Annotated in this window: 50 protein-coding genes, 1 tRNA gene and 1 pseudogene (1 of these 52 running past the window's edge); 31 read left to right on the top strand and 21 right to left on the bottom strand. The window is 62.3% G+C overall.

Annotated features, from left to right (window positions below):
• Together N5D45_RS13150 and N5D45_RS13155 are read left to right on the top strand one after the other, a co-directional pair.
• Positions 1–1,344, top strand: a 1,344-nt coding sequence (locus tag N5D45_RS13150) for a Gfo/Idh/MocA family oxidoreductase (RefSeq protein ID WP_279939068.1), incomplete at its 5' end; no start/stop codon positions are given.
• 146 nt (positions 1,345–1,490) lie between these two features.
• The gene (locus tag N5D45_RS13155; RefSeq protein WP_049454051.1) at positions 1,491–1,772 is read left to right on the top strand and encodes a hypothetical protein; all 282 of its coding nucleotides are present in this window, start codon (positions 1,491–1,493) and stop codon (positions 1,770–1,772) included.
• Positions 1,773–2,219: 447 nt separating this feature from the next.
• Here N5D45_RS13155 and N5D45_RS13160 read toward each other — a convergent pair.
• Positions 2,220–2,296: transfer RNA gene (locus tag N5D45_RS13160), tRNA-Arg, on the bottom strand.
• 194 nt (positions 2,297–2,490) lie between these two features.
• Between N5D45_RS13160 and N5D45_RS13165 the strand changes: the two genes are divergently transcribed.
• A complete protein-coding gene (locus tag N5D45_RS13165) occupies positions 2,491–3,435 on the top strand; it encodes a GDP-L-fucose synthase (protein ID WP_049454049.1) in 945 nt (314 codons plus the stop codon).
• Between the two features lie 37 nt (positions 3,436–3,472).
• On the opposite strand, the gene N5D45_RS13170 is transcribed toward N5D45_RS13165, so the two are convergent.
• The 8 genes from N5D45_RS13170 to gmd all read right to left on the bottom strand — a co-directional run bounded on the left by N5D45_RS13170 (position 3,473) and on the right by gmd (position 11,629).
• Positions 3,473–3,955, bottom strand: a complete 483-nt coding sequence (locus N5D45_RS13170; RefSeq protein WP_171954904.1) for a GDP-mannose mannosyl hydrolase — start codon at positions 3,953–3,955, stop codon at positions 3,473–3,475.
• Positions 3,952–4,536 (bottom strand): WecB/TagA/CpsF family glycosyltransferase, encoded by a 585-nt coding sequence (locus N5D45_RS13175; protein ID WP_197656695.1) that lies wholly within the window; start codon positions 4,534–4,536, stop codon positions 3,952–3,954. Before N5D45_RS13175 ends, N5D45_RS13170 begins: the two co-directional genes overlap by 4 nt.
• 198 nt (positions 4,537–4,734) lie before the next feature.
• Positions 4,735–5,883, bottom strand: a complete 1,149-nt coding sequence (locus N5D45_RS13180) for a glycosyltransferase (RefSeq protein WP_057503769.1) — start codon at positions 5,881–5,883, stop codon at positions 4,735–4,737.
• Between the two features lie 502 nt (positions 5,884–6,385).
• Positions 6,386–7,189, bottom strand: coding sequence for a glycosyltransferase (locus N5D45_RS13185; RefSeq protein ID WP_082587892.1), 804 nt, complete (start codon positions 7,187–7,189; stop codon positions 6,386–6,388).
• Positions 7,177–8,277, bottom strand: a complete 1,101-nt coding sequence (locus N5D45_RS13190; protein ID WP_139042437.1) for a hypothetical protein — start codon at positions 8,275–8,277, stop codon at positions 7,177–7,179. The genes N5D45_RS13185 and N5D45_RS13190 overlap by 13 nt, the downstream gene beginning before the upstream one ends.
• Complete coding sequence (locus tag N5D45_RS13195) at positions 8,264–9,190, bottom strand: polysaccharide pyruvyl transferase family protein (protein WP_279939070.1); 927 nt, start codon at positions 9,188–9,190, stop codon at positions 8,264–8,266. The genes N5D45_RS13190 and N5D45_RS13195 overlap by 14 nt, the downstream gene beginning before the upstream one ends.
• A 35-nt stretch (positions 9,191–9,225) precedes the next feature.
• Entirely contained in the window at positions 9,226–10,515 is a 1,290-nt protein-coding gene (locus N5D45_RS13200) for an oligosaccharide flippase family protein (protein ID WP_279939071.1), read from the bottom strand.
• Positions 10,516–10,522: 7 nt separating this feature from the next.
• Positions 10,523–11,629 carry a GDP-mannose 4,6-dehydratase gene (gene gmd / locus N5D45_RS13205; protein ID WP_057503766.1) on the bottom strand — a complete coding sequence of 369 codons (1,107 nt, stop codon included), beginning with the start codon at positions 11,627–11,629 and terminating at the stop codon, positions 10,523–10,525.
• Positions 11,630–12,223: 594 nt separating this feature from the next.
• Between gmd and N5D45_RS13210 the strand changes: the two genes are divergently transcribed.
• The 5 genes from N5D45_RS13210 to N5D45_RS13230 all read left to right on the top strand — a co-directional run bounded on the left by N5D45_RS13210 (position 12,224) and on the right by N5D45_RS13230 (position 18,639).
• Positions 12,224–14,449, top strand: coding sequence for a polysaccharide biosynthesis tyrosine autokinase (locus tag N5D45_RS13210; RefSeq protein ID WP_057503765.1), 2,226 nt, complete (start codon positions 12,224–12,226; stop codon positions 14,447–14,449).
• A 110-nt stretch (positions 14,450–14,559) separates the two neighbouring features.
• Positions 14,560–15,549 (top strand): UDP-glucose 4-epimerase GalE, encoded by a 990-nt coding sequence (gene galE, locus N5D45_RS13215; RefSeq protein WP_057503764.1) that lies wholly within the window; start codon positions 14,560–14,562, stop codon positions 15,547–15,549.
• Positions 15,550–15,662: 113 nt separating this feature from the next.
• A complete protein-coding gene (gene ubiA / locus N5D45_RS13220) occupies positions 15,663–16,556 on the top strand; it encodes a 4-hydroxybenzoate octaprenyltransferase (protein WP_019336794.1) in 894 nt (297 codons plus the stop codon).
• Positions 16,557–16,743: 187 nt separating this feature from the next.
• Entirely contained in the window at positions 16,744–18,168 is a 1,425-nt protein-coding gene (locus N5D45_RS13225; RefSeq protein WP_005411492.1) for a TIGR00366 family protein, read from the top strand.
• 273 nt (positions 18,169–18,441) lie between these two features.
• Complete coding sequence (locus N5D45_RS13230) at positions 18,442–18,639, top strand: hypothetical protein (protein WP_279939072.1); 198 nt, start codon at positions 18,442–18,444, stop codon at positions 18,637–18,639.
• A 54-nt stretch (positions 18,640–18,693) separates the two neighbouring features.
• Here N5D45_RS13230 and N5D45_RS13235 read toward each other — a convergent pair whose 3' ends face one another.
• On the bottom strand, positions 18,694–19,320 hold the full coding sequence (locus N5D45_RS13235; protein ID WP_197576647.1) for a YiiX/YebB-like N1pC/P60 family cysteine hydrolase: 627 nt from the start codon (positions 19,318–19,320) through the stop codon (positions 18,694–18,696).
• A gap of 82 nt (positions 19,321–19,402) precedes the next feature.
• Here N5D45_RS13235 and N5D45_RS13240 point away from each other — a divergent pair, with 82 nt between their 5' ends.
• The 3 genes from N5D45_RS13240 (at position 19,403) to N5D45_RS13250 (ending at position 23,233) form a co-directional block, all read left to right on the top strand.
• Positions 19,403–19,915, top strand: coding sequence for a hypothetical protein (locus N5D45_RS13240; protein ID WP_228354897.1), 513 nt, complete (start codon positions 19,403–19,405; stop codon positions 19,913–19,915).
• Between the two features lie 73 nt (positions 19,916–19,988).
• Positions 19,989–21,827, top strand: a complete 1,839-nt coding sequence (locus tag N5D45_RS13245) for a M3 family metallopeptidase (RefSeq protein WP_057503760.1) — start codon at positions 19,989–19,991, stop codon at positions 21,825–21,827.
• 32 nt (positions 21,828–21,859) lie between these two features.
• On the top strand, positions 21,860–23,233 hold the full coding sequence (locus tag N5D45_RS13250) for a TPM domain-containing protein (RefSeq protein WP_279939073.1): 1,374 nt from the start codon (positions 21,860–21,862) through the stop codon (positions 23,231–23,233).
• Position 23,234: 1 nt separating this feature from the next.
• On the opposite strand, the gene N5D45_RS13255 is transcribed toward N5D45_RS13250, so the two are convergent.
• Genes N5D45_RS13255 through N5D45_RS13265 form a run of 3 tightly spaced genes read right to left on the bottom strand, consistent with a single transcriptional unit; the run spans position 23,235 to position 25,881 of the window.
• Complete coding sequence (locus N5D45_RS13255) at positions 23,235–23,906, bottom strand: VOC family protein (protein WP_228354894.1); 672 nt, start codon at positions 23,904–23,906, stop codon at positions 23,235–23,237.
• Positions 23,907–23,960: 54 nt separating this feature from the next.
• Positions 23,961–25,040, bottom strand: coding sequence for an alpha/beta hydrolase (locus tag N5D45_RS13260; RefSeq protein WP_057503757.1), 1,080 nt, complete (start codon positions 25,038–25,040; stop codon positions 23,961–23,963).
• Between the two features lie 13 nt (positions 25,041–25,053).
• A complete protein-coding gene (locus N5D45_RS13265) occupies positions 25,054–25,881 on the bottom strand; it encodes an AraC family transcriptional regulator (RefSeq protein WP_228354893.1) in 828 nt (275 codons plus the stop codon).
• Between the two features lie 199 nt (positions 25,882–26,080).
• Between N5D45_RS13265 and N5D45_RS13270 the strand changes: the two genes are divergently transcribed.
• Positions 26,081–28,483 carry a TonB-dependent receptor gene (locus N5D45_RS13270; protein WP_082587889.1) on the top strand — a complete coding sequence of 801 codons (2,403 nt, stop codon included), beginning with the start codon at positions 26,081–26,083 and terminating at the stop codon, positions 28,481–28,483.
• Positions 28,483–29,784, top strand: coding sequence for an aminotransferase class V-fold PLP-dependent enzyme (locus N5D45_RS13275; protein WP_057503754.1), 1,302 nt, complete (start codon positions 28,483–28,485; stop codon positions 29,782–29,784). Before N5D45_RS13270 ends, N5D45_RS13275 begins: the two co-directional genes overlap by 1 nt.
• 222 nt (positions 29,785–30,006) lie before the next feature.
• Here N5D45_RS13275 and N5D45_RS13280 read toward each other — a convergent pair whose 3' ends face one another.
• From N5D45_RS13280 to N5D45_RS13295, 4 genes are read right to left on the bottom strand one after another with little or no spacing between them, the layout of a single operon-like run.
• Positions 30,007–31,521: a PLP-dependent aminotransferase family protein gene (locus N5D45_RS13280; RefSeq protein WP_057503753.1), complete on the bottom strand. Its 1,515-nt coding sequence runs from the start codon at positions 31,519–31,521 to the stop codon at positions 30,007–30,009.
• Between the two features lie 9 nt (positions 31,522–31,530).
• Positions 31,531–32,130, bottom strand: coding sequence for a DUF6436 domain-containing protein (locus N5D45_RS13285; protein ID WP_010482120.1), 600 nt, complete (start codon positions 32,128–32,130; stop codon positions 31,531–31,533).
• Entirely contained in the window at positions 32,130–32,408 is a 279-nt protein-coding gene (locus N5D45_RS13290; protein ID WP_019336318.1) for a hypothetical protein, read from the bottom strand. Before N5D45_RS13290 ends, N5D45_RS13285 begins: the two co-directional genes overlap by 1 nt.
• Before the next feature lie 55 nt (positions 32,409–32,463).
• Complete coding sequence (locus tag N5D45_RS13295; RefSeq protein WP_057503752.1) at positions 32,464–33,879, bottom strand: PLP-dependent aminotransferase family protein; 1,416 nt, start codon at positions 33,877–33,879, stop codon at positions 32,464–32,466.
• Between the two features lie 183 nt (positions 33,880–34,062).
• Between N5D45_RS13295 and cyoA the strand changes: the two genes are divergently transcribed.
• The 5 genes from cyoA to N5D45_RS13320 all read left to right on the top strand — a co-directional run bounded on the left by cyoA (position 34,063) and on the right by N5D45_RS13320 (position 38,731).
• Entirely contained in the window at positions 34,063–34,968 is a 906-nt protein-coding gene (gene cyoA, locus N5D45_RS13300) for a ubiquinol oxidase subunit II (protein ID WP_279939074.1), read from the top strand.
• 5 nt (positions 34,969–34,973) lie between these two features.
• The gene (cyoB, locus tag N5D45_RS13305) at positions 34,974–36,950 is read left to right on the top strand and encodes a cytochrome o ubiquinol oxidase subunit I (protein WP_010482112.1); all 1,977 of its coding nucleotides are present in this window, start codon (positions 34,974–34,976) and stop codon (positions 36,948–36,950) included.
• Positions 36,947–37,582 (top strand): cytochrome o ubiquinol oxidase subunit III, encoded by a 636-nt coding sequence (cyoC, locus tag N5D45_RS13310; protein ID WP_010482111.1) that lies wholly within the window; start codon positions 36,947–36,949, stop codon positions 37,580–37,582. The genes cyoB and cyoC overlap by 4 nt, the downstream gene beginning before the upstream one ends.
• 1 nt (position 37,583) lies before the next feature.
• Entirely contained in the window at positions 37,584–37,916 is a 333-nt protein-coding gene (gene cyoD, locus N5D45_RS13315) for a cytochrome o ubiquinol oxidase subunit IV (RefSeq protein ID WP_005411473.1), read from the top strand.
• Between the two features lie 143 nt (positions 37,917–38,059).
• Positions 38,060–38,731 carry an SCO family protein gene (locus N5D45_RS13320; protein WP_010482109.1) on the top strand — a complete coding sequence of 224 codons (672 nt, stop codon included), beginning with the start codon at positions 38,060–38,062 and terminating at the stop codon, positions 38,729–38,731.
• 136 nt (positions 38,732–38,867) lie between these two features.
• On the opposite strand, the gene N5D45_RS13325 is transcribed toward N5D45_RS13320, so the two are convergent.
• Both N5D45_RS13325 and N5D45_RS13330 read right to left on the bottom strand, forming a co-directional pair.
• The gene (locus N5D45_RS13325) at positions 38,868–39,461 is read right to left on the bottom strand and encodes a hypothetical protein (RefSeq protein ID WP_043401240.1); all 594 of its coding nucleotides are present in this window, start codon (positions 39,459–39,461) and stop codon (positions 38,868–38,870) included.
• On the bottom strand, positions 39,461–41,227 hold the full coding sequence (locus tag N5D45_RS13330) for a S8 family serine peptidase (protein WP_010482107.1): 1,767 nt from the start codon (positions 41,225–41,227) through the stop codon (positions 39,461–39,463). Before N5D45_RS13330 ends, N5D45_RS13325 begins: the two co-directional genes overlap by 1 nt.
• A 329-nt stretch (positions 41,228–41,556) precedes the next feature.
• Between N5D45_RS13330 and N5D45_RS13335 the strand changes: the two genes are divergently transcribed.
• Entirely contained in the window at positions 41,557–41,997 is a 441-nt protein-coding gene (locus tag N5D45_RS13335) for a DUF2231 domain-containing protein (RefSeq protein WP_057503751.1), read from the top strand.
• Positions 41,990–43,300 (top strand): sorbosone dehydrogenase family protein, encoded by a 1,311-nt coding sequence (locus N5D45_RS13340; protein ID WP_279939075.1) that lies wholly within the window; start codon positions 41,990–41,992, stop codon positions 43,298–43,300. Before N5D45_RS13335 ends, N5D45_RS13340 begins: the two co-directional genes overlap by 8 nt.
• A 90-nt stretch (positions 43,301–43,390) precedes the next feature.
• Here the strand turns inward: N5D45_RS13340 and N5D45_RS13345 are convergent, their stop codons facing one another.
• Positions 43,391–44,053: an exopolysaccharide biosynthesis protein gene (locus tag N5D45_RS13345; protein WP_010482104.1), complete on the bottom strand. Its 663-nt coding sequence runs from the start codon at positions 44,051–44,053 to the stop codon at positions 43,391–43,393.
• Positions 44,054–44,202: 149 nt separating this feature from the next.
• Between N5D45_RS13345 and yidA the strand changes: the two genes are divergently transcribed.
• From yidA to N5D45_RS13365, 4 genes are all read left to right on the top strand, one after another.
• Positions 44,203–45,036 carry a sugar-phosphatase gene (gene yidA, locus N5D45_RS13350; protein ID WP_164191559.1) on the top strand — a complete coding sequence of 278 codons (834 nt, stop codon included), beginning with the start codon at positions 44,203–44,205 and terminating at the stop codon, positions 45,034–45,036.
• 362 nt (positions 45,037–45,398) lie between these two features.
• Positions 45,399–47,717 carry a TonB-dependent receptor gene (locus tag N5D45_RS13355; RefSeq protein WP_228354886.1) on the top strand — a complete coding sequence of 773 codons (2,319 nt, stop codon included), beginning with the start codon at positions 45,399–45,401 and terminating at the stop codon, positions 47,715–47,717.
• A 95-nt stretch (positions 47,718–47,812) separates the two neighbouring features.
• A complete protein-coding gene (locus N5D45_RS13360; RefSeq protein WP_345782133.1) occupies positions 47,813–48,202 on the top strand; it encodes a hypothetical protein in 390 nt (129 codons plus the stop codon).
• A 24-nt stretch (positions 48,203–48,226) separates the two neighbouring features.
• Entirely contained in the window at positions 48,227–48,523 is a 297-nt protein-coding gene (locus N5D45_RS13365) for a hypothetical protein (protein WP_057503746.1), read from the top strand.
• A 7-nt stretch (positions 48,524–48,530) separates the two neighbouring features.
• On the opposite strand, the pseudogene N5D45_RS13370 reads toward N5D45_RS13365, so the two are convergent.
• Positions 48,531–49,133, bottom strand: a pseudogene (locus N5D45_RS13370) (ATP-binding protein); the annotation flags it as partial.
• A 1,180-nt stretch (positions 49,134–50,313) separates the two neighbouring features.
• On the opposite strand from N5D45_RS13370, the gene N5D45_RS13375 reads away from it, so the two are divergent.
• The 7 genes from N5D45_RS13375 to N5D45_RS13405 form a co-directional block, all read left to right on the top strand.
• A complete protein-coding gene (locus N5D45_RS13375; protein WP_279939078.1) occupies positions 50,314–51,936 on the top strand; it encodes a hypothetical protein in 1,623 nt (540 codons plus the stop codon).
• Between the two features lie 2 nt (positions 51,937–51,938).
• Positions 51,939–53,741, top strand: coding sequence for a hypothetical protein (locus N5D45_RS13380; RefSeq protein WP_279939079.1), 1,803 nt, complete (start codon positions 51,939–51,941; stop codon positions 53,739–53,741).
• A complete protein-coding gene (locus N5D45_RS13385; protein ID WP_279939080.1) occupies positions 53,741–54,124 on the top strand; it encodes a hypothetical protein in 384 nt (127 codons plus the stop codon). The genes N5D45_RS13380 and N5D45_RS13385 overlap by 1 nt, the downstream gene beginning before the upstream one ends.
• Positions 54,125–54,543: 419 nt before the next feature.
• Positions 54,544–54,900: a hypothetical protein gene (locus N5D45_RS13390; protein ID WP_279939081.1), complete on the top strand. Its 357-nt coding sequence runs from the start codon at positions 54,544–54,546 to the stop codon at positions 54,898–54,900.
• A gap of 237 nt (positions 54,901–55,137) precedes the next feature.
• On the top strand, positions 55,138–55,719 hold the full coding sequence (locus N5D45_RS13395) for a cyclin-dependent kinase inhibitor 3 family protein (protein ID WP_279939082.1): 582 nt from the start codon (positions 55,138–55,140) through the stop codon (positions 55,717–55,719).
• Positions 55,720–56,321: 602 nt separating this feature from the next.
• Positions 56,322–57,380 carry a PIN domain-containing protein gene (locus tag N5D45_RS13400; RefSeq protein WP_279939083.1) on the top strand — a complete coding sequence of 353 codons (1,059 nt, stop codon included), beginning with the start codon at positions 56,322–56,324 and terminating at the stop codon, positions 57,378–57,380.
• 120 nt (positions 57,381–57,500) lie between these two features.
• Positions 57,501–57,671: the 5' end (the start) of a hypothetical protein gene (locus tag N5D45_RS13405; protein ID WP_279939084.1), read on the top strand. Its footprint extends 345 nt past the window's final position; only the first 171 of its 516 coding nucleotides appear in the window; the start codon lies at positions 57,501–57,503; the stop codon falls past the right edge of the window.

A 57,671-nucleotide genomic window follows, 5' to 3' on the forward strand; every position in this document is an offset into this window, starting at 1 on the left:
GAATTCATCGCGGCCAGTGCCGCTGTCGCCGCCAGCAGCCTGCTGCCGCAGACTCCGGCATGGGCACGCGGGCGCAAGGTGCGCCTGGCCATGATCGGTACCGGCATGCGCGGGCTGGTGCTGCTGAAGGAGCTGGTACGTCGCGACGACGTCGAAGTGGTTGCCCTGTGCGACATCGAGCCGATCATGCTGGGCCGTGCCATAGAGATGGTGGCGAAGGCCGGCAAGCCCGCGCCGAAGACCTATGGCCAGGATCGTGATACCAACGCGTGGAAGCGCCTGCTGGAACAGAAGGGCATCGATGGCGTGATCATCGCCACGCCGTGGGAATACCACGCGCCGATGGCGATTGCCGCGATGCAGGCCGGCGTGGCCGTGGGCTGCGAAGTGGTGGCCGGCATCACCCTGCAGGACCACTGGGACGTGCTGAAGACCCAGCTGAGTACCGGCACCCCGTACATGCTGCTGGAGAATGTCTGCTACCGCCGCGACGTGATGGCCGCGCTGCAGATGGTGCGCCAGGGCCTGTTTGGCGAACTGGTGCACCTGCAGGCCGGTTACCAGCACGACCTGCGCGGCGTGAAGTTCAATTCCGGCGACCCGAATCAGCCCTATGACAGTGGCGTGGAATTCGGCCCCAAGGGCTGGAGCGAAGCACGCTGGCGCACCGAGCATTCGGTGGAGCGCAACGGCGAGCTGTACCCCAGCCACGGCATCGGCCCGTGCGCGATGTACACCGGCATCAACCGTGGCAACCGCTTCACTCACATCAACGCGTTCGCGACCAAGGCACGCGGCCTGCACGAATACACCGTGGCCAAGAGTGGTGGCACCACCCACCCCAGCACCAAGGTCAAGTTCAAGCTGGGCGACATCGTCACCACCACGCTGGCCTGCGAGAACGGCGAGACCATCCTGCTGCAGCACGACACTTCGCTGCCGCGCCCGTACTCGATGGGTTTCCGTGTGCAGGGAACCAAGGGCCTGTGGATGGACGTGAACCATTCGGTCCACATCGAAGGCCGCAGCCCGCCGCACCAGTGGGAAGAGTTCAAGAAGTACCAGGACGAATACGAGCATCCGCTGTGGAAGCAGAATGCCGACACCGCCGCCAGCGCTGGCCACGGTGGCATGGACTGGTTCGTCATCCATGCCTTCGTGGAAGCGCTGAAGGCCAAGGCGCCGATGCCGATCGACATCTACGATGCAGTGACCTGGAGCGCGATCACGCCGCTGAGCGAGCAGTCGATCGCCAATAGTTTCCAGACGCTGGAGTTCCCGGACTTCACCGCTGGCGCGTGGAAGCAGCGCAAGCCGATTTTTGCGTTTGATGGGAAGTACTGATCTGCACATCAACGGCAACGCCGCGCATGCCCGGCGTTGCCGTCTGCATCGGTGCATTGGCACCTGTAGAGCCGAGCCAACGCTCGGCTGTTTTTCCCGCCGACCGCATTGAACTAGCGGCCCCACCACTGGCGGAGCCCCAGACCATGCCATGGCAGAAGATCGGCGAACTTCCCGACCAGCGATTCGTCGGCCCCTACGGCATCGAATTCTGGCGTATCCACAAAGGCCAGGTCTTCCACCAGGGCCGGCTGCTGCGCAAGGCCGACGCGGCCAGTTTCGAGTTCATCCCCGCACACTATTTCGTCGCGCGCGATGCGCCCGCCGTCTACCACGCCAGGACCCGCCTGCCCGCGATCGACCGCGACAGCTTCCGCCAGCGCGGTGGTTACTGGCGGGACAGGCGCAATACTGCGGCCGGTGCATAAAGCACTGCCTGCGTGGCGAGCTGCTGCAAACAATCCCGCAGGACCCGCTGTACGCCGTTGATGACAGCAACGTCTATTGCGATGGGAAGCCGCTGCCCGGGGGGATCGCGCGCGCTGGCAGCTGCTGGATGGACACTTCTCGGGCGATGGCAGCCGTATCTACTACCTGGAGCGGAAGCTGCCCCAGGTGGACGTGGCGCTGGCTGGAGGGGAGCTGGTCGCGGGATGCGACGCAGTTGTTCAACATGTATCTGGTCGAGAGGGACTCTGAGGTGCGGGCGCTGCATGGGCTTGAGTGACTGGCGCGCGCGGAGGCTCGCTGTCGATCGGCCATGGCGCTGTGCCGCCGGCTGAAGCGCTTGGCGGTAACGCTCTGGGAGCCGGGGTGTTGCTGGGGGCATCCTGCTGGGGGGCGGGTCTGCAAGGGCAGACGGGAGCAGGGGAAGATGGCGCGCCCGGAGGGATTCGAACCCCCGACCAATGGCTTCGGAAGCCACTACTCTATCCGGCTGAGCTACGGGCGCGTTGTATACAGCCTCGCCCTCGGAACCTGCCGGGACGAGCATCAAGACACCCGGAAGGGGCCGTGAGGAGGGCATTCTATCTGGTTTCCCCGGATAAATCTCAACCCACCCGTCATCAAGGCCGGACTGCCCGGATGGGGTTGAGGCCGTCTGCTAAAATTTGACCCATGACTCAGCAGTTGAACGGAAAGGGCATGGACAAGCACGATAAGATTTTTGTCGCAGGACACCGGGGGCTGGTGGGTGGTGCTGTGGTGCGCCGTTTGCAGGCGTTGGGATATGACAACCTCTTGCTAGCAGGGCGCGAGCGCGTCGATCTCAGGGATCGCGCGTCGGTCGAAGCGCTCTTCGAGGCCGAGAAGCCGGCCATCGTCATCCTGGCTGCGGCCAAGGTAGGCGGCATCCATGCAAACGATGCGTACCCTGCCGAATTCTTGTTTGAGAACCTGCAGATCCAGAACAACGTGATCGACGCGGCATACCGCCATGGCGCCAAGAAGCTGACTTTCCTGGGTTCGTCGTGCATCTACCCCAAGTTCGCCGAGCAGCCCATCCGCGAGGATTCGCTGCTGACCGGAGGCCTGGAGCCTACGAACGAGTGGTATGCGATCGCAAAGATTGCGGGCATCAAGATGTGCCAGGCTTATCGCAAGCAGTATGGATTCAACGCGATCAGCCTGATGCCGACCAATCTTTATGGGCCGGGCGACAACTTCGATCTGCAGAACTCGCATGTGCTTCCGGCGCTTCTGCGGAAGTTCCATGAAGCCGCTGAGCGTGGTGACAGCGAGGTCGTCATGTGGGGTACGGGGACGCCACGCCGTGAGTTCCTCCATGTAGACGACATGGCAGCCGCAACGGTCTATCTGACTGAGACCTACGAAGGCTCGGACATCGTCAATGTTGGTGTCGGTGATGACATCAGCATTCGCGAGCTTGCGGAGCTGGTGAAGGACGTCACAGGTTTCAAGGGCGAGATCCGCAATGACACCAGCAAGCCCGATGGCACCCCGCGCAAGCTGCTGGACGTCTCACGGTTGAATGAATTGGGCTGGAAGGCTTCGATTGAGCTTCGGGAAGGCGTCGAACAGACGTATCGCTGGTTCCTCGACAATCAAGGGCGCCTGCGCGCCGCCTAAGGTTCTGGATGGAAGGGCCAGCGTTCGCTGGCCCTTTCTATTTGCGGGCGTATGCTTGGGTATTGGGGTGGATCGAGGCATCGGACAAAGCATCTTCTGCTGTTACCCAACGGTACTCAGCATGCTGTTCCTCCGGCAGAGCCATTCCCGCGGGATCCACGCTGATGGAGTACGCCAACACCACGTAGTGCGTGCCTGCATCCGATGCGCCGGTAAAGTCTTCGGCGTAGAAGTGCTCATACGCTCCAACGAAGGTGGCTTCGCTGATATCCAGCGATTGCCCGAGCTCAGCCTCAGTCAGCCTGCGGAAGGCCTGGTTGAAGTTCTCGCCTTTGCGGATGCGACCACCCGGAGCAAACCAGAATCCGCGCGCAGGGTCATTGGTACGCAACCCCACAAGCATACGTTGCCGCTGATCCATGACCAGAAGATCGATCGACACGAGAGGCGTGTCCCGAACCACGGCCTTGAAGTCAGCTGCATTCAAGTGACGTGGTGGAAGCTCGGTCAAATGGGTCATTTCGACTGCGCAGTCATAAGCTGGCGCGCAGCGTGCCAAATGAAGAGGGTGTTGGTGACGAAGTAACGTTTCCAGAGCCGACGAGGCTCGCTCGCAAGCCTGTGCAGCCATTCGAGGCCATTGTTCTGCATCCAGAGCGGGGCCCGGGAGATAACACCCGCATGGTAGTCGAATGCCGCCCCGACACCGATCATCACGCCATTGATGCGGCCACGGTGCGCCGCCATCCACTTCTCCTGCTTCGGACAGCCGAGGCTGACCCAAATCGTCCCGGCACCAGAGTCATTGATGTCGCGCACGATGGCAGCATCCTCTTCTTCGCTGAGTGCGCGGAAGGGCGGTGAGTGGGAACCGGCAATGACCAGGCCAGGGAATCGCTTGGGCAGCTGGTCGCGAAGAATGCCCAAGGTCGTCTCAGCACCGCCATAGAGGTAGATGGATTCGCCACGCTTGGCGGCGGCCTCGCAGTACTTGAGCATCAGGTCGGGACCATTGATGCGTTGCTGTCCGGAAGCCCCAAGACGTCTCATGAGCCAGGCCACCGGCGCACCATCGGGCGTTGCCATGTCGGCAGAGTTCACGGCTGCTGCGAACTCCTTGTCCTGACGTGCTGTAACGACGGAGTGGGCGTTGCAGATGCAGACTACCCTGCTGTCTCGACGCATGCTCCAAGCGTGAATACGGTGTAGGGACTGATCCCAGCTGACGCGAGTGATCGGTGCGCCGATAACGTCGATAGTAGTAGAGGGGTTATTCACTATGGATGCTGTCCATGCAATTTAGAGGGGCTGCTCGGAGTTGTAGGCGGACAAAAGGGTTCGAAGACTTACTTCCGGAGAGTAGGAGTTCAGATAACGGCTGCGCGCGCCGGAACTCATCCGCGCTATTCGATGCTCAGAGTTTCTATAGCTGGTCAACAGAGCGGCGAGCTCATCAGGGCTCCCCGGACTAAATAGCTCGCCCGTTATTTCTGGCTCTATCAACTCGCTAAGAGCACCGATATCACTAGCAAAGACGGGAAGGCCCTGTGAATACGCTTCGGCGATGACCATCGGAAAGCCTTCGTACCACAGGCTGGGAACGATAAGCGCTTTGGCTTTCCTCATCTCAGACCTGATTATCGAAGAATCTCGCTTGCCCAAGAAATTAATGTGCTTGTTGCCTGAAGCGATGTCCGATAGCGGGCCATCACCAATGACTGTCACAGCTACGTCAGCGGAACGTGCCGCTTCGAGCAACACGTGTATTCCCTTGTCTTCAGTAAGTCGACCCACGAAAAGATAACCATCACGAACTCCCTGCTCGGGGAACTCTTCAATTTCAAGATGAGAGAAGTTGGACTTCACTCTAATCTTGGAGCTTGGTATCCCTGCTCTCGAAAAGAGGCTCTTTGCAAACTCGGTGAGCGCAATGAACTGATCAACCCTGTCCCACGTACCCAGTCGCCGATGCAGTGAGACGCTGGCGGCAATTGAAAAAGTTCCGATGAGCGAGTTCCGATACACGCGACGAGCCACGGTCCACCAAGGGCCCTCGTCTATGCTCCTCTCGGTCACTTTACCATCAAAGTACAATGTCGCAGTCGGACATACAATTCGGTAATTGTGAAGAGTGAAAACCGATCGTACCTTCTTCGCTCGGCAGGCATAAAATACGGATGGCGAAATAAGTGGGAAGAAGTTGTGGACGTGAACTACATCAGGACGAAACTCAGATATCTCTCTACGTATCCTGAGGTATGAGGGAATGGAGAAGATTGCATTCAACGTTGCAACAATCTTCGATGCGAACCCTCGGATTGAGTGGTTGGAGACAGCGTAAAGCTTCACTTCATGGCCGTTCGCACGAAGCAGCTCCGCTTCGTTCCTGACCACGGAATCTTCGCCGCCGGCCTGCTGATAATAGTTGTGGACAATGAGAACTCTCATCTTCAGCTTGTCCGGCGATTGATTATCCGGGCGGGATTTCCAACGGCGATGCAGTCGTCAGGAACGTCTGTAATAACGACGCTCCCAGCGCCTATCGATACATTGTTCCCTATCTTAATTGGCCCAATAATTGTTGCATTTGATCCGATGTCTACATTGTCCCCAATAACTGGGGCGATGCCATCGAAGCTCGAGCTTGTAACGCGAACGCCAATTGTAGTGCAGTGCCTCAATACCACATTGCGACCAATAATCGCTCGATCATTGATGACCAAGCCAACCCCGTGGTAGAGCGACGCGCCAGGACCAATCCTTGTTTTCCATGGAATTTCAACGCCCAGCATCCATTCGACCGCAACTCTGTAGGCAGCAACGACTGGAAGTAGAGGGAGCCTGATGGCCTTGGGCATACGACTGATCAGATTGACAGCTCGAAAGCTGAGCAATATCAAGCGGCCCTTGGGATTTCCTCGGTTTGCAGCCCAATCACAAATAATGTATCTCATTGATAGCGTTTCCTCCCGAGCACTTTGCGAGCCACGGACAGCGCATGCTTGCCCACGAAGACTTTCAGTGCCGGGCGAATCATATGGATCATACTTGAAACAGGGTATCGCTGAGACTGGATCAGGCTCCATCTCAATTTCAATCCAGCTTTTGCCTGGAAAATCTCATGCTTTGCGGACACGCTTCCGTCGTGGACGCGAAGGAAAGAAACTCCATCGCCAACTCTGGCCATTTTGCCAAGAAGAGTAAGTCTGAACCAAAGCTCCCAATCTTCAATGTGTTTCCACTCAGGTCGATAACCGCCTGCCTGGATGAAGTCCTTTCGTCGGAACATGACGCTGCTGTGCATTACGAAGTTGCCTTTAAATAGCGAGGTCATCGCATCGTCATGGTTATCAGGAGTTGTGGATGGCGTGAGTGTTCCATCGGGATATACTTTGAAAAAGTCTGTATAGACCAGGGAAACGCGAGGGTCGGCGTCAAGCACCGAGCGCTGGAGGCTCAGTCGACTGGGGCTGTAATAGTCGTCAGCATCCGCGCGAGCAATGAATGTTCCAGCTGCAACGGCAATTCCGGCATTGAGGGCAGCGACCACGCCCGCGTTCTTCTGCGTTAATACTCTAAGTCTGCTGTCAGCCTGCAAACGATCAAGGACGAGTCCTGTCTGGTCCGTAGATCCATCATCCACTACGATCAGCTCAATTTCGCGCAGGTCTTGATTGAGGATGGAGACAACGGCCTCCTCAATTGTTTTCTCTGCATTGTACGCAGGCATGACAACTGAGACTACTGGCTGCATGGCACGTGGCTCCCTTGTTTCGGCTCTCTGTCGTCCTGGTCAAGCATTTGCATTGAAAGCAGGAAGAATAGATAGAATGAATAGATAATTGTGTTGTCAAAGTAGAATATCAAGTTGCTATATAGAAACAGCATTTTTGCTTCTAGTGACTTTGCACGGTACCCGAGCCATATGAAGGTAAGGAAAAATACAAGCCCGAGCTCATAAATCATCTTGAGAGCATCGGAGTGCATGTTTGCGTCTCCCTGCCCGAACTTTCCAAGAAAAGTGGCGTAGGCTGTCCCAACGCCGTTTCCGTAGAAAATGTAGTGGCTACTTCCAACGATGCTGTGTGCCGCTTCCGACTGAAGGAGCTGCCTGCCTAGGCCAACCTCGTTGGCAGACTTTCCCGTTAATGCGGTGATTGCGGCATCGAGATCGCCGACAGCGTATTTTACTGCAAACGCAACAGCTACAAGGTTCACGAGTACCATGATCGGGCTGGACAGTAGCTTCTTTGCCTTCCGCTCAGGTAACAGGGCGAATGGAACGCATACCGCAATACCAAGGAGGGCCGCGCGCTTCAGAAGAAGGACCGATGCAATTGTTGCGACGATGAAGATCATCCATCGAGATCGTGCCAGTGCTACGACGGCAAATAGTCCGCAAACAAAAGAGCCAGTGCTCTCGAGAGAAGAGGAAGAGTCGAGTAGGTCGAATTCAAGGCCGTGCCACCCGCGAAGGGTGATAGCCCCGATGATACTAGAGGTAAATACAACCGGTAGGAGAACTTTGATCCAGCTGAACTCAATGGGGTTCGCGAAGGCAAGAGAAATCGCGATTCCGGAAAATACGAAATAAAAGTCCTTGAATCCTAGCTCTCCGCCAAATGGTATTGTGAGGGCAGCGGCAGAAGCGTATGCAAGAAAGGGTAATACAGGGGCGGGAACTCTGATTTTTTGGGTAGAGATGACTGCAAGCAGGGCTGCGAACGGGATGAGGTACATCGCGTAACGCAGCTGATGGATGGCCATGGAAGTCAACACTAGCAGGAGACAGAAGGTCCATAACAGCGATCTTCCGTCCATCTGTGAATTAGTCTTTGCCATGCTCTGTATGCTCAGCCAGGGTTACACAATTGCTAGAGCGAGTCCAGCAACAGATATATCCGCCATTCTTGCCATAGGAGTTGTCGCCGACGACATTCTCAATTCCCAATAGTGAGCTCAGGATATGGCCGTGGAGTCTGTCGGTTTCAACTTTCTTGTATCGACTGAAGTGCGACGCAGAGAGAGACTCTAGATATTTGGCGTAACGGCACCAAATCTCGCTGTGTATATTAGCGGCGAACTTGGATTTGCGTAGCAGCGATAGCTTTCCAAGCCTTGCATAAATCCTGACAGCTGTGCCATGCCATCCAATAAGAGCTGGCCAGTCGATAGAGTGCGATTCATCGACCCTCGCGGAGTTGCTACGCTCGCCGTCAGTTCGTTTAAAGGCAAGCTGGTCAAATTGCGGACGCTTCGCAGTCTTCATTGGCCAAAGCTGATGTGCCATATCAGGTGAAAGATAGACGTTGGGCGTCATTCTCCTCGCCAGATTCGCAGATTTAGTGTCTCGAACGAATATGTGAAGATCAGGATGTTTGGAGAATAGAGCGCAGCAAGCCTCATACTTTTCAGGGCTTGAGAAGTGAATTGTCTGGGGAAGGATCACAATTCTGTTTGTCAGACATCGAGAAATGATTCTCTCGCGTATTTCTTGGGGGCCATCGTAAAGGTCTCCCAGGTTGCCTCCTCCCTGAAACACGATGGGCACGTCAACCTCGGCCCAAGCCGGGGAATAATTAAAGTACGCGGACGTCTGAACTCTTCGAATATTATAGTCACTCAGAAACTTCAACGTTCCAGACATGATTAGGATGTCGCCGACATTACCGTGAACTGGTATGTCCACAAAGTGAATCACCTTGCTGTTAATGACGCTGGCGACTCTCGACAGTCTTTCCTTGAGTTCTGCCATTACCTGGTCGTGCGGAATCAAACCTCTGCCCTGCTTCACTCGGAACTCCCTTTCCTGCCAAACATGCCAAGCACAAAGTGCGCGTCACTGATGGTTGGGACCAATTGACGTAGTAGAATTTTTTCCATCTTAATCATGAAGAGCGCGGTTAAAAATAGTCTGATTGCACCGGATAGTGTCATCACAAGTGATAGCCAAATTATCAAGTTCTTTTGCGGCAGGAGTGGTAAAGCTGCCAGCATCGGTATGACTGACGCAACTTGCCTTACGGCAACCAGTCCGGGTTTTCCATCAATATTGAATTTTTGGGCCAGCATCCAACTAGATCCTGACAGTGTCGCTTCAATTAGCAGGATTGAAAAGGGTAGCGTAGCTCCAACGAAGCGCTGACCGAAAATAATTGGTATGAAAATATGGCCTGCCAATCCAGCTGCGATGGCGGCGATCAACATCGGGACGAATGTTATACGGAAAACTTGTAGGACCACATCCGTTGATCCGGTTTCGCGTTGTCCGCCGTAGCGGGAATACAGCGATGTCGCTATCGATTCGTACAGTGAGCTCAGTATTCGAGATGTAGAAAATGCGATCGAGTAGATTCCAAGATCTGCAGTGCTTGCTCTTGCCATAAGGTAGATCTTGTCAGCATTCGTTGCGATGATTCCAGTCATGGTCGTCACGTGGAACTTCAATCCAAGTCCCATGAGTGATTGCCTGTTGGCGTTACTCGGCCCCTGATGCAGGCTCGGATCGGACGACTTGCTGCGAAATTTCCTCCGGAGGTATAGCCATGTCCCGCATGCAATAACTAGCGTCGCGGCTGCTTGTATGTCGATGGCGACTCTCAGGCTAAGCGTTTCAGCTAGTGATGCAGCGCAAAGGCCCAGGAGGACCAAGACTGGCAATCCGATTCTTGCAAAATTATATGCTTTAAGTGAACTGTCCAGCTGGGCGCAGAAGCCGCAAAAGATGGTAATAGAAACCGCTGCCGCGTAGCAGAGTGCGGTCCATTTACTGACATCTCCATCTGAAAGAAAAACCTGGAATGTGGCGGCAGCGAGGCACACGGAAAGTATAGTGGTCAACGCACTTGAGCGGTCATAGGCAGCGCCGAACTGAATAATTTTCGCGCGCACTGCATAGACCATGGCCTGTCCGAGTCCCAGCTGCGCAGCGGAGGCTACAAAAAGTGCAAAGACCTGCACTGAGTAGAATGCGCCTCGACCTTCGGGGCCCAAGCTTCGAGCAGTGACAACGCTCACTAGAAAATTGACCGCCATCACTAGGATGGCGGTAACTGCTGAAATTAGCGATGCTCTAAACATCCCCCTGTCAGCTATCGCGGATGCCGGATGCAATCAGATAGCGCTTCTCTTTGGCTTCCAGCAAATCCGACTGAATCATTTCAGAAACCATTTCCTGCAGAGTTGTGGTCGGCTTCCATCCCAATTCGCGCTCAGCCTTTGCGTAGTCGCCCAGCAGCGTTTCAACCTCTGCCGGACGGTAATATCGGGGATCAACGCGCACGATAGTGTCTCCAGGACGCACGTTTGGTGCTTGGTCGCCCTCTACCCGGACAACGACGGCTTTTTCCGAATCGCCCTCGCCGACGAACTGGAGCGTGATACCCAGTTCGAGCGCAGCAAGTTCAATGAAATGGCGAACGCTGTATTGAACGCCCGTTGAGATTACATAGTCGACTGCCTTCTGCTGTTGCAGCATCAACCACTGCATTTCGACGTAATCCTTGGCATGGCCCCAGTCTCGCAGGGAGTCGAGGTTTCCCATATAGAGACACTCCTCAAGGCCTTGTGCGATATTTGCCAAGCCGCGTGTAATCTTGCGTGTTACGAACGTCTCGCCGCGACGTGGACTTTCATGATTGAACAGGATCCCATTACACGCGTACATGCCGTAACTCTCACGGTAATTGACGGTGATCCAGTAAGCGTAGAGTTTTGCTACGCCATAAGGGCTTCTAGGGTAAAATGGAGTCGATTCCCGTTGGGGGGATTCTTGGACAAGCCCGAAAAGTTCAGAGGTTGAGGCTTGATAGAACCTGGTCTTCTCAGATAGTTTCAGGAATCGAATGGCTTCCAGCAGCCGGAGGGTGCCGAGGGCGTCTACATCCGCGGTATACTCCGGTGATTCAAAGCTCACCGCTACATGGCTTTGCGCGCCTAGGTTGTAGACCTCGTCGGGCTGAACTTCCGCGACGATACGCGTCAGGTTGCTGGAGTCTGTGAGGTCGCCGTAGTGAAGGTGCAACTTGCTTGTTGCATCGTGGGGATCACGATAAATGTGATCGACGCGCTGAGTGTTGAAGGACGAGGATCGGCGTTTGATTCCGTGAACTTCATAGCCTTTCTGCAGCAATAGTTCCGCAAGGTAAGATCCATCTTGTCCGGTGATTCCTGTAATTAGCGCGCGCTTGCTCATTGAAATTCCATTTGATGACGTTAACTTGTATCGTCGGCTGCTTATTGTCATTTTTAGACTGGCAGTCGGCGCTTAGGTGCTGTCCGCGAGGATGCCCGTGTGTTCTTGGGCGGCTTGCCCGATTCGAAACTCCATATCCATTGGTCCTTGAGTGCCCAAGACGGCTCTAACTTGCGACCGCCTTGTGACTAGCGGCGTCGCGAGTTGGGTGTCTTCCGCGGGGCGTCCAGTCGTGTAGCTTGTCTACGTATCAGTGGGTGCCCAGGCTGTTCTCGGGCGCCGCGCGCTTTTTCGCTGATTAGGCCCATCGCTTCCCTTCTACGACCCCCAAGCATAGCAGCCCGTGTTCCTGTTGCAACGCGTGCGTCTTCAAGGCGCATGGTGTCGATGGCGTTGGCCTTCATCTCTGAGTCGAATTCAAGGTATGCTATGTGGCCCGATGACCGGGCTCCTGCTTCCTGTCCGCGTAAAAGATCTAGGACCTTCGGTTCTTTGATGGCGCCTCAGCAAGTGACGGCGCCTCAACAAGTGCGGCCTCGTCGGGGATCGCCCCTGGGTTGCTGCGCGAGATTTTTCGATGATGAAGTGGAATCAATGACCAAACAAATGGAAGGCCGGGCCGCAAGGAACGATGAGATCGATCTGCGCGAAGTACTTGGCATATTGTTGGATCGCCGTTGGTTGATAATCTCGGTTGCGGTAATTTTCTTCGCGGTTGGCTGTGCCTACGCATTGCTTTCAAAGCCTGTTTATCAGGCGGAAGCTATGATTCAGGTGGAGTCAAAGGTTCCCGCCATCCCGGGTCTTGCCGATCTTGCTTCGTTGGGAGGTGGAGGCAGTACCGCCGCGACTACAGAGGTCGCGCTCCTCACTTCTCGCACGGTTGTGGGGGCTGCTGTTGATGCCCTTCAGCTTGATACGCAAGTTGAGCCGCATCTTTTTCCATTGATCGGCGGGTTCATTTCACGCCGTTTCAAGCCAACTGAGCAGGCCCCTGTTGCCGATCCTTGGCTTGGGCTTGCTAGTTACGCATGGGGTGGTGAAACGCTCCAGGTCCATCGATTCGACGTCCCCAGATCGCAGATCGACCAGAAATACATTCTTCAGATCGAAGGTGGAGCTGGTGAATTTTCTCTGTATGGGCCTGAAGGCGAAAGCGTGCTGCACGGCAAGGTGGGCGTTCCACTTAGTCGCGGTGGAGTAGTGCTTGAGGTTTCAGGGCTCCAAGGCAATCCTGGTGTCCGATTTGAGCTGGTGAAGACGCGACGTCTAGATGTCGTAGCAAGCGTTCAGGATGAGTTGCAGGTTGTCGAGCAAGGCAAAGACTCTGGGATCTTGGCAATTCGCTATCAAAACTCTGATGCCGTTCGTGCCGAGGCTCTGGTGCAGAAAGTTGCCGATGCCTACGTTCGCCAGAACGTGGACCGGAGCTCTGCGGAAGCGGCGTCTCAGCTTCAATTTGTAAAGGATCAGCTGCCAACTATTCGCCGTCAGGTCGAGCAGGCTCAGTCCGCCATGAGCGCCTACCAGTCGCAGTCTAGGTCGGTGGATATCACCATGCAGACCAAAGGGCTGCTGGAGCAGGAAGTCGCTGTGGAGGCGAGTATCCAGCAGTTGCGCTTGAAACAAGCTGAGATGGATCGGAGCTTTACTCGCGAACATCCGGCCTATCGCGCACTGCTCCGGCAGATCAGTGATCTGGAGGGTCGCAAGGGTGGATTCCAGAAGCAGGTGGGTGATCTGCCGGAAACCCAGCAGGAGTTGCTGCGCCTGACACGTGATCTGCAAGTAAGTAACGAGCTGTATACGGCGCTGTTGAATCAAGCTCAGCAGCTGGATGTAGCCCGCGCAGGTGCGGTTGGCAACGTGCGTATTGTCGACTCCGCGGTAGTTGATCTGGCAAATCCAGTTAAGCCGCGTAAGGCTTTGATTGTTATCGTCAGCACCCTACTCGGGGCATTGCTCGCCGTCGCCTTTGTTTTCCTCCAGCGAATGCTCAACCCGGGCATCGAAGACCCGGCAGACATTGAAGCCCTGGGCTTGCCCGTCTACGCAGCCATCCCGCTCAGCGTGTCCAATACGCTGCCCAAGCTGCGCAAGGGCAAGCACGGTACGCGCGTGGTGGCCGACGGTCGCCAGCACCTGCTGGCGGTATCCGCACCAGCCGACCCGACTGTGGAGGCACTGCGCAGCCTGCGTACCAGCCTGCACTTCGCCATGCTGGAAGCGAAGAACAACATCCTGACCATCTCGGGCCCGCGCCCGGGCGTGGGCAAGACCTTCGTCTCCACCAACCTGGCCGCGGTCATTGCGCAGGCGGGCCAGCGCGTGCTGGTCATCGACGCCGACATGCGCAAGGGCACGCTGCACAAGATCCTGGGTGTGTCGCACCAGAAGGGCCTGTCGGATGTGCTGGGCGGCAAGCTGAGCACCGACGACGTGATCCATCCGGTGTCCGGTCTGGAAAACATGCATTACATGGTGCGTGGTGATGTTCCGCCGAACCCGGCCGAGCTGCTGATGCACCCGCGCTTCGCGCAGCTGCTGCAGGACATGTCCGGCAAGTACGACCTGGTGATCGTCGATACGCCGCCGATCCTGGCTGTGACCGATCCGGCGCTGGTCGCCACCCACGCGGGCTCGAGTCTGCTGGTCACGCGTTTCGGCGTGAACCAGGCCAAGGAAATCGAGCTGACGCTGCAGCGCTTCGAGCAGAACGGCGTGCAGATCAAGGGTGCGATCTTCAATGCGGTCGAGAAGCGTGCCACGGGCTATTACAGCTACGGCTATTACGAGTACAAGTCTGACGGCAAGGAATAAACTCCTGCTGTCGATGGCGTTAGAGGGTCGGCATGAAGATGCCGACCCTCCGTCCATTCCAAGGGAAGGAAGCTCCAGGCATTCTTCCCATCAGATCAGGGAAGATCCCCATGCATGACGTTCTCATATGCGGCGGTGCGGGCTACATCGGCAGCCACATGGCCCAGTACTTGTCCGAGCAGGGGCATCGGGTAACCGTATTCGACAATCTGTCCACTGGGCACCGTGGCGCCGTGGCGTGGGGAGAGCTGGTAGAGGGCGACTTGCTGGACGCGGCAGCCCTTCAACGGCTGTTTGCTGGTCGGCACTTCGATGCGGTCATGCACTTCGCTGCCCGGTCGCTGGTGGGTGAGTCGGTACGTGATCCGTACGCGTACTACGCCAACAATGTCACCGGCACGATGAATCTGCTGCAGGCAATGCGAAGTCATGAGGTGGAGCGCATTGTGTTTTCCTCTACGGCGGCGATCTTTGGCGAGCCGTGCTCTGCGCTGATTGACGAAGACCATCCGAAGCAGCCCATCAACCCCTACGGGTCGAGCAAGCTGATGGCCGAGCGCATCTTGGCAGACGCTGCTGCAGCTTACGGTCTGCGCTCGGTATGCCTGCGCTACTTCAATGCCGCCGGGGCGCTGCCTCAGCACGGCATCGGAGAGGCGCATGCCTGCGAGACTCACCTGATTCCCAATGTATTGCGCTCGGCGCTGGGGCAGGGTGGGCGGCTCAAGGTGTTTGGCAGCGACTACGAAACACCCGATGGAACCTGTGTGCGGGACTACGTGCACGTCCAAGACCTGGCCCAAGCCCATGCGCTGGCGATGGATTACATGGATGCACAACCAGGTGCCCATGCGTTCAATCTTGGCAACGGACAAGGCTTTTCCGTACTGGACGTGATCCAGACGGCTGAGGCTGTGTCTGGCTTGCGCGTACCCTACGACGCTGCTGAGCGACGAGCCGGTGATCCCGCTCGGCTGGTGGCTTCGAGTGAGCGCGCGCGCAGGGTGCTGGGGTGGCAGCCCGTATGGACAGAATTGGCTCCGATCATTGAGAGCGCTTGGCGCTGGCACAACGCGCCAGCAGCGTGGGGCAAGGTCTGAGTCCACCGTCACGCTGGGGCAGGACACCGGGGCCCGGTGCGCGCAGGCGCATCGGGCCCTGTCTTTTCCAGGCTCGCGCCGCAGCCCTTCCAGCGCAGGAGTATCCTATCGCCATGGCTGATACCCCCCTTACTTCGCCGCAGTCGCCGGCGACGCCGCGTTGGCGGCATTACTGGAGTCTGATGCGCGCTGATCGCCCGATCGGCACGTTGCTGCTGCTGTGGCCCACCTGGTGGGCGTTGTGGCTGGCCGCAGGTGGCCTGCCGCCGCTGTGGACCCTGTTCGTGTTCACCGCCGGTGTGTGGCTGACCCGCTCGGCCGGCTGCGTCATCAACGACTACGCCGACCGCTGGCTCGACCCGCATGTAGAGCGCACCAAGGCGCGCCCGCTGGCCACCGGCGCGATCAGTGGCCGTGCCGCGCTGGCGCTGTTTGCGGTGCTGATGCTGGTTGCGTTCGGCCTGGTGCTGACGATGAACGGGCTGACCATCGGCCTGAGCTTCATCGGCGTGTTCCTGGCCGCCAGCTACCCCTACCTGAAGCGCTACACCCATCTGCCACAGGTCTACCTGGGCATGTCGTTCGGCTGGGGTATCCCGATGGCGTTCGCCGCCGTGCAGGGCGAGGTGCCGATGCTGGGCTGGCTGCTGTATGCCGGCAACATCCTGTGGTCCACCGCTTACGACACCTGGTACGCCATGGTCGATCGCGAGGACGACCTGAAGATGGGCTCGCACTCCACCGCGATCCTGTTCGGCGATCTCGACCTGGTCATCCAGGGCGTGCTGTACGCGCTGTTCCTGGCCACCATGGCGCTGGTTGGCGTGCGCGGCGGGCTGGGCGGCTACTACCTGGCCGGCGTGGCCGTGGCCACGGTGCTGGTGGTCTACGAGTTCTGGATCTGCCGCAACCGCGAGCGCGGCCCGTGCTTCAAGGCGTTCCTGCACAACAACTGGGTGGGTGCCGCGCTGTTTGCCGGCATCGCCGTGGACCTGGCGCTGCGTTGAGACGCGCAGCCTAGCGTGGGCTCGGCTCTACAGGTGGCCCCCCCGAAACCGGATATCCGTAGCGCCCGAGCCCATGCTCGGGCGGCGGCGCACAGCGCCGAGCCTTCCGCCGCCTACGACCAATAGGTGGCTGACAGCCTGCACCCCACCGCCCAGAATCGATCCATCGAACCTGGGAGGGTAGGCGATGGCCTCGACGGCAGCAGTACAGGACGGCTGGATGGCGCGCGCAGCGTTGCGCTCGGCCGCCTGGGCGGAAAAGTGGTTCCCCGATGCGTACGTGTTCGCGGTGCTGGGCGTGGTCATCGTCGCGCTGGCGGCGATGGGCTTCGGCTCGACCCCGCAGGCCACCGCCAGCGCCTTCGGCGACGGCTTCTGGAGCCTGATTCCCTTCACCATGCAGATGGCCTTCGTGGTCATCGGTGGCTACGCCGTGGCGACGGCACCGGTGGTCGCTCGCTTCATCGATTTCCTGGCCCGGGTGCCGCGCACCGGCCGCGGTGCAGTGGTGTACGTGGGCCTGGTCAGCATGCTGGCCTCGCTGCTCAGCTGGGGGTTCTCGCTGGTGTTCGGCGGCCTGCTGGTGCGTGCGCTGGCACGCCGCACCGAGCTGCGCATGGACTACCGCGCGGCCGGTGCTTCGGCCTACCTGGGGCTGGGCGCGGTGTGGGCGATGGGCCTGAGCTCGTCGGCCGCGCAGCTGCAGGCCAACCCGGCCAGCATGCCGCCGGGGCTGGTCGAGATCACCGGCGTGCTGCCGTTCACCGAAACCATCTTCCTGTGGCAGTCGATCGCACTGACCGCGGTGCTGATCCTGGTCTCGCTGCTGATCGCCTGGTTGACCGCACCGGCCGCCGGCAGCGCCCGCACCGCTGAAGACTTCCCCGGCGCCGCGCAGGCCGAGCCGGAGCCGTTGCAGCGCCGCACGCGCCCGGGCGAATGGCTGGAATACAGCCCGCTGCTGACCGTGCTGCTCTCGCTGCTGGCGTTCGGCTGGCTGTTCAACGAGTTCGCCAACAAGCCGGTGGTCACCGCCATCGCTAACCTCAACACCTACAACTTCCTGTTCATTTCGCTGGGCCTGCTGCTGCACTGGCGCCCGCGCAGTTTCCTCAACGCGGTGGCCAAGGCGGTGCCCAGCACCACCGGCGTGCTGATCCAGTTCCCGCTGTACGGCGGCATCGCGATGATCCTCACCCACGCCGCTGGCGGCGATGGGCAGACGCTGGCGCACCGGCTGTCGAGCCTGTTCGTGCACGTGGCCAGCACCGATACCTTCGCGCTGGTGATGGGCGTCTATTCGGCGGTGCTAGGCTTCTTCGTGCCCTCCGGTGGTGGCAAGTGGATCATCGAGGCGCCGTACGTGATGCAGGCCGCCAACGAACTGAAGGCGCACCTTGGCTGGGCGGTGCAGGTCTACAACGCCGCCGAAGCGCTGCCGAACCTGATCAATCCGTTCTGGATGCTGCCGCTGCTGGGCGTGCTGGGGCTGAAGGCACGCGACATCGTCGGCTTCACCTTCATCCAGCTGCTGGTGCACATTCCGCTGGTGCTGGGCCTGTTGTGGCTGCTGGGGATGACCCTGGCGTACGTGCCGCCGGTGATGCCCTGAATGCTGGGCTGGCTTGCCTGCGCGAGTTGGGAAGCCAGCCTCCTTCCGCGCGTGTTTCCGGCTGAGACCGCCATGAATGCGCGCCATGCTGACCACTGCATGAGCACATGCCGAACCCGCATGAATCCTTCAGCCGCTTGTGCCACAAGGGCTTCTGCGCGTTCATTCACATGCGTACACACAGATGTAGCCGCCCACCCACGCGTGATTAACCATTCGCTGCAGACGATGGCCACGTCCACCGCATTCCGCGAGTGGCTTTGGAGATCGGACATGGCACAGCAGAACCAGAACCCGAACCAGAAGCAGCAGGGCCAGCAGAACCAGCAGGATCAGCAGCAGGGCCGTGGCCGCGACCAGCAGCAGCAACAGCAGCAGGGCCGTGGCCGCGACCAGCAGCAGCAACAGCAGCAGGAACAGCAGAAGCGCAACCAGAACCAGCAGCAGGGCGGCCACGACGAAGAAGAATGATCGCGTTGCGCGTGCAACGTGACCGGCGAAGCCCCGCCCCGTGCGGGGCTTTGCTTATTCCAGCACGCCGATACGCTGCAGCACCGGCGCCGCCGACATGTCGTTCGGATTGGTGCCCGGCTGATCCTGCGGCACGTCCATGCCCATGCTGCGGTAAAGATCGACCCAGTGCTGGGCGATCTGCCCGGTCTGCGGGTTGCGGAAGTTCATCGGCTGCAATGCGAACACGCGGTGCGCACGGAACGCACGCTCGATGAAGTCCGAACAGTAATAGCTGTCCTCGTTCAACACATACGACGTGTTGTAGGGCTTGCCCAGCATCGTGCGCGCGGTGGCGACCGCATCCTTGATGGCCGCCTGCTGCGGCGCGCGCAGGCGATAGACCACGATCTGCCGCTGCTTGGCGTGGGCGTCCTGCTGGAACTCGGTCAGCGATTGCCGGCGTGATCCCTTCTCGTCGGCGTGCAGCACCTCCCAGCCCTTCGGCGCCGAGGCGACCAGGGCGACGTGATCGAAGCTGGGTGCGCCCTGCGTGCCGGTGGCATCGTCGATGGCCGCGCTCAGGCCGCTGCGGCCGGCAGTGACGAACAGCAGGTCGCCTTCGTGGACATCGACGGCCAACGCCACGGCCGGCCACAGGGCGGGCAGCAGCAGGCCGATCAGGAGCAGGAGGCGATGCATGAGGACTCTCGGACAGGCGGAATGCCGGAATTGTAGGGTGCGCGGTAGCATGGAGCGACCGGACCGGATTCAGGATGAGCCCATGCGTCGATACCCTTCTCCTGCACTGCTGGTGCTTGCCTGCGGCGCGGTGCTGGTTGCCTGCACGCCAGCGCCGCAGCCACCACAGACAGCGGCCGAAGCCGTGACTGCCGCAGCGGCGCCGGCGACCAGCGCCACCGAGCCCACACCTGTGGCTGCAGCCAGTGAATGCCCCTACCCGGAATTCGATACGTTCCTGAAGCATTTCGGCAACGAGATCACGCTGCAGGAAAAGGCCACGGCCGATCCGCTGCTGGACAGCTACGTCGATGCGGAGGCCGAGCCGGAACCGCGCAAGGTGGAAAGCCGGTTGGCCCTGGCCGATGTCGAGTGGCCGGTGATGCCCGATCCTGCCGCGTTGGCCGGGCAGGGCCGTGAAATGCAGGTCAGCCCCCTGGCCGATGGGCAGCGGCAGGTGCAGATCCGTACGCCGGACAGCAGCGACCAGCAGACCTATACCTTCGCGCAGGCGCCTTGCTGGACACTGGTCAAGCGTGAGGACGAGTCGATCTGAAGCCTGATCCGGCACAGGCGCGGCGGGCCAGTGACTGCTAGTCTCGACCCCAGGTCCAGGCAGGGAGACGCCGATGCAGGCTTTCAGGAAGCGCACCACCACCGCCGCCGTCGTCGCCGTATTGGCGATAGCTCCCTTCAGCGGCGCCCAGGCACAGTCGGTGCATGCCGATGACCGCGCCTACTTCGCCAATGCCACCGCCGAACAGGCCGCGCGTGTCGCGCTGGGCGGGCGCGTCGAGGCCCTGCAGCAGGCGTCCACCCTTGCACCCGCGGAACGCTTCCGGCAGGCCGAGATACTGGAGGCGCAGTGCCTGCGACATCACGGCTACCTGCACCTGCAGGCCGCCCGCAATGCGCGTGATCAGCGTCCGGCCCAGGCGCTGGATCAGGTGACGGGGCTGTGCAGCCGCATCGCCCGCAGTGGTCGCGCCGCACTGCGCGAGGCACCCGCAGATGCAGCGTGGGCAGCACCGTATGGCTTCCTGCGCGCACGCGCGCTGAAGGAGGCTGCCACCCCGGCCAATGCCGCGCTGGATGAGGCCGTGGAGGCACTGGCCGATCCGGCGCTGGACAGCTTCGCGCGCCTGCGCGGGCAGATCCTGCGCAGCGCCGAGTACCCGCAGATCGAGCACGGCGGCCGGCACTGGGACACGGGGCGCGACAAGCAGGCGCTGGCCCAGCAGCCCGACCGTGCCCTGCGCGAGGCAGGCTGGAAGGGTTACTGGCAGGGGCTGCACTCGCGCCGTGAGCCGATGGCATCGGTGCTGCTGGGGCTGGTGCAGGTGAATGACGCGGCCGCACGCCTGCAGGGCGATGGCTCGGCGCCGGCACATGGCTACCAGCGCATGGGTCTGGATACCGCCGTAGTGAATGCAACGCTGGTGGCGGTCGAACAGCACGCGGAGGACCGCCGCGCCTACCAGGAGATGCTGCTGCACCACGCTGCGCGATCCGGCATTGACGCGCCGCAGATCTGGGATACCACCGTGCCCGATGCCGGCTACACGCCACCGGTGCTGACGCTGGCGCAGCTGCGCGACAACGCCGCCGATGCCATGCAGCACCTGGGGCCGGCGTACGTCGCTGAACTGCGCGCGCTGCTCGATCCGGCCAACCAGCGTATGGATCTGGCCACCGAACGCGGTGACCGCAGCCAGGACGCGTTCCCGGTGAGCGCTCCCGGTGTGCCGGCAATGCTGTTCGTTGGCGTGCGCCGTGGCGATCTGGAAAGCGATGTCGAAATCGCGCATGAAGCGGGTCATGCCATGCATGGCGAGTGGATGCAGCGCGGTCATGCGTCGCCGCTGCAGCGCAATGGCAGCCAGTGGCTGACCGAGGCGTTCGCGATCTACAACGAGCTGCGCTTCCGCGACCAGCTGTACCAGCAGGCACAGGACCCGCGTGCCAAGGCCTATTACCTGAAGTCGCTGCTGGACGACATGGTGCTGCAGCTGTTCACCTCTTCCGAGGAAGCGCAGCTGGAGCAGTCGATCTACCAGGGCGTTGCCGCCGGTACGCTGGGCACCGCCGATGATCTGGACGCGCTGACCGGGCAGGTGCTGGCGCGCTTCGGCCAGCAACCGGAGCGCTACCCGCAGCTGCGCAACACCTGGATCGGCAAGCGCCTGATGTATGAAGACCCGAACTATCTGGTGAACTACCTGTATGCGGGGCTGCTGGCCGTGCAGCTGTATGTGCAGGACCAGCGCGACCCCGACGGGTTCCGTGAGCGTTATCTTGCTGTGCTTGGCGAAGGCTTCGATCGCGCGCCGGACGAGCAGGTGGCGCAACTGCTGGGGCACGCGCCAGACTGGGCGGCCCTGGTGGATGCCGATCTGCAGGTGTTCAACCAGACGGTGGCACAGCTGCAGGCGCTGCATGCGCGGATCGAGGCAGGGCAGGGTACGTGAGCATGCTGCGGGCAGGACAGCAGGCCGCAGCCATGACATGCCTGTTGTTGCTGCTGTGCCTGCTGCCGATGGCGGCGCTGGCGGCAATCCCGGTGCCGGCGCTGGACGATCCCGTGGTGGACACGGCCAACGCGCTGTCCACTGAAACCCGCGCCACCCTGCGCAGGCAGGCGCTGCAGCTGCAGGTGCGGAAAGGTGCACAGCTGCAGGTGCTGGTGGTACCCAGCGTGGGCAACGAGGGCATCGAGCCCTACGCACAGCGGGTATTTGATCAATGGCAGCTGGGTCGCGCCGGTGTCGACGACGGTGTGCTGTTGCTGGTGGCGGTGCAGGATCGCCGCGTACGCATCCAGACTGGCTATGGCCTGGAAGGTGCGCTACCAGACGCGTACGCCGCTCGCATCATCGACAACGCGATCGTGCCGCGCTTTCGTGAGGGTGATGTCGACCAGGGCGTGCTTGATGGCACGACGATCATGGTGGCGCTGATCGAAGGCGAGGACCTGCCTGCATGGGAAGCGCCGTCGGCCAGCAATGTGCTGCCTGCGGACTGGCGCCGCGCAGACTCGGTGGTGGCATTGACCCTGCTGGCCGGCTTCCTGGCCGGGCTGTGGCGCTCGCCGCCGCCCCTCCCGCCAGCGAAGACCGAGGACGATTTCAGCGGCAGCCGTCGGGAGCGGCGGCGCAAGGCACTGGCCGCCAATGCGTCGGCACCGAGGCCGAGCTGGCCGACCTTGCCGGCCTGGGGGCGTCCGATGCTGCTGACAGCGGTGGTTGCCGCAGGCGCGCTGTCCGTGGCGTTGCTGCTGCCACGCCACCTGCTGGCGGGCCTGTGCTTCGTGATGGCGCTGGGCGTGCCGGTGGCGGCCCTGCTCGGCTGGTGCTGGCGTCGCAGCCGCGGGGTGCGCATCGTCCTGTGCGGCATGCTGGTGCTCAGCATGGTCTTGCTGGTACAGGCGCTGCTTCGTGGCCAGCTGCCACCGAGCCTGGCCCGGCACCTGCTGCTGCAGGCCGCCGCGGGTGTTGTCACCCTGATGGTGTTCCTGCTGGTGCAGGCCTGCCGCGCACGCTGGAAGAAGAACCGCAGCAGCTTCGTCGTGCGCATGACGGTGCTGGTGCTGTTGACCCTCGGTTATGCCGCGGGCGCGTTGCTGGCGATCCATCGTGCCGAAGGTGACGATCCACGGCTGCTGGCGATGATCGTGTCAGGTGTGTGTGGCGTGCTGCTGTACTTCGTAGGGTTGTTCACCATGTTGCCGGGCGAGCGCGCACGTGGCCGGGTTTCGTCACGCCGCGAACGCAGCGCGTCCAGTTCGTCATCCGGCAGTTCGTCGTCGAGCAGCTCCAGCAGCTGGTCCGGAGGCGGTGGCCGCAGCGGCGGAGGCGGCGCGTCCGGCAGTTGGTAGCTCAGATCGCCTGCACCCGCCAGCCGAGTGCAGCGTCCTCCACAACGCCCGGGCCGGCCACGTCGCCGACCTGCAGCAACAGGCCCTGTGCATTGGGCAGGTCCTTCTGCTCGGGGAACCAGCGCCGGTCCGCAGCGACCACGATCAGCAGGCCCTCGTCGTCGCCCATCGGCGCGAACTGCGGCGAAGGCGGGCTGATCGGTTGCAGGCCGAACCGCAGGCTGGACTGCTCGCGCACCGCGTCGACATCGTGACTGGGCAGGCCGACTTCGCTCAGGCAGGTCAGTTCGCTGCCGTGGAAGGCACCCTGATGCGTACTGGCCGACAAGCGACGGCGACCGATCAGTTCCAGGATCAAGCCATCGGGGCCGGTGAAGTACACCGACTGCGACTGCCAGCTGCTCTCCAGCGCGAAGTAGTCCAGTCCCGCCGGATTGCGCTGCAGTGGCGTGCGTTCGCGCAACCAAGTCATCGCCTCGCCGAAGCGGTTGTCTGGCACGTTGAACGCCAGGTGCACACCACCGAGCGGGCGTCCTTCAGCGGGCTGCAGTTCGATGGTGCTCCAGCCGATGTGCACATGGGTACCGACCACGCGCTGCTGCAGCACATCGTGGAAGTAGCTGGCCACGGCACCCACGTCAGATACCGGCAGAGTGAGGTGCAGCAGGCGCATGATCGGTTCTCCGTGGACGCGCCCACTGTAGCGCCGGGCCATGCCCGGCGGCCACTAGCGCAGTGAATGGTCGAAGAACCGTATCGCTGCATCCACTGCCTGCGCGTGGGTCTGTGCCTTTGGCACCGACGTAGTGCACAGGTCCTGCAGCCGCTGCTGCCCGGTCGCGGTGCACGCGGCCAGGAAATCATAGTGGCCCACATCGGCCAAGCGCTGCAGTTCCGCGCCCGGAATCAGGACCCCGGCGGCCGCGCCATTGGTCTGTGGCGGCGCGACCGTGTCAGCCTCACCCAGCACGATCGACACGGGCAGCCGCAACGAGGACAGCTGCTCGGGCGCGAAGGCCTGGATGATCGCCGGAGCCAGCAGGAATGCCGCCCGCACGCCGGGAATGGCGCGCGCGTCGTTGGCCTGGGAGATCCATGGCGCCAGTGCTGGAGAGGCCGCAGCGGCAACGCGCGCTTCCATTGAGTGCGTTGCGGCCTCCTGTTGAGGCCGGCAGACGCCGTCGTCCGGATGTGCGGTGCAGAAGGCCAGCAGTCGCTGCAGGTCCGGTCGTGCACCGGCTGCCAGCAGCGCCGTGTAGCCACCGGCCGAGAACCCGGCAACCCCCAGGCGTTCAGGATCGACGTGCGGGCCCAGCACTGGATCGGCCCGCACGGCCGCCAGGGCGGCGCGCAGGTCATCCGCACGCAACCAGCTCAGGATGCTGCCGGGCAGGGTCATCGTGTCAATGCCGTTGTTGCCTGGATGATCGACCGCGATCACCAGATACCCGGCCCGCGCCAGCGCGGTGCCCAGCCAGCCCATCATGCGCGCACTGCCGCCGTTGCCATGCGAGAGCAGCAGCGTTGGCAGGCGATCACCTGCGACGGGAGCCTCCATCGCGGCACGTCCGACGTCGAACAGCGGCGCGTCGGGCGGGCCGATGGTCAGGGCGGTTTCCCCGCTGCCGGCCAGCGCTGGGTACCAGACCGTGTAGCGCAGCGCGTCGTGGTGCTGCGCATCGCGTACAGCCGCGCTGGCCACCGTGGTGGCGCCGTGGCGCTCGCCGGCTGCCTGCGTCTCGCTGGCATCGGCCACGGCAGTGAAGACCATGAGGATCATTCCCAGCACAGCAACCGTCATGCGCATCTTCAGTTCCTTGTCAGTTGGGACGTTCGTCGACTGGCAGCCAGATCTCCACGCCGCCGTTGCCGGTGTGCTCATCGAATCGGGCGTCGTAGCATTCCAGATCCGGTGCATCGGCAAGGCTGAGGTTGGACGCAGGAAGATAATGATCCAGCAGCCAGAACCAGGTCGAGCGGATGGTCGAGATGTGCGCGCCGTGCCAGGCCACCAGATAGCGACGCGGCGGAATGTGCACACTTTGCCAGTGCGCAGGCACGCTCGGCACCACGCTTGCCGGCAGTGCGGCGATGTAATCGAAGCCGCCATCGTTGTCGCTGTTGCAGCACACACCGAAGCTGATCGGTGCGGGCGTCGGCCATTCGCGGTTGAGCTGCGCCCATTGGCCGGGAATCGCGCCGCCACTGTCGCGGGTATGCCGCATGCCGATGCCCACCACCTGGAACGCGGACGTGTCGAGCAGCCGCGGCGCTTCACCGCAGGGCGCCGGCGCATCATCCACGCGGATCGCCTGTACCAGCGCCAGCCCATCGGTGCCCTGTTCGCGTACGCGCTCCGGTGTCTGCCCGAACTGTTCACTGAAGGCGCGGGTGAACGCGGCATGGGTGGTATAGCCGGCCTCCAGCGCGACCTGCAGGATGTCGCCCGCACCGTTGGCCAATCGTTGCGCGGCGGCGGTCAGGCGCCGTCCCCGCAGGTAGCGCACCACCGAGGTACCGGTGCGGGCCTGGAACAGGCGTGAAAGATGGAAGGGTGACAGTCCCGCCGCAGCGGCGATATCGGCCAGTGCCAATGGCCGGTCCGCATGGGTTTCGATGTACCACAACGCCTTGCCCGCCGCGCTCATCTGCCTTTCCCCGAATCCAATGCCGGCACAGTAGCGGATCGGCAGGCGCGGCGCTTAGCAGTTCTTGCGCCTGTGCGGCATCAAGCTGTCGTACTGACGTCATGCCTCCTTCACACATCGGGCCGAGACTGCGCGCCTTGTCCAGGCCTGTTGTGTCCGCACAGGTGCTGGCCCTGTCGCGTCCTCCCGGAGCCCTGCTGTGCATCGTTCGAAGCTTTCGCGTTCCATCCTCCTTGCCCTTTCCATGGCCAGCGCAGGAGGCGCGATCGCAGCGGAGGCCGATGCGATCGACGCCGCAGGCGGTAGCCGTGCCGTGCCCACCCAGCTCGATGCGATGCTGGTCACCGGTACCCGTGCCTCCAACCGCACCCAGTTCGAAACGCTGGCGCCGGTAGACGTGTTCACCAAGGAAGACATCACGTCCGTTGAATCCACCGACCTGAAGGATGTGCTGGCCCAGCTGGTGCCGTCGTTCGTGGTGCAGCGCCTGCCGATGGCGGACGGCCAAGTGTTCGTGCGCCCGGCGACCCTGCGTGGCCTGTCGCCGGACCAGACCCTGGTGCTGGTCAACGGTCGTCGCTTCCACCGCAGCGCGCTGCTCGGCAACCGTGGCGCGCAGGCCGCCGACCTGGCGCAGATTCCGACCAGTGCCATCAAGCGCATCGAGGTACTGCGTGATGGTGCGTCTGCGCAGTACGGCTCGGACGCCATCGCCGGTGTCATCAACATCATCCTCGAGGATGGTCCGGGCACCGAGATCACCGCCGGCTATTCGCAGTACGCGCAGGGGGACGGTGCCTCGCGCGACTTCAGTGCGCGCACCGGCTGGTCGCTGGGCGACTATGGCAGCCTGGTGCTGTTCGCTGAGTCGTCCAACTCCGACGCCACCTCGCGCACCCGCCAGCGCCCCGATGCCATCGCCTTCCAGGCGGCCCATCCGGAGCTGGACGTGCCCAACCCGGTGCAGCGCTGGGGCCAGCCGGACCTGGAAAGCCGCCGCGTTGGCTTCAACGTGAAGGCCAACGCCAGCGAGACGCTGGAGCTGTACGCGTTCGGTCTTTACAGCCACAGTGATGGCGTCAGCGATTTCAACTGGCGCAACCCGGACACCACCACCGGCGCCTACCGCACCACCGCCATTTTCCCGGGCTGGAACCTGCGTTCGCTGTACCCGGTGGGCTTCAGCCCGCAGTACGGCAACGTCCAGAACGATCTGCAGCTGGTCGGCGGCCTGCGCGGTGAGATCACGCCCAAGCTGCGCTGGGATGTCAGTGCTTCGTATGGTCGCAACGCCATCGACTACAGCCTGAAGAACTCGATCAATGCCTCGCTGGGTCCGGCCAGCCCGACCGCGTTCGATCTCGGCCGCCTGACCCAGACCGAGAAGAACGCCAACGCCGACGTCAACTACGAGTGGGAGGTGGGCGCGCTGTCCAAGCCGATCAACGTCGCCTTCGGCGGCGAGTTCCGCCAGGAGACCTACCAGGTGCGCGCCGGTGATCCGGCCTCGTACGCGGTGGGCCCGGGCGCGGTCGCGGGCTTGGAAGCCAACTCCAACGGCGCGCCGGGCTTCTCCGCCAGCCAGGCCGGGCAGTGGAGCCAGCGCAGCAAGGCCGCCTACGTGGATATGGAAGTGCCGCTGGGCGAGCGCTGGAGCATCGGTGCGGCCAGCCGCTACGAGGACTTCTCCAGCTTCGGCAGCACGCTGGACGGCAAGCTGTCGGCGCGCTTCGCGATCACGCCGGACGTAGCCCTGCGCGGTACCGTGTCCACCGGCTTCCGTGCACCGACGCCGGCGCAGCTCAACACCACCAGTACCACCCAGGGCCTGGACACGCGCACCCTGCAGATCTTCACCAGTGGCCGCCTGTCGCCGAACGATCCACTGGCGCAGCTGCTCGGTGCCAGGCCGCTGAAGCCCGAAGAATCGCGCACCGCCTCGCTGGGCCTGACCTGGCGCACCGACCTGGGCCTGTCCGGTTCGGTGGATGTCTACCAGATCAGGCTCACCGACCGCTTCAGCCAGTCGGCCAGCTTCGCCATTCCGGCCGGTACGCCCAATCCGCTGGGCTATACCTCGGTGAACTACTTCACCAACGACTTCGACACCACCACCACCGGCGTGGACGTGGTCGGCAATTACCTGCGCGACCTCGGCGCAGGCCGCATGACGCTGACCCTGGCCTACAACTACAACCGCACCCGCGTGGACAACGGCAGCACCTCGGTGGCGACCAACGAAACCCAGCGCGTGCTGTTCGAAGACCGCCTGCCCGAGCACAAGGGCAGCCTGACCGGCAGCTGGGACATCGGCGCCTGGTCGCTGATGGCGCGCATGCGCTACTACGGTGCCTGGACCGACTCCAGCGGCAATGCAGTGGGCGACATCTACCAGCGCTTCGGCGCGATGAGCTTCCTCGATCTGGCTGTTGGCTATCGCATCAACGAACATCACAGCCTGCGCGTGGGTGCCGACAACGTGTTCGACCGCTACCCGGATGAGGCCACGTTCCAGGCCAGCCGCGGCCTGATCTACTCGCGCAACGCGCCGTACGACACCGACGGTGCCAATCTGTACGCGCAGTACCGGCTGAGCTTCTGATGGACCCGGCCCGCCGTTCCCTTCTGCGTGCAGGCACCTTGCTGCCGGCTGCAGCTGCACTGTCTTCACTGCCCGCCACGGCTGCCGCGCGTTACGCTGCACCCATGCAGATTCCCGCAACGACCGTGGCGCCGGACGTGCTGGCCCGCGATGAAAACTACTGGACCGCCGTGGCCAGCCACTTCGACATCACCGACGAAGTGAACCATCTGGAGAACGGCTACTGGGGCGCGATGGGGCTTGAGACGCTGGCCAGTTACCAGCGCCACACCGCTGAAGTGAACCGTGGCAACGCCTGGTACGGCCGCCGTGAATTCCCGGCGCAGTACCTGGCAGTACAGCGGCAGGTGGCCGAGCTGCTGGGTGTGGGTGCGGATGAGATCGCACTGACTCGGGGCGCCACCGAGGCGATGCTGGCGTTGATTGGCGGCTACAACCGCCTGCAGCCCGGCGACCAGGTGCTGTATGCCGACATCGACTACGACAGCATGATCGGCGCGATGCGCTGGCTGCAGCAGCGCCGTGGCGTGCGAGTCGAGCGCATCGGGCTGCCGGCGGTGCCCGACCACGCGCAGATCCTGCAGGCCTACGAGGCCGCGTTCGCGCGGCTGCCACGCCTGAAACTGGTGCTGCTGACCCAGGTCAGCCATCGCCACGGGCTGGTGCTGCCGGTGGCCGAGATTGCCGAGCGTGCGCGCGCACGCGGTATCGATGTGATCGTCGATGCTGCGCATGGGTTTGGCCAGATCGACTACGCGGTGCCACAGCTGAAGGCCGATTTCGTTGGCATCAACCTGCACAAATGGATCGGTGCGCCGGTCGGCGTCGGCGCGATGTACGTGCGCAGGGGCCGCGTTGCGGACCTCGACCCGTACATGGGCGAGACCGACGACGGCCGCGTGGGCAGTCGCGTACACACCGGCACGGTCAACTTCGCCGCCTACCTGGCACTGCCGGAAGCGATCGCGCTGCACCAGCGCATCGGCGTGGCCAACAAGCAGGCGCGCCTGCGCTACCTGCGCGAGCGCTGGACGCTGCCGGCACGGCAGATGGCGCATATCGAAGTGCTGTCTTCGCCCGATCCGGCGCTGGCCAGCGCCTTGGCCAGCTTCCGTCTGCGTGGGCGCACCAACGTGGCAGACAACATGGCGCTGCAGAAGCGCCTGCTGGACGAGCATCGCGTGTTCACCACGCATCGCGACGGGTTGGACTCCGGCGCCTGCGTGCGGGTGACGCCGTCGGTGTTCACCCGGCCGCAGCAGATGGATGCGCTGGTGCAGGCGCTCTCCGCCCTGGCCTGACCCTGCTTGGGTAGGTGCCAACCTTGGTTGGCACATTCCGACCGTGCCGGGGAATCGTCCGCCGGGCAGGGCCCGGCGCTACCGCTCTTCTCCAGCCTGGTGGGTGCCGACCGTTGGTCGGCACACCCTATCCACGCATGGCGTGCACGGACATTGCCAATCAAGGTTGGCATCTACCGAAGCGGATCCCGTAGATCCACGCCCTGCGTGGATGCTCTCCGCCTACCGCTCGATCGCCGGTAACGCATCGGACAACAACAACCGGTCAATCCGCCGCAACGCGCTCTCCAGCTGCCGGCGATCCGCTGCCAGCCCCAGCGACAACCGCACGCCGTTCTGACGCTGCACCCCGGGCGGGCAAAACGCCGATGAAGGAGCGATGGCCAGCCCCTGCAACTGCGCGGTACGCACCAGCGTGGCGTCGGTCCATGGTGCCGGCACCCGACACCAGGCATGCAGGCCTTCGGCGCGTAGCAGCAGCGACGGCGCCAGCAGGTAGCGCGCCATGCGCATGCGCTCGCGGGCCTCGGTGCGCACCTGCGCCAGCAGTGACTGTGCCGAACCATCCAGCAGCAGCTGGCTGGCCAGCGCTGAGACCAACGGGTGCCCCATCAGCCGGGTGGCGCGTAGGGCCGATGCCATTGCCTCGGCGTGCGCAGCGTTCGGGCACTGCACGAACGCGGTGCGCAGGCCAGGGCTGATCACCTTCGACAGCGTCGCCACATAGAACACATGGCGCGGTGCCAGCGTTGCCAGCGGTATCGGTGCCTCTTCGGCAAGATGCCAGTACGGATCATCTTCGATCGCCAGCAGGCCCTCGCTTTCCAATATGCGTGCCAGCGCTTCGCGCCGCTGCAACGGCAATGTCAGTGCGGTCGGGTTCTGGCAGGTGGGGTTGAGATAGACCAGCCGCGCGCCACCTTCGCGTGCCTGCCGCACCAGCGCCTCGGGGCACATGCCGTGCTCGTCGCCTTCCACCGGAACCAGCCGCCGGCCAAGCGCCCCCGCGGCCTGCAGCAGCCCCGGGTAGACCAGCGTGTCGCACAGGATTGCGTCGCCATCGCGGCCCTGGCTGACCAGGATCGCGGCCAGTGCCACCTGTGCGCCTTCGGTCAGCAGCAGGCAGTTGTCAGCCACGACGCCCAGCATCGGCTGCAGCCAGCGCGCCGCGGCATGGCGATCAGTGGGGTTGCCGCCCCCCAGGTGATAGGTCATCAGGTTCGGTGCGTTGCTGCGCGCAAGCACGGCGGCGGCGCCGCGACGCAGCGTCTCCGCCAGCGCGTCGGCATCAGGCACCGGCGGCACGTTCATGCTCAGGTCCACCGCCTGGTCGAAGCCGGCCTTGGGCGGTGCGATGAAGCTGCCCTGTGGTCCACGCGCTTCGATCAGGCCACGCTTGCGTGCTTCATCGAAGGCGCGGGTGACCGTGGTCAGGTCGATGCCCAGCTGCTGCGCCAACGCGCGCTGCGAGGGCAGGCGCTGTCCCGGTGCCAGACCACCACGGCGCACCGTGCGTTCCAGCGAATTGACGATGCGCAGGTAGATCGGACCGCTGTGCGCGAGCACGTCCTGCACCCACTCGCGCGCTGCGACATCCGGTCGCGGCATGTACGGAGCATGTCGGGGCGTATCGTTGCTTCCAACGGCGGGAGCCTGTCCATAACCATCGGTCGGTTCGGACAGGTGACCGCCGTTGTTGTTTGCGGCGGTCGCGCCACCCAGAGCCAGTGATGTCATTGCGCGTCCTCAGCGCTTGGCCTGCCAGGGGCAGTAGCAGCCCACGGCAAGCAGTCCCTTGGGGCGCACGGTTTCGCCGCGCACCAGTCTGTCCAGCAGCGGTTCGACGAAACTGTTGGCCGAGTTGCAGACCATGCCGATGCTGTACGGGCCGGCGTAGGCCAGATGGCCCTGCCGGTCCCAGATCGCCACCGCAGGGCTGGCCGGGATGTGCTCGATGCCGTCGATGGACGGCAGGTTGATCACCTTGTTGCGCAGCGGCTCGGGCAGTTCGCCCTGCGTGCCAGGGCGACGGATCGCGTAGAAGTCGATGCCGGCGCGGCGGTACATGCTGATCAGGTAGCTCAGGTGGGCACCGGTCTCGCGGTTGCACACCCCGCAGGCCGGGTCCCAGAAATGCACCACGCGGATGCGGCCGGTATCTCCGGCCAGATCGGCCGGCAGGCGCAGCTGCGAGTCGTCGAAGACGATGGCCTGTTCGGTGAACGTGGACTGCGCGCTGTAACCGAAGTACTGCCACAGTGCAGCCGCCACGCCGGCCATGAACAGGCAGGCGAGGGCGATCATCGTCGGCAGCAGCCAGCGGCGGCGCGGCGCGGCTGCGCCCATCAGGAGTCTTCCCGGCCGAACTTGTGCACGTACTGCTTGCGCATCTCGCGGCAGGAATCGGCCTGCGCGCGACGCTGGATCTCGCTACGCGACGGATCCTCGCTGCGCTGCAGGCACTGCTCGATGGCATGGCGTTCGGCGGCCTGTACGTCCACGGTCTGTGGCTGCAGGCAGACCCAGGCCAGCGCGGCCAGCATCAGCACGACAAAGCCGCCGCAACCGGCCATCACCAGGTGGAACTTCAGTTTCTCGGCGCGCATCGATGCACGTCCCTTCATCCATACATTGCATACAAAATATCATCTTGTATGGATGTCGTGCCACGTGGACGACTCAGACGATGGCGCTGTGCCGGGCCTCGGGGGCTTCAGACAGGATCTCGTTCAGCTTGGCCAGCGCCCCGGCCAGCGCGCCTTGGTCGACCGCGCCGCCCAGCGACAGTCGGATGGCGTTGCCCGGCGGCGGTTCTTCCACGCTGAAGGCGTCGGAACTGGCGATGCCCAGGCCCTGTTCCTGCGCGGCCTGGATCAGCCGGTACTGGTCAAGCCGTGGCGGCAGCGGCAGCCACACATGCAGGCCGGCCGGATGCGCCTGGGCACGGGACGGCAGGTACTGCGCGGCAATGGCCTGGCGCTCGCGCAGTTCCTGCTGGAAGCGCTGCACCATGTCCTGGGCCTGGCCACTGCGGATCCACTGCGAGGCCACCGCCACCATCGACTGGGTCGGCATCAGTGCGATCGCGCGCAGGGCGTCCAGCACCGGCTCCATCGGCTCGCCGGCCGGCACCACCAGGTAAGCGGTGCGCAGGCCCGGGGCCAGGCACTTGGACAGGGTGGAGATGTAGTAGACCGGGCAGCCGGCGTCGCGATGGGCGGCCAACGGCGGCGCGGCATCCCCGGCCAGCAACCAGTAGGGATCGTCTTCGATCACGGTCAGATCGTGGCGCTTGGCAACCGCCAGCAGGGCCTGCCGGCGTTGTGCCGACATCGTCGCGGTGGTCGGGTTCTGGATGGTCGGTACCAGGTACAGCAGGCGCGGGCGGCGCAGCTGGCAGGCTTCTTCCAGTGCCTCGGGCAGCATGCCTTCGGCGTCCATCGCCACCGGCACCACGCCCCGCTGCAGCACGCGCGCGGCGGCCAGCAGGCCCGGGTAGGTCAGCTGCTCGGCGGCGATCAGCTCGCCTGGCTGGGTGCGGGCCAGGATCAGCGCGCACAGCGCGGTCTGCGCACCGGGGCAGATCACTACCTGGTCGGTGCCGACCGTCGCCAGGATCGGTGCCAGCCACTGTACGGCGGCGGCGCGGTCCTCGCGGGTACCGGCGCCGACGTGGTAGCTCATCAGTTCACCCTGGCCCAGCTGCTGGCCCACGTGCTGGAAGCCGGCTTCCATGCCCTGCGCGAACGGCGCGCTGCCCAGCAGCGGCGGGATGTTCATGCTCAGGTCGACCGAGGTGCTGCGGTTGCCGGCCGACAGCGCGATGAAGGTGCCGCCCGCGCCCTGCGCGTCGAGCAGGCCGGCCTGGCGCAGTTCGGCAAAGGCGCGGGTGACCGTGGTCAGGTCCACGCCCACCTGCTGGGCCAGGTCGCGCTGCGGCGGCAGGCGGTCGCCCGGGCGCAGCACGCCGTCATCCACCGCCTCGCGCACCTGCTGGGCAATCTGCAGGTACAGCGGGCCGGCGCCCTCGCGGAAGGGGCGGACCCAGGTGCGATTGGGGCGTTTCAGGCGGCGGCCGGCGGCAGGTGGCGTCATCGGTCAGATTTTTCCATACGTGCAGATGCACAAGTCCATACAATGCTGTATCTTGTATGGGCTTGATTGGATTGGTTCGCCTGCTTGTAGGCGACCTCGTACCCACAGTGTAGCCGCTCCACGCCCGGGCGCTGCGCGCAGGCGAGCCGGTCAAGCGCGCTTCTTCAACAGGGTTGACCTCCAATGAATATCTGCTGGAACCGCATCCGCCTGGCGCTGGTCGCCCTGGCCTGCGTCGGCCTGTCGGGCTGTGACTGGGTGCTGCTGGATTCGAAGGGCATGGTCGGGCTCGCCCAGCGCGACCTGATCCTGATCTGCATCGGCCTGATGCTGATCGTGGTGATACCGGCCATCGTGCTGACCTTCGTGTTCGCGTGGCGCTACCGCGCTGGCAACACCAAAGCGAAATACACGCCGGACTGGTCGCACTCCACCAAGGTGGAGATCGTGGTCTGGGGCGTGCCGCTGATCATCATCGCGGTGCTGGCGGTGATCGTGTGGAAGTCGACCCACGAGCTGGACCCCTACAAGCCGCTGGACGTGGCTGGCGAACCGCTGCACGTGGACGTGATCGCCACCGACTGGAAGTGGGTGTTCGTGTACCCGGACCTGGGCATCGCCACGGTCAACCAGCTCAACTTCCCGGCCAATCGTCCGCTGGCATTCAACGTCACCTCCAACTCGACGATGAATACCTTCTTCATCCCGCAGCTGGGTGGGCAGATCTACGCGATGGCCGGCATGCGCACGCAGCTGCACCTGATCGCCAACGAACCCGGCCAGTTCCGTGGCATGTCCGGCAACTACAGCGGGCATGGCTTCTCGAACATGAAGTTCATCGCCACTGCCAGCAGCAACGAAGACTTCGAGCGCTGGGTGGCCGAAGTGCGCAGCGCGCCCGACGCGCTCAGCTTCACGCAGTTCAAGGCGCTGGCCGCGCCGTCGAAGAACGCACCGGTGCAGCACTTCTCCAGTGTTGAACCGTTGCTGTTCAAGAAGGTCATCGACCAGTTCATCGGCGTCGGTGAGAACACCGCTGCTGCTACCCCGGCGGGCGCTGCCGGCGGTGCTCAGGTTTCCCAGGAGTAACGAACATGTTGGGTAAATTGACGTGGGAGGCCGTGCCGCTGCACGAGCCGATCGTCGTGGTCACATTGGCGGCCATGGTGCTGGGTGGCCTCGCGCTGCTTGGCGCAGTGACGTACTTCAAGCTGTGGGGCCCGCTGTGGCGCGACTGGTTCACCACCGTGGACCACAAGAAGATCGGCATCATGTATGTGGTGGTGGCGCTGGTCATGCTGGTGCGTGGCTTCGCCGACGCGCTGATGATGCGCGCGCAGCTGGCCGCGGCCGGGCCGGGCAGTGATGGCTTCCTGCCACCGGAGCACTACGACCAGATCTTCACCGCGCACGGCGTGATCATGATCTTCTTCGTGGCCACCCCGTTCGTGGTCGGCCTGATGAACATCATCGTGCCGCTGCAGATTGGTGCGCGCGACATGGCGTTCCCGTTCCTCAACGCCTTCAGCTTCTGGATCTTCGTGGTCGGCGCAGCGCTGATGATGATCTCGCTGGGCGTTGGCGAATTCGCCATGACCGGCTGGGTGGCCTATCCGCCGCTGTCGGGCATCGAGTTCAGCCCAGGCGTGGGTGTTGATTACTACATCTGGGCGTTGCAGGCATCCGGTATCGGCACCTTGCTGACCGGCGTCAACCTGTTCATCACCATCCTGCGCATGCGTGCGCCGGGCATGACCCTGATGAAGATGCCGGTGTTCACCTGGACCGTGCTGGTCACCAGCGTGATCATCATCGCCGCCTTCCCGATCCTGACCGTGGCGCTGGGCGCGCTCACCCTGGATCGCTACCTCGACTTCAACTTCTACACCAACACATTGGGTGGCAACCCGATGATGTACGTGAACCTGGTGTGGGCCTGGGGCCATCCGGAGGTGTACATCCTGGTGCTGCCGGCGTTCGGCATCTTCTCTGAAGTCACGGCCACGTTCGCGCGCAAGAAGCTGTTCGGTTACAAGTCCATGGTGGGCGCCACGCTGGCGATCGGCATCCTGTCGTTCATCGTCTGGCTGCACCACTTCTTCACCATGGGCTCCGGTGCCAGCGTCAATGCCTTCTTCGGCATCATGACGATGATCATCGCCATCCCCACCGGGGTGAAGATCTTCACCTGGCTGTTCACCATGTATGGCGGCCGCGTCGAGTTCAGCGTGCCGATGCTGTGGACCATCGCCTTCCTGGTCACCTTCACCATCGGTGGCATGACCGGCGTGCTGCTGGCCATCCCGGGCGCGGACTTCCTGCTGCACAACAGCCTGTTCCTGGTCGCGCACTTCCACAACACCATCATCGGCGGCGCGTTGTTCGGCTACCTGGCCGGCTTCGCCTACTGGTTCCCGAAGGTGTTCGGCTTCACCCTCAACGAGCGCCTGGGCAAGTGGTCGTTCGCCTGCTGGGTGATCGGCTTCTACCTGGCCTTCATGCCGCTGTACATGCTGGGCTTCATGGGCATGACCCGTCGCATGAACCAGTACGACAACCCGGCGTGGACGCCGTACCTGATCGCTGCCTTCATCGGCGCGCTGTTCGTGTTCGCGGGCATCATCCTGATGCTGGTGCAGATCTACGTGAGCGTTCGCGACCGCAAGCGCAACCTGGACCTGACCGGCGACCCGTGGAATGCGCGCACGCTGGAATGGGCCACGCCGTCGCCGCCGCCGTTCTACAACTTCGCGGTGGTGCCCAAGGCCGATGAGCTGGACGCCTTCCACGAAGCGAAGAAGCGCGGCCTGCCGCCGCCGCCGAAGACGTACGCGCCGATCCACATGCCGAAGAACACCGGCGTGCCGCTGATCCTCAACATCTGGATCCTGGTGCTGTGCTTCGCCCTGGTCTGGCACATCTGGTGGATGGCCGCGGCCAGCTTCATCGCGATGATCGTCACCCTGATCGTGCGGTCCTACGACGAGGACGTGGACTACTACGTCAGTTCCGAAGAGGTGGCGCGCACTGAAGCGGCCAACCTTGCCAAGCTGAAGGAGGTACGCGCATGAACCTGTTGACCCGCCCCGAGCTGGCCACCGGCACGCAGGCACACGAGGACCACCACGAACACGACCACAGCCACGAGCAGGGCGGCATGAAGGTGTTCGGCATGTGGGTCTACCTCATGTCCGACCTGGTGCTGTTCGGTTCGCTGTTCGCCTCGTACGCGGTGCTCAGCACCGCCTACGCCGGCGGCCCCACCGGCAAGGAGCTGTTCTCGCTGCCGTTCGTGATGGCCGAGACCTTCCTGCTGCTGGTCTCCAGCATCACCTACGGCCAGGCCGTACTGGCGATGCACCGCCACGACACCTCGGCGGTGCTGCGCTGGCTGGGCGTGACCTTCGTGCTCGGTGCCTCGTTCATCGGCATGGAGATCTATGAGTTCTCGCACCTGATCCACGAAGGCGCAGGCCCCAGCACCAGTGCCTACCTGTCGGCGTTCTTCGCGCTGGTCGCCACCCACGGCCTGCACGTGGCCAGCGGCCTGATCTGGATGGCGGTGGTCATGCACCAGGTCTACCGCCGTGGCCTGACCCCGACCAACATCACCCGCGTGTCGTGCCTGAGCCTGTTCTGGCACTTCCTGGACCTGGTGTGGATCTGCGTCTTCACCTTCGTCTACCTGATCGGAGCCTTCTGACATGGCCCACGTCGAAACCTCGCGCGCCGGCAATGCGCACGGCTCCACCAAGTCCTACCTGATCGGCTTCGTGCTGTGCGCGCTGCTGACCGTGGTGCCGTTCGCGCTGGTGATGAACCCGGTGCTGTCGCGTCCGCTCACGCTGTTCCTGCTGGTCGGCTTCGCGGTGGCGCAGATCCTGGTGCAGCTGGTCTATTTCCTGCACATGGACCGCAAGTCCGAAGGTGGCTGGAACCTGGCCAGCTTCGTGTTCACCCTGGTGATCCTGTTCATCATCGTCGCGTTGTCGGTGTGGATCATCTGGAGCATGCACTACCACATGATGATCAACTGACCGTGGCCGGGGTGATCGGCACGGATCGCGCGATCACCCCGGCACCTCAGCCCTCTTTTCCCCCAAGGGCAGGCCTGACCGAGACCCCGCCCGCATCTGCGTTGGTGGTACCCGTGAAGCGTCCTGCTGCTGTTGTCCGTTCGTTGTTCTCTCCCCGTTTCCGCCTGCCGCTGCTGGCAGGCCTGGCCATCGGCCTGCTGGCTGGCTGCAGTGCGCAGTCGCGCATGGACTTCTACTCCAAGGACATCGCCTGCGAAGAACTTGGCCAGCAGTGGTCGATGCCCGACAGCCACGGCACCGTGCGTGGCCCGAAGGACCTGCAGGGGCAGGTGACCTATCTGTTCTTCGGTTTCACCAGCTGCCCGGATGTGTGCCCGACCACCATGGTCGAGCTGAGTCAGGTCAAGCACCTGATGGGCAAGGATGCCGACCAGCTGCAGGTGGTGTTCGTCAGCGTCGACCCGGCGCGTGATACGCCGGAGGTGGCGCGCACCTATGTGGAAGCCTTCGACCCCAAGGCGATCGCACTGGTTGGCAACGAAGCGCAGTTGGCCGCGATGGCCAGCGACTTCAAGGCGTTCTATGAGAAAGAGCCCGGCCAGGTGCCGGAGACCTACACCATGAGCCACATCGCCGGTGGCTACGTGTTCGACCGCCAGGGCCGCCTGCGCCTGTTCGCGCCCTATGGCATGCCGGTGGACAAGCTGTTCTCCGACGTGCAGCGCCTGCTGCTGGAGCCCGCTCATCCAGCCGCCGGCAACGACGCGCTGGCCAGCTGCAGCCGCAAACACAGCGACACACTCGCCGCCCGCTGACGCTGGTGGGTGCCAACCTTGGTTGGCACGTCTGGATCTGCTGTTGGTGGGTGCCGACCGTTGGTCGGCACATCCCCCCACACCCATCCCCCGGCCGGCCAGGAGAGCCAACCGGCCGGGGGCACCACTCAACGCCTTACTTGGTTTCTTCCCACTGCACCACGTCCGGCTCGGCCGCCTTGATGCCGGCGGTCGACAGCAGCTTGGTGGTCGCATCCAGCGCCGCGTTCACCGACGGGTACTCCACAATCGCGCGGCCGGAGGCCTTGGATACCTTCACCACGGTGCCGCCGGTGGCGGTGGCCGCACGCTGGGCCGAGGCCGCATCGGTGAAGAACACCTTGACCCGCGAGGTCGCCACCACTGGCGCGCCATCGTTGGAGACAGCGGCCGCAAACTTGCTGGCGCCGGCATCCGCACGTGCGGCCACACCGGTAGACGCATCGGTGGACCGCTTGCTGCGGGTACCGACGGCCGCCGCGCTGGCATCAGCCCCGGTCGTGATCCGGAACTGGCCGCCGCTGGCCGGCTGCACGGTTGCCGACGGCGCCAGCTGGAAGCGCGCGCCGCCCACATTGAACGAACGGCCGGTGGCCTCCGCCTTCAACTGCTGCGTGTCTACGGTCGACAAGGTCTTCGCCGGAGGTGTCTGGCCCGAACTCTGTGCCCAGGCGGTGGTGGTCATCGCCGCGAGGGCGAGGGTGCTCAACAGAATGGTCGTCTTCATCATCAGTGCCCCAGAACGCGGATCTTGAAGAATTCGAGGTTGCCACGCGATGCAGCGTTCGCGGCCTGCCCCAGGTCGGTGACTTCCAGCGTCCAGGTGCCCGTGGCGTTCTCATCCAGGAAGGCATTGCTGGACAGCAGGTCCCAGTTGGTGAAGTTGCGCTGGACACCATTGAGGCCAGAGCCGATCGCGGTGAATGCCGGCTGCACCACGCTGCGCGTGCCACTGGGCGAGACCAGCACGAACTGCAGCTGGCGGGTGTTGCTGTGATTGACCCGGAAGCCGAGCTGCACGCTTTCGATGTTGCGCGCGCCATTGGCCAGCTGGAAGGTCAGGCGAGCAGCAGCGGCCGAGGTATTGCCGATGGCTACGGTGCGCGTCGTGTTGCGCCAGCCGCTGTCCACCAATGCACCCAGCGACTGGAAGTTCTCGGCGACCTCTACTGCACGGGCGGCGTTGACCACGCCGAAGCCGTACCAGTTGCTGTAGGCGCGGCCGGCGGCATTCACCGTCCAACCCGGCACCAGCACGCGGCCATCGGAGTGCGTGACCGCCGCCCGGTTCGGGTCATTGCGGGTGGCCGTGGTGGCCAGGATGTACTTCACATCGCGGTAGGACAGGTTTGGATTGGTTTCCAGCAGCAGTGCCGCCACGCCCGACACCATCGGCGTGGCCGCCGAGGTACCGTTCATCTTGCCGGTGTAGTTGCAGGTGCTGTCGATGGCGGACTGATCGCCGTCCAATGTGTTGCGCAGGCTCGTATTCTTGTTGCTGCCCTGCGCGCAGCCGGTGACGTCGGTGGTGAGGATGGCCGGATCGTAGCGGATCGCCAGCTGCCCCGGCACGACCTGCCGCTGCCAGCCATTCTCGCCGCCGAAGCCGGACACCCACAGCGCCGAGCCGGTGGACGAGTAGGACGAGCGCACGCCATCGGCGCGCACGGCGGCAACAGTGATCACGTTGAACAGGTTGTTGCGCGGATCGCGGCCGGCCGGAATGCAGCCCGTGTTGCGGTTCTTGGTGTCTGCCGAGCAGATGTCGGTGCCATCCGAGCGTGCGCCGTTGTTGTGGTTGTTGCCGGCGGCTTTCACGTAGATGCCACCGCGCCCGCCACGGGTGCCGGACATGGCCTGCTCATAGGCGGTGATGTCGTTCTGGCTGTAGGCCAACGGCAGGTTGGGGTTGCCCGGGCTGGAGCCCCAGCTGTTGTTGAAGACCCCCACGTCGGCCACTTCGGCGCCGTCCCACCACGAGTACTCGATGTTGGAATTCGAGTTGCCCTGGGCATTGGATGCCAGGAAATTGAAGCCCTTGAGTGTGGCGGCTGAGGCCACTCCGCGCACGCCCAGGTTGTTGGCGCCCACCGCACCGGCGATACCGCCGACCATGGTGCCGTGATTGTCGCGGTCCGGATTGGACGGTGAGGGATTGTTGCTCTGGTTGGCGAAGTTCTTGCCCGCGACCGCCGCGACGTTGGCGGCCAGGTCCGGGTGGGCGATCTGCAGGCCGTCATCGACGATGGCGATGGTGACGCCCTGGCCACGGATGCCATTGCGGAACAGGCCATCCACGTTGAGATCGTTGCCGGCCACCGGCAGCGTATCGCCCAGTACGGCCTGCCCGGTGTTGAGCAGATGCCACTGACGCCCGGCCAGCGGATCGGCCTGCTGGGCCTGGGCGGTGACGGCCAGGCTGCCCAGCACCAGGGCAGTGGCAAGGGCCAGGCGCGCGGAGCGTGGTGGCGCGGAGCGTTGCGTGTGTCGCTTCATACACGAATCCTTCTGTTGTGAATCGGCATGGCAGGACGGCGGGGCGGAACTGCCCCATCGCAACGAGCCAAACGCGACACAACGAACAACCCCCTACCTCTTCACACACCCAATCTGCAGATGTGCCGATTGCGTCACAAACGCTTATGCCGCGGGGTAATGACGACTGCGCATTCCTGTAGAGCCGAGCCCATGCTCGGCTGATCGGACGGTCCCGTGTGTAAAGCAGCCGAGCATGGGCTCGGCTCTACACAAGCGGTGTCATCGCGCGCCCTCACATCTGGCTGTGCTACTACAGCCCGTGCACCCTTCCGCGTCGGAGCACGATGATGGTCAATCCGCTCGCCCAAGCCCACCGCGGCCTCGGCACCACGCTGTTCAGCCTGTTGAACCCGATACCCTTCGGCTTCTTCGTCGGTGTATTGATCTTCGACGCGATCTATCTCAACAGCGCCGAGGTGATGTGGGGCAAGGCCGCTGCCTGGCTGATCACCTTCGGCCTGCTGATCGCCATCATTCCGCGCCTGATCAACCTGTTCGCGGTCTGGCGCCGCAGCGGTACCGCCACCCGTATCGACCGCATCGACTTCTTCCTCAACCTGGTCGCGGTGGTGCTGGCCATCTGGAACGCGTTCGTGCACAGCCGCGATGCGTATGCCGCTGCCGTGCCGGGTACGATCCTGTCGGCGCTGACCGTGGCCCTGATCGCCCTGGGTCTGATCCTGCTGTCACTGCAGCCGCCGGTGCTGCAGGGAGGTCGTCATGGCTAAGCACATCCTGCCCACCGTCGCCGCGCTGGCACTGGCCGTCACTCTGTCGGCCTGCGCGGGCAAGGCCGAATATCACCCCACCGACCAGTCCGGCGCAAAGCCACCGCTGCCGGCACCGAAGAACTTCCTGATGCCGCCAATGCAGGTGCCACGCGGCGTGGGCTGGGCCGATGGCCAGTCACCCACGGTGGCCGAAGGCCTGAAGATCGAGCGCATCGCCGCCAACCTGCAGCATCCGCGGCGCCTGCTGACCCTGCCCAACGGCGATGTGCTGGTGGTGGAAGGCAACGGCCCCGGCGAAGAACCGGTCACCACGCCCAAGCAGTGGATTGCCGGCAAGGTGAAGGCGCGCTCGGGCAAGGCCGGCAAGGGCGGCAACCGGGTTACCCTGCTGCGCCGCACGCCGGGAACGAACACCTGGACCCAGCACGTCTACATCGAGGGCCTGCACTCGCCGTTCGGCATCCAGTTGATCGGTGACACGCTGTACGTGGCCAACACCGGCAACATCATGCAGTACCACTACGTGCCCGGCGAAACCCGCATGTCCGACAAGGGCCGCGAGTTCACCGACCTGCCCAGCACCATCAACCACCACTGGACCAAGGAACTGCTGGCCAGCCGCGATGGCCGCAAGCTGTACGTGGGCGTGGGTTCCAACAGCAACATCACCGAGAATGGCCTGGCCGTCGAATACCGCCGCGCGGTGGTGCTGGAAGTGGACGTGGCCACCCATGGCAGCCGCATCTTCGCCTCGGGCATCCGCAACCCGACCGGCCTGGACTGGGAGCCGAGCACCGGAAAGTTGTGGGCTGTTGCGAACGAACGCGATGAGATCGGTGCCGACCTGGTGCCGGATTACCTGACCTCGGTGAAAGAAGATGGTTTCTACGGTTGGCCCTACAGTTACTACGGCCAGCACGTGGACGAGCGCGTGCAGCCGCAGCGGCCGGACCTGGTGGCCAAGGCGATCGTGCCGGACTACGCCATCGGCTCGCACGTGGCGCCGCTGGGCCTGCTGTTCTACACCGGCCAGGCACTGCCGGCGCAGTACCACGGCGGTGCCTTCATCGGCGAACACGGCAGCTGGGACCGTTCGCCGCTGAGCGGGTACGAAGTGGTGTACGTACCGTTCAAGGACGGCAAGCCGACCGGGCGGCCACAGACTGTGGTCAGTGGCTTCGCCTCGAAGGACGAGAAGACGCTGATGGGTGCGCCGGTGGGGATGGCCATGGATGCAGAGGGCGCGCTGCTGGTCGCCGACGACGTGGGCGACGTGGTGTGGCGGGTGTCGGCCAAGTAGTTCTGTAGAGCCGAGCCCATGCTCGGCTGCTCTTGGTTCGGTGCACGGAAACCCGCGCGGTGCGCGCGTAAGCCGAGCATGGGCTCGGCTCTACAGTTCCGCAGTACTGCTGCGGAACCCGCTGAACACCGACTCGGCAGCAAACCCGACGCCGCCCAGCAGCACGCCGAAATACACCACCGTGGCCACCACGAAGCCGTAACCGGCCGCCACCGCCGCGCCATCGCGCTGGATGAAGCCGATTGCAAAGGACATCAGCGCCAGCGCCGGCAGCGTGTTGCTGAAGGGTATCGGCCCGGCGGGCGCCATCAGCAGCAGGGTCGCGAACACCAGCATCAGGTTGTTCAGGCGCATCATCTTCTTCGAGCGCACCATCACCGCCAGCCGCATCGGCCGCGACAGCCGCTCCATGCGGTGCACCCACTTCAGCGCACGGCCCAGGTTGGCCTTCAGCTTGTCGGTGGCGATCTCGCGGCGCGCCAGCTTCTGCGGCACCCACAGCGGGCGGTTGCGCACCCGGCTCAGGCCGATGAGCAGGATCGAGGCGCCGAACACGGTGCTCAGCCCCGGAATCGACACCGGAATGATGAAGATGGCCGAGAGCAGGATCACGATCAGCAGCAGGCCTTCATCGCCCAGCGCACTGAGCAGGGTGCCGACGCTGACCTGCTCGCCGGGCAGCTCGTCGATCATCTGCTCGATCTGCTGGGCCAGAGGCGCACTGTCGTTGGTTTCGGGGGCACGGTAGGTCATGCGTCGCAAGGTTCTCCAGGGAAGGGCGGTCAGCGGGCCGTCCTGCGGTGGGGGACGCACAGGCTCCCGCAGTATCCCGGCCAACGTGGGCAAAGAGGTGAACCGGGCATGAGGGGGTAAACTGGCGTGCCCCGCACGAGTTGAACGCAATGGACATGGGCCGCAGGCAATCGACCATCGAACTGGTCGCCATCGACATGGATGGCACCCTGCTGGACCCCAGCCACACGCTCACCGCCCGGGCCAAGCAGGCCATCGCGCAGGCGCGCGCGCTGGGGGTGCACATCGTGCTGACCAGTGGCCGCCCGGTTCCCGGCCTGGCACCGTTCCTGCACGAGCTGGGCATCACCGGCGACGACGACTACTGCATCGCCTGCAATGGCGGCCTGGTGCAACGCATCGGCACGCGCGAAACCGTGGTCGAGTATCCGCTCAGCTTCGACGACTTCCTGTTCTGCGAGCAGGTGGCCCGCGACCTGGGCGTGCACTTCCAGGCCCTGGACAGCCAGCGCATGTACACGCCCAACCAGGACATCAGCTATTACACCGTGGCCGACTCGCATCTTTCGCGGATGCCGCTGTCGTATCGCCGCGTGGAAGACATGGACCCGTCGATGTCCTTCATCAAGCTGATGATGATCGACGCGCCCGACGTGCTGGATGCCGCCATCGCGCGCCTGCCCAGCGAACTGACCGAGCGCTTCGCGGTGCTGAAGAGCGCACCGTTCTTCCTGGAAGTGTTCGACCGCCGCGCCGGGAAGGGCCCGAGCCTGCAGAAGCTGGCCGCGCACCTGGGCATCGACCGCGCCAACGTGATGGCCATCGGCGACCAGGAAAACGACCTGACCATGCTGCAGTACGCCGGTACCAGCGTGGCGATGGGCAATGCCATTGATGCTGTGAAGGCGGTGGCGCGGTTTGAAACCACCAGCAATGCCGATGACGGCGTGGCGCGGGCGATCGAGCGCTTCGTCCTGCAGTAACCGCGCGGTCAGCTGTCGAGGTAGCTGCCAACCTTGGTTGGCACACGCAGACGGCAAGCGCCGACCAAGGTCGGCCCCGACCACGCCGGGGCTATACCCACGTATAATCCACCCATCCCTATCGCCATTCGCGCTGTACCACCGCGCAATGGCGAATGCGGCAGCGCGATGCAAGAATTTCGCACGTCGAAATCACGCCATCGAATTCTGAGGCAGAGGATCGTCTTCCTCTGCCACTGACCGGCGCGCACTGCGCCGTCACCCCCAACGCAATCGCATCGCCAGCCAGGGCGCCGACACCGGTGCTGCAACGCGCTGGCCGTGCACCTGCGCCGCTCTCTCCCTGCATCCTGGATCTGCCCATGAACACCCCACCCACGACACGCCTCGCCCTGGCCATCATCGCGGCCACCACCGCACCTGCGTACGCCGCAGAAACGCACGATGCCGCGCACGACACGCCCACTACACTCAACGCCCTGCAGGTCATCGCCACACCGCGCGGTGCGGCCGTGGCACCGACCCAGGTGATCGGCCCCAACCGCTACATCATCAAGGCCGAAGACCTCGACGCGATGGTCACCGGCAACAACGGCCTGGCCATGCTCAAGCAGGTGCCCGGTGCCAGCTACACCGCCACCGATGGGCTGGGCCTGGATATCTCGGCCACCAGCCTGTTCGTGCGCGGCTTCCGCATGAATGAAATGGGCATCACCTTCGAGGGCGTGCCGCTGAACGACAACGGCTTCCTCTCGCTCACCGGCACCAGCGTGGTGAACGTGGGCGTGCCCGATGGTATCGGCGCGATCACGGTCAGCCCTGGCGGCGCACCGGTCAGCGTGTTCTCCAGCAGCGTCAACGGCGGCAGCCTGGAATACCGCCTGCGCGAGCTGCAGGACACGCCCAGCCTGCGCGTGAAGCAGGGCGTGGGCAGCAACAACACGCTGGTCACCACCGTGTCCGGGCAGAGCGGCCAGCTCGGTGAGCATGGCCCGAAAGTGCTGGTCGACCTGCAGCGCGTGTCCGCCGACAAGTACCAGGGCGAGGGCACGCAGAACTTCCTGCGCGGCGACCTGAAGCTGCAGCAGGACGTCGCTTGGGGCGATGTCACCGTGTTCCTGTCCGACAGCAAGGCCAAGGTCTGGGGCTACAACAACATCTCCTTCGACATGATCCGCAAGCTGGGCTGGAAGGCCGACATCTTCTATCCCGATTATGCGTGGGCGTGGTACGTGGCCTCGCCGGAAAACGCGGACAAATCCTGCGGCGCCTACACCTGCGGTGAGCTGTCCGAACTGATTCCGTACGACACCGGCCAGACCACCCGCGACCGCGTGTCCTCGATCAACCACCGCTTCCAGATCACCCCGGCGCTGAGTGGCAACGTGCAGCTGTACAACGCCAACAGCCACACCCAGGCCACGCTGACCGACCCGACCGTACCGTCGCCCAACGGCGCACCGTTCTCCGAACAGGTACAGACGCCGCGCCTCAACCGCCTGGGCGGCATGGTCAACCTGCAGTTCGAGACCGGCGCGCACACCTTCACTGCCGGTTTCTGGCAGGAGAAGAGCAAGGCCGCGGCCAAGACCGAGTGGTACCAGCAGCCACTGCTGGGCGAGGGCCCGCCGCTGAAGGCCACCGGCCCGTTCGACGTGTACGGCCCCGCGTTCAAGACCGACAACGCATCGAGCTGGGTGACCCGCTCGCGCCAGTTCTACCTGCAGGACGACATCGTGCTGAACGACACGCTGAAGCTGGGTGTCGGCTTCAAGGCCGTGGACTTCCGCACCCGCGGTGGCGGCCTGGGTGATGCCAAGGACCGGCCGGTGAACGGCACGCTGCGCGCGAAGAGCAACTTCCTGCCGCACGTCTCGCTGTTCTGGAGCCCGACCGAATCCACCGATGCCTTCATTGACCTGGCCAACACCATGAACGGCTACCGTGTGGCCCAGCGCGGCAACATCGGCTACACCGCCTCGGCATGGACCATCACCGACCAGGAAGAGTTCGACCGCGTGGCCGGCACGCTGCGCCCGGAGAAGAACTGGAACCTCACCGTGGGCGCATCACACCGCTTCGACCGGCTGACGATCACTGGCGACGTGTTCTACAACGACATCCGTAACCGACTGCTGTCGGCCGCCATCGGTACTCAGTTCGCGCAGATCAACACGGTTCGGCTGATGCCGAAGATGCACGTGATCGGGGCCGACCTCGGCATCACCGCCGATCTGAGCGACCACCTGCAGTTCTACCAGGGCGTGGCCGTGGCCCGTTCTTACTACGACAGCGATTTCGTGGTGGGCGACATGGTGTACCCGATCAAGGGCAACGCCCAGCCAGGCTACCCACAGATCTCGCTGGTCAGCGACCTGTCCGCCCACTTCGGCGACTGGCGCTTTGGTGCCACCAGCACCTCCTACCTGCGCCAGCCGTTCACCTACGAGAACGACATCCGCGTGCCGACCTTCTGGCAGGTCAACACCTATGCCGCGTATCGATTTGGTGCGGACAGCGTAGTGCCCGGCCTGGAACTGCGGCTGGACGTGAGCAACCTGTTCAACCGGCACAACATCGGCACCGCCACCATTGCCGGCTCGTCCTTCTCGGGGGATTACCAGACCCTGCAGCGCAGCGCGCCACGGCAGCTGATGTTCAGTACCTCGATGACCTTCTGAGTAGATCCACGCCATGCGTGGATAGCTGACCCCTGCCAGAAGCACGCCTTGCGCAATCAACAGGGATTTTCTGGCGGCGACGCAAGGTTCCCACAATGTTGCTGGGTCATCCTGTCGGCATGGCTCAGTACAACCCGCGATCACCGTTGTTCGACATCCAAAGCCCGGGACGGCTCCGGCAGGCGCCGTCCGTGACGCCTGTGATCGACCTGCAGGCCGAGTACCAGTTCTGGCACGTCTACGAGCGCGTGGTCCGTCCGTTGCCCGGTGGGGGGCTGCGGCTGGCCTGGCTGGTGTGCCAGAAGGTGTACCGGGACCGGTGGCAGCACCCGGACGACAGCGACGAGGCGGCGTTGTCACGGGTGCTGTTTGGCGACAACATGACGGCTGGCCGGGCGTCGGAACTGGCGGAGCTGCACGCGCTGGTCAGCCGTCGGCTGGCGTCGCTGGCGAAGCGGGGTGTACTGTTCGGACGCGGCCGCTGAACCGCGAATTTGCCGAGAGTTCCGATGGTTCTTCTTCCTGGGCAGTACCGCATCCTGGCGTATCGCGGATTCCATGACCTGCCGCGAATGATGCTGGTAACCGATAGCGCATCAAAGCGCTGGGTGCTTGACTGTCCGTTCGAGGACGAACGGGATGACTTCGCGCCGGTGTATCGCATTCATGCCGTGGATACTGATATCGCGGGGCCTTCGGAGGTATGGGAGCGTCACACTCTTGGGCTACTGCGCGACATTGGCGCCCTTTCAGTGAATAGCCTGCAGTTTGACGAGACGCGGCGCGCCTCCTTCATCCTGATGTGATCTTTCGTCATACTCCCGGCTTTCCCCGATCCAGCTGCCGATAGCCAATCGCCTCAGCCAGATGCGCCGTCCGGATCACTTCGCAACCCGCCAGATCCGCAATCGTGCGCGCCACGCGCAGAATCCGGTGCATCGCCCGTGCGGAAAGCTGCAGACGTTCAATCGCCTGCTCAAGTAGATCCTGATCGGCCTCGCTCAGCTTCGTGCACGCCCGCAGCGCCGCCGGCGGCAGATGTGCATTGAGCCCGCCACGTGCCTGCTGCCGGGCATGGGCGGCTTCCACCCGTGCACGTACCGCAGCACTGGGCTCACCCAGCGGCGTGCTCTCCCGCAGCTCCACCGCGTCCATTCGCGTTACGCCGATATGCAGATCGATGCGGTCCAGCAGCGGGCCGGACACTCGCGCACGATAGCGGTTGATGCGCTCGTCGCTGCACAGGCAACGGTTGCTGCGGTCACCGGCCCAGCCGCACGGGCAGGGATTCATCGCAGCCACCAGTTGGAACCGCGCGGGGTACTGCACGCTGCGCGCCGCGCGGGCGATGCGGATGTGGCCGGATTCCAGTGGCTCGCGCAGGGTTTCCAGCGCGCTGCGGTTCCATTCTGGGATTAGGGTAGCATGGTACATGTCAACCGTGTCTGGGAGCGCATTGTGCACCTTCTGCGGACGTCATTGATACCCACGGCCGAGCTGAACAAGCTCGTTCCTCCGGCTGCCGCGCTCTCGGAGAATTCACTCCCGCGGCTCGAACCCTGCTTCCCTTTACTTGTTTCTCAAGATGGAAATTTCCATTGGGGGGCCTTCGCGTTTCTTCTCGACACTTTTCGGATCGACTCCACTCGCACACGACAGAAGACACTGTCCACCTATGCCGAGGGGCTGAAGAGCTGGCTTGAGTACGTAGAACACAATGGAGAAGACTGGACTAGGCCGACTGCGGTTCTTCTGAGTGAGTACCGCCGCTTCTTGTCATCAGATCCGGGCAGGAAGAGGAAGCTGGCAAGGACTACTGTCAATCTCCGGACGACGACCGTTCGTGAGTTCTACAAGTTCTTGCAGCATTGGGATGGCGCTGGCCTGGCTGATTCCCATGGCAGCTGGGACACAGAGCCAATAGCTCAGTTTCTAGCACGTACCAGTCGCCTCCGGCGTGCGAAAAGATACAAAAAACGGGTGCGGGCCATGAGTCCTGAAGAGACTTCGCTCATGGCGGCGAATCTTAGGATGCCGTACTCGCTGATATTCCTTTGGACTCTGGGCACTGGCGCCCGACGCACGACAGTCGCAGATCTCGAGCTGGACCAGCTTCCAAAGAGCATCCTAAAAATCAACTATATCGAGACCACGACGAAGGGTGGTAAGACGATCGACCTAGTTGCGACAGCTCGGCTGATACAGAGGACATTCGACTACTGTGAGACTGTCAGGAAAAAATGGGCCGCGAAGTCATTGGATGAATCCGTTCGGATCTTCCTGAATTCCAAGGGGCGCCCGGTCACATCCAAAGCGTACTACCAAGCATAAAAGCGTACTACCAAGCATTCAAACGGGTGGCAGACAAGCTTGGTCTGAAGGTGAATCCTCATATGGCAAGACATACCTTTGCGGCGAACATGGAAAGCCGTCTTGAGGCTATGGCGAGGAAGGGGGCCAACATCAACCCAATCAAGATCGTTCAGCATCTTCTGGCACACAACAGTGCGCAAACTACAGAGCTCTACTTGGCGTCTGTAAGCTCGATCGACGCCGGAACGCTGAGAGCGATGCTCGAGACTGAGGAGGCTCTAGGGTGACCCCCAGCCTAATCATACGTTTCTCAGGTGACCTTCCTGGTGACCCCGTTGATAGCTATGACTTCTCAAGCTTGGGGATCGGGGCAAAGGCCGCTAATGCACTTCTTAGCGCCTTCGGTGCAATCACCGCAACCTACAGAACGTCGAGCAGAAGGCAGGCCTGGCGGTCGCTGCGGAAGTTTGCAAGCTTCCTCGTTGAACACGGAGGTGAAGCATGGGAAGTCATGCGAAGCTCATCAGTTTCACAGAGATTCGAAGAGTGGCTGAAAGCAAAACTTCTTCTGAAGACCGGGGGGAGTCACTACAACTTTGTTCGGCAGATCTACGCATGGCTTGGTGCAAATGACTCGGCGAGATCAATTGCATGGATGAACATATACTTTCCTCACGGACGGTTCCAGCGGGAGGAAGAGTGTCGGCGCCAGAATGTCCTCTCGCGAGATGAAATTAGAAGTGTCCTTGTCGCCTCAAAGAAGGGAATCGATGAGGTCAGGGCTCGCATGCGGGTGATGAGCGCGCTAGCAACTGGCAAGGCCGTTCCTGGACTTCCCGACAAGAGTAGGGACGCCATACGCAGAATGCAGAAAGGCGTCGACAACGGCGTGATTGACAAAGGAAGGCAGTACGCCGCCGGGTACATCACCGCTGCAACTCCGTATCGCGCTTTGAAAAAATATCTGTTCTTGGAGATCCCGGACTACATTCCGTACCTGCTGTACATCGCTATTGAAACGCGAGCTAATCCGGGCGGTCTGATGGAGCTGAGCGTGGATTGTATTAGCGAGCATCCGGTGGACCCACTGAAGAAGGTCTTCACCTGGGACAAGTTTCGCGCTTCAGAACAGAACGGGGCTGCCGTAAGTGTCGAGGGCGCGTACGCCGTTCCCACATTGATTGCGGAGCTCTTGGAGTACACCAAAGTACTTCGTCAGTTTGCGGGGGCAAGGGCAGACAGGCTGTTCCTCAATCAATTCAAGGGGAGGGCGGGCATCGTATCGGTGCAGAGTTGGCACAACGAACTTGCGGTATTCATAGAGAAATTCGATCTGCCAGACTTCAACTTTGTGGATCTGAGGATCTCAGGCGCCAGGCTGCTAGGAGACCGGGGCGAGAAGATTGAACTGATACAGTCCGAGTTGCAGCACAAGAGTTCCAGAACTACCGGGCTCTACATCAGTTCACCCGAACGGAAGGGAGTGGCAGCTGCGAAGCTTCTGGGCTTCATGGGGTCGGTAGTTCGATCTGCAGAGGCGGAGCGCTCTAGACGGAGGGCATACGGAACAACGCAGGGATATGATTGTGCTGACGCCACGTCTGGCGTGGCCCCGTTATCGAGGGAGGGGAGCAAATGCACAGATTACTTGCACTGTGCTTTCTGCCCCAACAGCATCGTGGTTCTTGATAGCCCGAAGCACATCGCACGGATGATTGCTGCGAAGCACGCATTTGACGAGATGAAGGAGGCATCGAATACCTCAAGGGACGTCTCCATCAGGTACAAGCATGCCTTTGAGAGAGCTCATGAAGTTCTGGTGGCACTGCTCGGGAGAGTGCCTAAAGACATTCTGAGAGCTGGGGAGAAGCTCGCGGCTGCGGTGCCTGTCATAGTTTTGGAGTAGACATGAAATCCGCTCGCAAAAAACAAACTGAGGTCGACGAGCTTAGCCTTGATGACTTCGGCATTTGCTTCGAGTCCGACGATTGGGTTCTCCAGAGGACAGTACTCGATGGAGTTGTTGAGTGCTTGCGAATGGATCTTTCACGTGTCCCCGATGGATGGCGCTTGCCTGTAAAGCGATATCTGGCGCGGGTCATCTTGGGTAGAGTTCCGCGGTCAAGTCGATATGCCCACGTGATCTTGGAGCGGTTTCTGGTACTTAGACAGTTCGCTCAATGGTGTAGTAGTGAAGGAGCAAGGACTCCGAATGATCTGAGTGCGGATATGATCCTGCCATGGGTGGCAGCTAGCCAGGAGGTGGGGAGAAAGGCGGCTGGTGCCAAGCGCACGCGAGCTAAGTTCCTTAATGTTGAAGATTTTCTGTTGGATGCGGCTATAGACTCGAAGACCCTACGTGCAGAGATCATTAGAGTCGGACGAAGGTTGGCGAAGGCTTCCTCCTTAGAAGAGAAGAATCGGTCGCTGCCGATTGACGCAGCTGAAGCTGACTACCTCGCGCTTCTCGCCGACGCAATCATCCTAGTGGAGCAGGATGGTGAGGCGGTGGTGGGCTTTCTGCAGCACGCCTTGGCTAGTGAGGTTGGGCGAGTTAACTCGGCAGGGGGGAGATCAGCATCGTTCTATGAGGCTAAGCGGGCTCTGCCCTTCGAAGGTTTCAAATCTAAGGCGCTCAGACATCTAGATCCTCGCGTGGGCTATGGTGAGCAGAACATGCTCCAGATCGCCGAAGGTGCTGCAGTCTTCATCATTTGCATGCTCAGCTCAATGCGGCCCTCCGAAGTTCGCCGGGTTACGACGAAGAGCGTTCGCTCCGGCGGAGCACACCATGATTCTGGTGATGGACGAGTGCCCGACGTGATCGAGGGTGTTCTTAGCAAATCTCGCAGGCAGCATGAGTGGATTTCTGCTCCTGCTGTCTCCGATGCATTGAACTTTCTGGAGCGACTTGGACGTCCCATCCGGGAAGAGGTTGGGACTACGGCTCTGTTCGTTCTGGGGATGTACAGAGGACGCGCGCGAGCGGAGGCTCGAGGAGATGAGCGGATAGCCAGGGTAGATAGCTACGCGGGCCTGCGCACCAGCATGAGGGTTTTCGCGAAGGCAAGTTTGCCGGAGTTCGATTCAGAAAAGATCCAGTTTCGTCCGCTGCGGCGCTTCCTGGCGCGCTTCATAGCAAGACGTGACCGGACCAGTTTAGGGGCGCTGGCATACCAGTATGGACACCTGGAGGCGAGGATCACCGATACATACTACGTTGGGCTTGATCGGGACCTGTCACTGCTGCTCGACGAAGAGCAGGCAAACGAGGTGGTCAGCGCTATGGATGACTTGGTCAATGCTGAAGCGGTTTTTACCAATCTTCCCGAGCAAGTAATGGCCTCAAGTCTGTTGCGGATGAGTGATGTGCTGGATCGAGCCTCGACCAATCGAGAAGTCATGCAAATGCTCGGGTCTGGCGTGGTGCTTGGTCCCTGTGACTGGGGCTACTGCTTCTACCGCGAGAATCGGAGCCGCTGTGAGGGTAATGCAATGGGACCGAACGCGGCCAAGCGGACGCCTGGTACGTGCGCTGGTTGTTTGAACTTCACCGCTACTGCTAAGCACGCTCCTTGGTGGGAGCTTCGACGGCAAGACCTGAAAGAATTTCTTAAGCTGAGGGGCATCCCGGAGCAGTCTCGTCTGATTGCTGAGGGGCGCTTGTCTTCTGCAGAGCTGATTCTGAAGAAGATCAAAGGGGGTTCCTGATGCGTCAGCGTGTTCTAGCCGAGGTGGAAGCCCAGATCGCGCTCTGGAGGTTGGGAGGTCCTGTGCCGACAGTAGTGTCCGTTGCTGCTGCTTGTGGCATTACCAGGCAGGCGCTCTACCGGTCGCACCGTTTGGCCCTTGAGAGACTCAATGCCGCGCGGTCGGCGGAGAGCATCCCCACTAAGCGCGCGACCGAAATGCTGAAGCTGGAGATGCTTAGAACTCGCTATGAAGCGGAGAAAGCAAAGGTGAAGCTACTCACAACGCTATGCGGGGAGCTGGCCGCCGAACTGACAGACGTTCGCGAGAAGCTTGTCCAAGAGCGCGGACGGGCAGAAAGGTACAAGCAGCAGAACAATGAGCTCTCCAAGCGGTTCAAGTAGGCAGAGCAGTCAGCGAGTCCTACACCGGGTGGGCAGCTAATGAGGGACCTGAAGTGATCCGTTGCATGCTGCAGGTCACAGCTGAGCCGACGCTAGCAGCGAGGAGGCTGGCATATTCAGTGCCTTGGCGATCCGAACGATCGTTGAGAGCCTGCAGTCCTTCTTGCCTTGTTCGATATGTCCTAGCTGGGTCCTGTGCATTCCCAGTTGAGCCGCGAACTCCTCCTGAGATACGCCCAGCGCCAGTCTGCCGTCCTTGATGGCGGCGCCTAGGGCTAGCTGGTGCGGAGGAGCATTCACACCCGCCAGCTTTCGCCGTGCAGTACTTTTGGTCTACAGTACTTACGGTAGCATCATGGGCGCGGGTGGCATAGGGCCTTGATGCGAGTGGCTGGCCCGTACTTTGACAGAGTGGCGACATGAGCTTCTTCTTAGTGGATGCTGACTCAGAGTTCACCTTGGAGCTATTGCTGACCAAGGAGTCAGAGCTGGATCTTCGCCGCCAGATTGAGAAGCTCCAACAAGGCGCCGACTCACGGGCGATCTCGCGACGCTTGGCTGACGAGCTTTCTCGCCTGATACCAGAGCTGCTTGATTGGGACATTAAGCGACCGACGAAGTCGCAGATCGCCTATGCGCGATCAATCTGCTATCGCCTGGGGATCGAGCTGCCTCCCCACGCCATGGAGTCGCGTCAGGCAATGCACCTGTTCATTGCATCCAGAGGCGCATCGGCGACACAGATGGGGGCAGCTGATGGAACGGATGTGATCTAGGTCGGCACCAGCTCAAGTTGGTCAGATGAGCCAGATGCAGCGGTACGACGGCGCGACTGGGTAAGTCTGATAGGGGCAGCGCGGCCAAGCGTACCTGTGGACCTCCAGTCAGGCGTTCAACCTGCAAAGGAAGCTTGCCATTGTCCCGCAAAGGCCCCCCAGCTTGGACGCGGCCCAGGATCGATCGCGCCGGTGAACATTCACAAGCAACACTGTGGCTCCCCGTGGAGGGCCGAGATGATCAGAACAAGCCACACACATGCATTGGTTATTGGAACACTGCCGGTGGGAGCGAATGGCGGTGCAATTGGCATCACCTTCGCACCCGGGAAGTACCAGGAAGCCGCCATGACCGGGGCCTGGGCCAGGGATCTGGATCTCGATCTAGACTCAATTGTCGCCTGGGGGGCACGACATCTGATTTCGCTGATCGAGGAATGGGAGTTCGAAGAGCTCCGAATCCTGGGACTTCCAGAACGTGCAGCGGCGCACGGGCTTCTATGGTATGGACTTCCCATCACCGATGGGGCGGCCCCGGATACACGCTTGCTGGAGCCGTGGCAGTCCTTGGGGCCTAAGCTCACGGGCTCCCTGCTGGCGGGCGAGAAGGTAATTGTTCATTGCAAGGGAGGGCTTGGACGTGCAGGAACCGTAGCGTCGATGTTGCTTCTTCAGGCAGGAGGTGCCGTTGACGGTAGCGATGCCATTTCCCAGGTGCGAGCAGCCCGTCCCGGAGCCATTGAAACGGAAGAGCAGGAGAACTTCGTAAGGGGATGGGCAGATAGAGTGACCGCACTCCACCATCGTAGGCCAATTTGAAGGGGTTGAGCTTGTGGTCTGCAGCGGATGCATTGCCAGCGACAACGCCGAACTTCATTGCCAGAACAATGGCCTGTAAGGCGGACTTCATTCGGGTCGCTCCTTGGTCCAGAGTAGTTCCCGTACCCTGTGACAGATCGTGGGGCAGTTGGATTCAGCAGCAAAGCTACCCCCGGAGCGACTAATAGAAGCAGGTCGCTAGTTGGATATCAGTAATGTCTGTGAGATATGAATCGCGAACAGTCGATCCTGGCTGATCTTCGCGACCGCTTGGCGAGCTGGGCACGTTCATGGCCCGTCATCAGCTGACGAGCCTTGCTGTTGTGCTCACCCAGCGCAACCCTTTCAGGCGCAGGGCAAGTTCCCTAGGGATCCAGTTCGGCGTCAGACACTCTGGGGCGCGTCGTCAGTTCGTTCGAAATCATGCTGCGCACCCTGTACCGGCAAGAATTGCATCTTGAAGTGATGGCTTGGCCCTCACTCTGGTAGCTAAGAAATGGGGGGCTGCGTTAGGCTTTACGCGTGGCGAGCCAAATCGCCACTGGGCGCCAGGGAAAGTCCAGGAACAACCAATGCAGCAGCGAGTTCGGAAAGGCTAGGAGATGGCAGCGAAACGAGCGCAACGGGTTTTTGTAGATGCAAACGTCTGGATCAGCTGGGGCTATCAACTCAGCAAAGCTGAGGCTTCCACCCTTGCGGACCTGGTGGAGCATGAGCTTGTACGGGTAGTGGTCACGGATCTGACCGTGATCGAAGTTGCCAAGCGATTCAGGGATATTGATTTCGAAAAGCTTGAGCCCCTGACCAAGGCGGACATACGTGGTTTGGCCAAGCAGCACATGGATCTTGCCATCCCAGTGGTTGATCGTGAGCAACTACGCAGCTCGCTGTTCGGCGGACATCTGGATGCGGTAAAGCGCCGACTTCACAACCGCTTCAATGCTGAGGTTCGCAGCATTGATGCCGTCAAGCCAAGTGAGGTCTTAACTCATTACACCGACGGCACGGGACTGTTTGGGCCGGCAGGCAAGAAGAATCAGTTCCCTGATGCATTCATATTTTCCGCTATTACTAGCGATCTGAGTGAGCGCAATCCACTGATTGTCCTATCACACGATGGTGACTTCGCTAGCGCCTGTGAGAAGACGCCGCACATTCAACGTGTCACTTCCATGGCTGCGCTGCTGAAGACACTCGCCATTGAACCAGAGGGAGCTGAAACTATTGCATTGGTCATCGCCGCACGCAGCCAGTTCGAGTCTGCCCTAACCGAGATGCTTCAGGACTATGGAGTTGAAGCAACGGATGTCGAGGACGCTGAGATCGATGTGCACTATGTTCAACGAGTTTCAGAGCTTCAATTGACCGGGCTCTACAGGGTTAGCGAGGAAGACAACAAGTACATCGGATTTGGGAACTGCGCGGTTGAGGTATTCATCAGCTTCACCCATCCTGACTGGGATACGGCAACTTGGGATAGTGAAGATAGGGTGCCAATTCCGCATAGAAACGTCGACGGTGAGATGGACGTTGACATTGATGACATTAGATTCAGCTTCCTCGTTGAGATCGAGAACGGCGTTGTCGGAAACGTGTCGAACTGCGAGGTTAGAGGGACTCGGGGAATCATGACCCAACTGCAGTCGCCTTGGGATTACTGAGCGATGATTGCAATGTTTCAGTGAGAAGGTTGAATGGATCTAAGTAGTCAGATTGGTCTTTGGACCGTAGTATTTGCGGGCCTTTCCGCAGCAGCGGCAGCGGTGTCGGCATTCGTATCCATGGCTGCAGTTCTTCTGCCGATGAGAGTCCAGCGTAGCCAGCGAATGCTTGACCAGGCAATCCAGTCCCTGGAGCGCGCCTATGAGGCTCTCTCGGCCGGTGCGGACAGTGGGCCTCCGATTGCAGACCGTCTTGCGTGGCTGACGGCCGCCCGTCTGCTTCAGCAGTAC

Source organism: Stenotrophomonas sp. GD03819 (genome assembly GCF_029841665.1).
GTDB classification, from domain to species: Bacteria; Pseudomonadota; Gammaproteobacteria; order Xanthomonadales; family Xanthomonadaceae; genus Stenotrophomonas; species Stenotrophomonas geniculata.

Bases quoted from the DNA above. Each gene is read 5' to 3' on its own strand.
- N5D45_RS13245 (WP_057503760.1), top strand. From the start codon at position 19,989: ATGCAGGCTTTCAGGAAGCGCACCACCACCGCCGCCGTCGTCGCCGTA.
- N5D45_RS13340 (WP_279939075.1), top strand. From the start codon at position 41,990: ATGGCTAAGCACATCCTGCCCACCGTCGCCGCGCTGGCACTGGCCGTC.
- N5D45_RS13280 (WP_057503753.1), bottom strand. From the start codon at position 31,521: ATGACATCACTGGCTCTGGGTGGCGCGACCGCCGCAAACAACAACGGC.
- cyoC (WP_010482111.1), top strand. From the start codon at position 36,947: ATGAACCTGTTGACCCGCCCCGAGCTGGCCACCGGCACGCAGGCACAC.
- N5D45_RS13335 (WP_057503751.1), top strand. From the start codon at position 41,557: ATGGTCAATCCGCTCGCCCAAGCCCACCGCGGCCTCGGCACCACGCTG.
- N5D45_RS13295 (WP_057503752.1), bottom strand. From the start codon at position 33,879: ATGACGCCACCTGCCGCCGGCCGCCGCCTGAAACGCCCCAATCGCACC.
- cyoB (WP_010482112.1), top strand. From the start codon at position 34,974: ATGTTGGGTAAATTGACGTGGGAGGCCGTGCCGCTGCACGAGCCGATC.
- N5D45_RS13355 (WP_228354886.1), top strand. From the start codon at position 45,399: ATGAACACCCCACCCACGACACGCCTCGCCCTGGCCATCATCGCGGCC.
- N5D45_RS13275 (WP_057503754.1), top strand. From the start codon at position 28,483: ATGGACCCGGCCCGCCGTTCCCTTCTGCGTGCAGGCACCTTGCTGCCG.
- N5D45_RS13255 (WP_228354894.1), bottom strand. From the start codon at position 23,906: ATGCGCCTGCTGCACCTCACTCTGCCGGTATCTGACGTGGGTGCCGTG.
- galE (WP_057503764.1), top strand. From the start codon at position 14,560: ATGCATGACGTTCTCATATGCGGCGGTGCGGGCTACATCGGCAGCCAC.
- N5D45_RS13265 (WP_228354893.1), bottom strand. From the start codon at position 25,881: ATGAGCGCGGCGGGCAAGGCGTTGTGGTACATCGAAACCCATGCGGAC.
- N5D45_RS13345 (WP_010482104.1), bottom strand. From the start codon at position 44,053: ATGACCTACCGTGCCCCCGAAACCAACGACAGTGCGCCTCTGGCCCAG.
- gmd (WP_057503766.1), bottom strand. From the start codon at position 11,629: ATGAGCAAGCGCGCGCTAATTACAGGAATCACCGGACAAGATGGATCT.
- N5D45_RS13235 (WP_197576647.1), bottom strand. From the start codon at position 19,320: ATGCATCGCCTCCTGCTCCTGATCGGCCTGCTGCTGCCCGCCCTGTGG.
- N5D45_RS13380 (WP_279939079.1), top strand. From the start codon at position 51,939: ATGAAATCCGCTCGCAAAAAACAAACTGAGGTCGACGAGCTTAGCCTT.
- N5D45_RS13185 (WP_082587892.1), bottom strand. From the start codon at position 7,189: ATGCAGCCAGTAGTCTCAGTTGTCATGCCTGCGTACAATGCAGAGAAA.
- N5D45_RS13230 (WP_279939072.1), top strand. From the start codon at position 18,442: ATGGCACAGCAGAACCAGAACCCGAACCAGAAGCAGCAGGGCCAGCAG.
- N5D45_RS13195 (WP_279939070.1), bottom strand. From the start codon at position 9,190: ATGGCAGAACTCAAGGAAAGACTGTCGAGAGTCGCCAGCGTCATTAAC.
- N5D45_RS13285 (WP_010482120.1), bottom strand. From the start codon at position 32,130: ATGGGCGCAGCCGCGCCGCGCCGCCGCTGGCTGCTGCCGACGATGATC.
- N5D45_RS13200 (WP_279939071.1), bottom strand. From the start codon at position 10,515: ATGTTTAGAGCATCGCTAATTTCAGCAGTTACCGCCATCCTAGTGATG.
- N5D45_RS13250 (WP_279939073.1), top strand. From the start codon at position 21,860: ATGACATGCCTGTTGTTGCTGCTGTGCCTGCTGCCGATGGCGGCGCTG.
- N5D45_RS13260 (WP_057503757.1), bottom strand. From the start codon at position 25,040: ATGCGCATGACGGTTGCTGTGCTGGGAATGATCCTCATGGTCTTCACT.
- ubiA (WP_019336794.1), top strand. From the start codon at position 15,663: ATGGCTGATACCCCCCTTACTTCGCCGCAGTCGCCGGCGACGCCGCGT.
- N5D45_RS13240 (WP_228354897.1), top strand. From the start codon at position 19,403: ATGCGTCGATACCCTTCTCCTGCACTGCTGGTGCTTGCCTGCGGCGCG.
- N5D45_RS13360 (WP_345782133.1), top strand. From the start codon at position 47,813: ATGTTGCTGGGTCATCCTGTCGGCATGGCTCAGTACAACCCGCGATCA.
- yidA (WP_164191559.1), top strand. From the start codon at position 44,203: ATGGACATGGGCCGCAGGCAATCGACCATCGAACTGGTCGCCATCGAC.
- N5D45_RS13330 (WP_010482107.1), bottom strand. From the start codon at position 41,227: ATGAAGCGACACACGCAACGCTCCGCGCCACCACGCTCCGCGCGCCTG.
- cyoA (WP_279939074.1), top strand. From the start codon at position 34,063: ATGAATATCTGCTGGAACCGCATCCGCCTGGCGCTGGTCGCCCTGGCC.
- N5D45_RS13400 (WP_279939083.1), top strand. From the start codon at position 56,322: ATGGCAGCGAAACGAGCGCAACGGGTTTTTGTAGATGCAAACGTCTGG.
- N5D45_RS13165 (WP_049454049.1), top strand. From the start codon at position 2,491: ATGGACAAGCACGATAAGATTTTTGTCGCAGGACACCGGGGGCTGGTG.
- N5D45_RS13210 (WP_057503765.1), top strand. From the start codon at position 12,224: ATGACCAAACAAATGGAAGGCCGGGCCGCAAGGAACGATGAGATCGAT.
- N5D45_RS13325 (WP_043401240.1), bottom strand. From the start codon at position 39,461: ATGATGAAGACGACCATTCTGTTGAGCACCCTCGCCCTCGCGGCGATG.
- N5D45_RS13290 (WP_019336318.1), bottom strand. From the start codon at position 32,408: ATGAAGGGACGTGCATCGATGCGCGCCGAGAAACTGAAGTTCCACCTG.
- N5D45_RS13155 (WP_049454051.1), top strand. From the start codon at position 1,491: ATGCCATGGCAGAAGATCGGCGAACTTCCCGACCAGCGATTCGTCGGC.
- N5D45_RS13385 (WP_279939080.1), top strand. From the start codon at position 53,741: ATGCGTCAGCGTGTTCTAGCCGAGGTGGAAGCCCAGATCGCGCTCTGG.
- N5D45_RS13190 (WP_139042437.1), bottom strand. From the start codon at position 8,277: ATGGCAAAGACTAATTCACAGATGGACGGAAGATCGCTGTTATGGACC.
- N5D45_RS13225 (WP_005411492.1), top strand. From the start codon at position 16,744: ATGGCCTCGACGGCAGCAGTACAGGACGGCTGGATGGCGCGCGCAGCG.
- N5D45_RS13180 (WP_057503769.1), bottom strand. From the start codon at position 5,883: ATGAGAGTTCTCATTGTCCACAACTATTATCAGCAGGCCGGCGGCGAA.
- N5D45_RS13395 (WP_279939082.1), top strand. From the start codon at position 55,138: ATGATCAGAACAAGCCACACACATGCATTGGTTATTGGAACACTGCCG.
- cyoD (WP_005411473.1), top strand. From the start codon at position 37,584: ATGGCCCACGTCGAAACCTCGCGCGCCGGCAATGCGCACGGCTCCACC.
- N5D45_RS13390 (WP_279939081.1), top strand. From the start codon at position 54,544: ATGAGCTTCTTCTTAGTGGATGCTGACTCAGAGTTCACCTTGGAGCTA.
- N5D45_RS13170 (WP_171954904.1), bottom strand. From the start codon at position 3,955: ATGACCCATTTGACCGAGCTTCCACCACGTCACTTGAATGCAGCTGAC.
- N5D45_RS13365 (WP_057503746.1), top strand. From the start codon at position 48,227: ATGGTTCTTCTTCCTGGGCAGTACCGCATCCTGGCGTATCGCGGATTC.